Here is a 40,994-nt window from a genome sequence, read left to right on the forward strand (position 1 = left end):
CGTGATTGCTGCAATGCTTTAAGGGCATAAAGCGCATCTAAGGCCTGACGCGGGGTCATTTCATCTGGATTGAGTGCATCAATTGCATGATCTAATTCACTGGGCTCGGGGAGCAAAGGCAATTGTGTCGGTGTTATTTTACCGACCGACTGTTCGGTATTTGCCGTGTGCTGGCCGCTTTGCTCGAGTTGGGCCAACTTATGTTTGGCGCGGCGAATGACGGGTTTGGGAACCCCGGCCAGGCTTGCGACTGCTAAACCATAAGATTTACTGGCTGCTCCCTCTTGTACCGCGTGCATAAAGGCGATTTCATCGCCATGCTCCATCGCATCTAGATGAACGTTGACCAAGCCTTCCATTTGTCCTGGCAGTTCGGTGAGCTCAAAGTAATGTGTGGCAAATAGGGTCATGGCATGGATTTTTTCTGCCAGCCACTCGGCACTGGCCCATGCTAAGGACAAGCCATCATAAGTACTGGTGCCGCGTCCAATTTCATCCATTAACACCAAGCTGTTGGCCGTGGCATTGTGAAGAATGTTCGCGGTTTCTGTCATCTCTACCATAAATGTCGAACGCCCTGAGGCAAGGTCATCGGACGCGCCAATACGGGTAAAGATACGATCAACAGGTCCAATGGAGGCGTGCTCCGCGGGCACATAGGCACCGATATGACTTAGCAAGGTGATCAAGGCTGTTTGACGCATATAGGTGGATTTACCCCCCATATTCGGACCGGTAATGATCAGCATGCGGCGTTCAGGATTTAATGTGATCGGGTTGGGGATAAATGGATCCGTCATGACCTGCTCAACCACCGGGTGTCGACCCGCTTCGATATCGATCCCCGGTTGTTCGGTCAATGTTGGGCGATGATAGTTGAGGCTATCAGCACGCTCCGCGAGGTTACACAATACATCTAACGCGGATAACGCCTCTGACGCTTGCTGTAATCGCGCCAAATGTGGCAGTAACTGATCAAACAATTCGTCCCATAAGCGTTTTTCGAGCGCCAACGCATTAGACCGAGAGCTTAATACTTTGTCTTCATGCTCTTTTAATTCTGGGATGATGTAGCGCTCGGCATTTTTAAGCGTTTGACGGCGAATATAGTGCGCAGGTACCCGATCACTTTGCGCGCGGCTGATTTGAATATAAAAACCATGTACTTGGTTATAACCCACTTTCAGCGTGTCGATGCCATGTTGCTCGCGCTCGCGGGTTTCTAGTTCTTCTAAGTAACGTGATGCGCCTTCGGACAAGTCGCGCCACTCATCCAGTTCCGCGCTGTACCCTGGCGCAATCACGCCGCCATCACGGATCACTACCGGTGGATTGTCGACGACGGCCCGCGTGAGTAGATCGTGTAACTCCGGCATCGGAGTGGTGGCTTTTTGGTGATCGGAGAAGGCACTGTGGTCAAGCTCGGTGAGCAATGTTTGCACCTCAGGTAGCTGCGCCAATGCAGTACGTAGCCTTGCCATATCACGCGGGCGCGCTGAACGCATGGCCAAGCGAGCAAGGACACGTTCAATGTCTCCCACCGGCTTGAGGGCGTCGCTAAGATCCGTGTACAAGCTATTGTCTAGCAGGGTGCCAATGGCATCTAAGCGCTGATTGAGCACTTGGCGATCGCGCAAGGGTTGATGTAACCAGCGTTTGAGTAAACGGCTGCCCATCGGTGTCGTGGTTTGGTCTAGCACCTCGGCCAGCGTGTTATCGGTGCCACCGGCGAGATTTTGGGTGATTTCTAAGTTACGTCGTGTTGCAGCATCAAGCACGACAGAGCTATCTTGCTGATCTTTAACAATGGCACGAATGTGAGGCAGTGCCGTACGCTGCGTTTCTTTAGCATATTGTAAAACACAGCCTGCCGCGCTTAGCCCAAGAGAGCAGTCCTCGACGCCAAAGCCAACTAAATCGCGCGTACCAAACTGGCCGGTCAATTGGCTGCGTGCCGTGTCTAAATCAAACTCCCATATTGGACGGCGTCTTGCACCGCGGCTCACCGATAAGAGATCGGGGTAGGGGAAGTCCTCTGGATACAAGAGTTCGACAGGCTGAGTACGCTGCAATTCCGCCTGCATCTGCTCATAGGTTGTCGGCTCAGTCAGAACGAATCGCCCAGAGGTGATATCTAAGGTTGCAAAGCCAAACTGGTCGTTATCGCACGTCAATGCGGCCACTAGGTTGTCGACGCGTTCACTCAGCAATGCCTCATCAGAGACGGTACCCGGTGTCACGATGCGTACCACCTGGCGCTCAACCGGGCCTTTACTGGTGGCAGGATCACCAATTTGCTCGCAAATGGCAACGGGTTCACCCAATTGCACCAACTTGGCTAAATAGCCTTCCACGGCATGATAGGGCACGCCTGCCATGGGGATCGGTTCACCGCCTGAACTGCCGCGTTTGGTCAACGAAATATCTAATAATTGAGAGGCGCGTTTGGCATCGTCGTAAAAGAGTTCGTAAAAATCTCCCATACGATAAAAGAGCAGCTCTTCAGGATGCTGCGCTTTAAGTTTGAGATACTGTTGCATCATGGGAGTGTGCTTTTCGAGCGCTTGTACTGTCACGACTAGACCTGCAAAATGGAACGTTAAGGGCGTTAGAATACGTGATCGGACCGCAAGGGGTAAAGTTGTGGTGCAGGTTTCTCAACCCAATAAAAAGGAGTGCGCAGTGGATCCTTTATTCTCATTGGCAAAGCGTTTGGGTGATGCCCTATTGGATACAGAATTAACCGTGACTACCGCGGAGTCATGCACCGGCGGCGGTATTGCCTATTGCCTGACCGATGTGCCAGGCAGCTCGCAGTGGTTTCAGCAGGCATGGGTTACCTATAGCAACACCGCAAAGCAAGCATTAGTTCATGTCCCCACGGATTTACTGGCCCAGCATGGCGCAGTGAGCGAGCCTGTGGTCAGCGCGATGGCGGAAGGTGCATTGGCCGAGGCTAACGCAGGATTAGCGATTGCGGTCAGTGGTGTTGCAGGACCGAGTGGTGGTAGCGATGATAAACCGATCGGTACTGTTTGGTTTGCTTGGGCATGGCACAATGGTGAAACGGATAGTGAAGTATGTCATTTTGATGGTGATCGGCGCGCCGTGCGTGAACAAACCATTGAACATGCACTCTCATTTGCGCTACAGCGATTGTCGCCATAATCGGAGGCGTGTCGCATCCGATAGATTTTTTCTAAACAGGGCTAGACACTGTATAAATGGACAGTATACTTAGCCCCATTAATGATAGCTTTTATCTCATAGAGATAGCGTTTTATTTCCTGGAGACCGAAATGGACGATAACAAAGAAAAGGCGCTCGCAGCCGCACTCGGGCAAATCGAAAAGCAATTTGGCAAAGGCTCAATCATGCGTCTGGGTGATGACCGTACCATGGACATCGAAACCGTATCGACAGGCTCTTTGTCTCTGGATATTGCGCTAGGTGCAGGTGGCCTACCATTTGGTCGTATCATCGAGATCTATGGACCTGAATCATCAGGTAAAACGACATTGACCCTAGAAGCCATCGCTGAAGCACAAAAAAAGGGCAAGACTTGTGCGTTTATTGACGCGGAACACGCACTCGACCCAATCTATGCGCGCAAGCTGGGTGTCGATATTGATAACCTGTTGGTGTCTCAGCCCGATACTGGCGAACAAGCTTTGGAAATTGCTGATGCGCTGACGCGTTCCGGGGCCGTTGATATGATTGTTATCGATTCGGTCGCAGCCTTGACGCCAAAAGCTGAGATTGAAGGCGAAATGGGCGACTCCCACATGGGTCTGCAAGCGCGTATGCTGTCACAAGCAATGCGTAAGCTGACCGCCAACATCAAAAACAGCAATACCATGATGGTCTTTATCAACCAAATTCGGATGAAGATTGGTGTGATGTTTGGTAACCCAGAAACGACCACAGGCGGTAATGCATTGAAGTTCTATGCATCGGTCCGTTTAGATATTCGCCGCATTGGTGCGATTAAAGAAGGCGATGAAGTGGTGGGTAACGAAACCCGCGTCAAAGTGGTAAAAAACAAAGTCGCCGCACCGTTTAAACAAGCAGAGTTCCAAATCCTTTATGGTCAGGGTATTAACTTGCAGGGCGAGCTGGTGGATCTGGGTGTGAAACATAAACTGGTAGAAAAAGCCGGAGCTTGGTACAGCTACAAAGGCGATAAAATTGGCCAAGGTAAAGCCAATGCATGTAAATACCTGAAAGAAAACCCCCATATTGCTGAAGAAATTGACACTACCTTGCGTGAGATGTTGCTGCAGCCAGGCCTGAACAACGAAGCTGTAGACGCCAACGTTGAGGCAGATACTGAGGACGAGAAGCTGTAATGGCGGCATCGTGCCAAGAAATAGCGGTGGGCCTGTTGGCTCGCCGCGATCACTCTGTCCACGAGCTAACACAAAAATTGTCTCAACGCGGATTTGATGACGACGCAATTACCCTCAGTATTAATGACTGCTTAGAACGAGGCTGGTTAGATGACGCGCGCTTTGCTACCAGCTTGTTGCGTCAGGGGATTAACAAACACCATGGCTGGTTGCGTATCTGCCAAGATGCGAAACGTAAAGGCATTGATATTGAGCTATTAGCCCGCGCAGAGCAAGACGCTGAAGTGGATTGGTACCTACTCGCCAAAGAAACAGCGATACGTAAGTATGCTGACCTAGATGGCCGTCTTCCTCCTGTTGAGCACAAGGTGAAAGCGAAACGCATGCGTTTTTTACAATCGCGCGGTTTTAACTTTGATCAAATCCAATACGCGCTGAATGACGACGATATCGACCCGCATTTCTAAACCAATCCTACTCTGTCTCTTTTCCCCACGCGATCGGTTGTTTACAATGGCGTAAACAATACGATGCTCCCATCGCGTCATTACCATAACCGGTTGCTAACGCAATATTCGATTATCAGGATTAGCCAATGTATATGAGCACTGATGAGATCCGTACAGCGTTTCTCAAGTTCTTTGAAAGCAAAGGGCACCAGATTGTGCCTAGCTCATCGCTCGTCCCTGCCGACGACCCAACACTGTTGTTCACTAATGCAGGCATGAACCAATTTAAGGACACCTTCTTAGGGGCCGAGAAGCGAGACTACACACGTGCGACCTCAGCACAACGTTGTGTGCGCGCCGGCGGTAAACATAACGACCTTGAAAATGTAGGCTTTACCGCTCGTCATCACACCTTTTTTGAAATGCTCGGTAACTTTAGTTTTGGTGACTACTTCAAAAAAGACGCGATTGCTTATGCGTGGGCGTTTTTGACCGAGACGATCGGTTTGCCAAAAGAAAAACTGTTGGTGACCATTTACCACACTGATGACGAAGCGTTTGATCTTTGGCATAACACCATCGGTGTACCGGCGGATCGCATTGTGCGTATCGGCGATAAAGAAGGCGGAAAGCCGTATGAGTCAGACAACTTCTGGCAAATGGGGGATACCGGACCTTGTGGGCCTTGCAGTGAAATTTTCTACGACCACGGTGAGCATATCTGGGGAGGACCTCCAGGTACGCCTGAAGAAGACGGTGATCGCTTCATTGAGATCTGGAACATCGTTTTCATGCAGTTCAATCGACAAGCTGATGGCACCATGGAGAACCTCCCTAAACCGTCAGTTGATACGGGAATGGGGATTGAGCGTATCGCCGCGATTAAGCAAGGCGTGCACTCCAACTATGAAATTGATGTTTTCCAGCAATTAATTAAGCAAGTGGCTGACATCATCGGAGTTGAAGACCTGACCAATCAGTCTTTGCGTGTGGTCGCTGATCATATCCGATCTTGTGCGTATTTGATTGTCGATGGTGTGATGCCTTCTAACGAAGGGCGCGGCTACGTGTTACGTCGAATTATTCGTCGTGCGGTGCGTCATGGTAATAAGTTAGGCAGCAAAGACACCTTCTTCTACAAGTTGGTGGGGCCGTTGGCCACCATCATGGGCACGGCCGGCGAAGATCTGCGTGCGCAGCAAACCATGGTTGAAAAAGTCCTAAAAATTGAAGAAGACAACTTTAGTCGTACTCTTGAACGCGGCATGTTAATGCTAGAAGAAGCGTTAGATAAAGTGGATGGCGATGAGTTGGATGGCGAGACCGTCTTCAAGCTTTACGATACCTACGGCTTTCCAGCGGACTTAACCAACGATGTCGCGCGTGAGCGCGGCTACCGCATTGATGAAGCCGGTTTTGAAGCGGCGATGGACGCTCAGCGTCAACGCGCGCGCGAAGCCGGTCAATTTGGCACCGATTACAACCAAACGATTAAAGTCGACCACGGCTCTGATTTCTGCGGTTACACAGGCACAGAGGCGAAAGGTCAGATCACTGAGATTTTCGTGGAGGGTGAATCGGTCGACCATCTGGCATCGGGCGATCACGCGGTGGTTATCCTCGACCACACCCCTTTCTATGCCGAAGCCGGTGGTCAGTGTGGCGATACAGGCATCATTGATACCGAGCAAGGGCGTTTCACGGTAACGGATACCCAGAAGATCGGGCAGGCGATTGCTCATTATGGTGCTTTATCCGACGGACAGTTAAGTGTTGGCGCGCAGGCAACCGCGCAAGTCGATACCAAGCGTCGTCATGCGGTGGCCATGAACCACTCAGCCACGCACCTGTTACATGCAGCGCTCCGTGACGTGCTCGGCGATCACATTGCGCAAAAAGGGTCCTTGGTGCGCGCTGATGGTTTGCGCTTTGATTTTTCTCACTTAGAGCCTGTGACTGCCGATGAGCTAAAAGCGGTAGAGCGTATCGTTAATGAGCAAATTCGCGCGAACAATGCAGTACAAACGGAAGTCATGGATATCGACGCTGCGAAACAAAAAGGCGCGATGGCATTGTTTGGTGAGAAATACGACGACGAAGTGCGCGTATTGAGTATGGGCGACTTCTCCATCGAGCTTTGCGGTGGCACGCATGCCAATCGTACCGGCGACATTGGTATGTTCAAAATCGTTTCAGAGGCAGGTATTGCAGCTGGAGTTCGTCGTATCGAGGCCATTACAGGTCAAGCGGCGATAGATAATGTGTACCAAACCCAAGCCGACTACGAGGCCAAATTGGATGAAGTGCATGGCAAAGCTAAAGGGTTGGAGAAGCAAATCCAACAACTGAAGCAAAAGCTCGCAGCACAAGAAAGCGCTGGATTGATTAATCAAGTGCGCGAAATCAATGGCATTAAGATACTGATCAGCCAACTCGATGGGGCAGATAACAAGGCACTGCGTAGTATGGTTGATGATCTCAAAAACCAAATGGGGAGCGGGATTGTGCTTCTCGGCAATGTCGCCAACGATAAAGTAGGCTTGATTGCGGGTGTGACCAAAGATCTCACCGGTACAGTGAAAGCGGGTGAGCTGGTCAATGTTGTCGCGCAACAAGTCGGTGGTAAAGGCGGTGGTCGCCCTGATATGGCGCAAGCGGGTGGTAGCGATGTAAGCGCATTACCCAGCGCGTTAGCCGCTGTCGATGCTTGGCTTGCCGAACGGTTATAATTCGCTAAAAAGCATTTAAGAAAAGTCAAGAAGGTCGCCATGCGCGGCCTTTTTTTGTGATCTAGATTAATAATTGCACTTTTTTTTTGATTCTGTATAGTGCAACGCCTTAGGCGATGTGTCGGTGCTGAGCGGTGATATCGCTTACATTTTATCGCTTTGCTGACCAGTGCAACACTGATTTCTCTTACTCTGTTGTCTCAGATCACGCGCCTTTATGGCTAACGGTATGATGATAAAACAGTAAATTTCTCTGCCCTTTTCTGGATATGGTGTGATAATTCGGCCATAGTGTGAAGTGCGGGTAACAAAACCTCCCGCATTGGCATCACGAGCAGGGAAATAATCCAACGATTGCAGATAGCGAGCCGATACGCTGGCGGGTTATCTGGCTCAGAAACTAATTGAATAAATAAAAGATTGATACTCAAGGAGTAGAAGCATGCTGATTTTGACTCGCCGTGTTGGCGAAACCTTGATGATTGGTGATGAAGTCACCGTCACTGTGTTGGGTGTAAAAGGTAACCAAGTACGTATTGGTGTGAATGCACCGAAAGATGTCTCTGTACACCGCGAAGAGATCTACATGCGTATTCAAGCCGAAAAAGGCGCGCCAGCCGGTAGTCAAAACGACTACTAACAAAGCAAAAGAGGTCGACCAGGGTCGGCCTTTTTTATGGTTGGTTTTCCCATAAAATCAAAATGAAACGGCGATAAAACCAACAATAAAAACACCTGGTGGGTGATAATTGTCCATTTGTTAGTAACAAGGCGACTTTTCCCCGAAAAGTGTTTGACATATATCTGGCTCAAAGTAATATGTGCACCCGCAGCGACGGTGAGGTGGCCGAGTGGCTGAAGGCGCTCCCCTGCTAAGGGAGTATACGGTTTGTAGCCGTATCGAGGGTTCGAATCCCTCCCTCACCGCCATGTTGTTGCAAGCAAGATAGATGCGCGTCCGTAGCTCAGCTGGATAGAGTACCTGGCTACGAACCAGGCGGTCGGAGGTTCGAATCCTCCCGGACGCGCCACTACTTGCGGTGAGGTGGCCGAGTGGCTGAAGGCGCTCCCCTGCTAAGGGAGTATACGGTTTGTAGCCGTATCGAGGGTTCGAATCCCTCCCTCACCGCCATTATCGACAAGCCTGCCTTGTGATAATTGCAGTACTTGTGATAATTGCAGTAAAAGATGTGCGTCCGTAGCTCAGCTGGATAGAGTACCTGGCTACGAACCAGGCGGTCGGAGGTTCGAATCCTCCCGGACGCGCCATCACCTCCATGGAAGACCCGCAACACCGTTCAGGATGAACATAAGATTGACGACACGCGCTCGTAGCTCAGCTGGATAGAGTACCTGGCTACGAACCAGGCGGTCGGAGGTTCGAATCCTCCCGAGCGCGCCATCTTCAATCTATGCAAATCCGTCAGCGCGTCCGTAGCTCAGCTGGATAGAGTACCTGGCTACGAACCAGGCGGTCGGAGGTTCGAATCCTCCCGGACGCGCCATTTTGCATTACCTCTTCCTTCTCCTTATTTCCATTTCGCTATCTTTTCATTGTCACCCAAATCGACTTTTCTGTTTATTATTTTCGCTATCGCTGTTGGACAGCGTGTTGTCATTCTGGAAAAACGCTTTTTCCAAAAATGGCATAGTGCGCCTCTATTAATAGCCAAACCGTCAAAACCCTCTATGTACCAGGACGTTTTATCGCGCGATTAACGGACTTGGACGAGATAAATACGTCTTTTCGAGTGGCGGTTGTTCGCGTGCAATGAGCGCATCATGACCCGTGTTGTCAGGTAACAAAAACACAACACGAGATTGTCATTTATGCGAATTGTTAGTATTTTGAACGCCGATGATGAAATGGCCACCAAGATAAATGAATAATAACGGGCCATCCGCGCATCATTGTCAGTAAGAGTGAGTAACAAGGAAGATAACCATGGATTTAGGCCCGCTTTTAGAACAAGCACTGACGCTGATGTTGACCGGTATGGTTGTAGTGTTTGTGTTTCTTTCTACGTTGATTTTTTTAGTCCACCAACTAGAACGTTTTGGTGACCCGACCCCGCCAGCTGCTGCTAAGGCACCCGCTAAGCCTAACGCACAACCTGCATCGGAAAACGTATCGCCCGATGTCGTTGCCGCGATCACTGTCGCTGTCCAGCAGTACCGCCAACGCCATCGTTGAGTGGTAAGGCACATATAAAAAGGAGTTTGTTATGTCTACGCCGTTAGCTATTACCGATGTGGTATTGCGTGATGCCCATCAGTCGTTGTTTGCCACACGTCTGCGTTTGGACGATATGTTGCCGATTGCCGCCGAGCTCGATCAGATTGGGTTCTGGTCATTAGAAACATGGGGTGGCGCGACCTTTGATGCCTGTATTCGCTATTTGGGTGAAGATCCTTGGGTACGGTTGCGAGAGCTTAAAAAAGCCATGCCAAATACCCCGATGCAAATGCTTTTACGTGGGCAGAATCTTTTGGGTTACCGCCACTACGCCGATGATGTAGTATACAAGTTCGTTGAACGCGCTCATACCAACGGTATGGATGTATTCCGCATCTTTGATGCCATGAATGATGTGCGTAACTTTCAAGCCGCTGTGGGTGCGGCAGTGGACGTAGGTGCCCACGCTCAGGGAACGATTTCTTACACCACTAGCCCTGTGCATACCATGGATACCTGGACCGATTTAGCCAAGCAGTTGGAAGATCTTGGCTGTCACTCTCTGTGCATCAAAGATATGTCCGGTTTGCTTAAACCTTATGAAGCGTATGAGCTCGTGAGCCGCATAAAATCGACCTGTGATATCCCCCTGTCGCTGCATTGTCATGCGACCACAGGGCTATCAACAGCAACGGCGGTTAAAGCGGTAGAAGCGGGGTTAGATGTCCTGGATACGGCCATTTCATCAATGAGCCAAACTTATGGGCATACCCCGACTGAAACCGTTGTTGCGATGCTTGAAGGCACCGAGCGTGAAACTCATCTTGACCTGAATAAACTTGAATCGATTGCGGCTTACTTCCGTACCGTGCGGAAAAAATACGCCCAATTTGAAGGGCAGTTAAAAGGCGTCGACTCACGTATTTTGATCGCGCAAGTGCCCGGCGGTATGTTGACCAACATGGAAAGCCAGCTTAAAGAACAAGGCGCGGCTGACAAAATGGATGAGGTCTTAGACGAAATCCCGCGGGTGCGTGAAGACTTAGGATATATCCCCTTAGTTACGCCGACCTCACAAATTGTCGGATCGCAATCGGTCATTAATGTATTGACCGGCGAGCGTTATAAGAGCATTACTAAAGAGACTGCTGCGCTGTTAAAAGGCGAATACGGAAAAGCCCCCGCACCGGTCAATGCAAAATTACAAGCGCGCGTGCTTGACGGTGAACAAGCGATTACCTGCCGTCCGGCGGATAAATTAGCCCCCGAAATGGAAAACTTGACGCAGGCATTAACCGATAAAGCGTCGACAGAAGGTGTGAGTTTGGCGGAAGAGACGATTGACGATGTCCTCACTTACGCCTTGTTCCCACAAGTGGGTTGGAAATTCCTCCAAAATCGTGGCAATCCTGATGCGTTTGAACCGGTACCCACCGGAGACTCCACGCCGCCAGCAACGCCCGCGGCGAGCCCAGCGAGCCAAGTTGAGGTTGAAACTTACAGCGTGCGCGTTAATGGCCAGGTGTATCAAGTGGATGTCGGTCCCGATGGCGCACTAGGCGCGATCCAAACTGCTAACGATGTCGACAATGCGCCTACAGCACCGCGTGCCCCGGTGTCACAGCCGGCATCTACCCACGCAGAGCCAGTCACCGCACCGTTAGCGGGTAATATCTTTAAAGTCATGGTGACCGCCGGTGAGCATATACAAGAAGGTGACGTTCTGATCATCCTAGAAGCGATGAAAATGGAAACCGAAGTCAGGGCTGCGCATGCTGGCACTGTCCAAGATGTACAAGTAAAAGAAGGCGACGCCGTGACTGTCGGCATGCCGCTTTTACATTTAGGATAAGAGGGCAGCATGGAAGGATTAATGATCCTGTGGTCGGAAACTGGACTGGCGAATTTCCAGTGGCCACAGCTGGTGATGATGGCCGTCGGTTGTCTGCTGCTCTTTCTTGCGATCCGACGTGGGTTTGAGCCTTTGCTTCTGTTGCCCATCGGGTTTGGGGCAATCTTGGCGAATATTCCCAACGCGGGTTTTAACGAGCCGGGCGGTTTGTTGTATTACGTCTACCATGTCGGGATTGATACGGGGGTTTTCCCGTTATTGATCTTTATGGGAGTGGGGGCGATGACCGACTTTGGTGCCTTGATTGCTAACCCGCGTACCTTGCTTTTAGGGGCGGCGGCGCAATTTGGCATTTTTGCTACCTTGTTCGGTGCTATCTTGCTCAACTTGGTCCCAGGCATGGAATTTAGCCTTCAAGATGCAGCATCAATTGCGATTATTGGTGGTGCGGATGGGCCGACGGCCATCTTCTTGGCTAGCCGACTATCGCCGGATCTTCTTGGCGCGATTGCAGTCGCGGCCTATAGTTACATGGCGTTGGTGCCAATTATTCAACCGCCGATCATGAAGTTGTTCACCTCGCCACAAGAACGCCAAATTGAAATGAAACAGCTGCGTCATGTCTCGAAAACGGAGAAAGTGCTGTTTCCTTTAGCGGTCTTGATGATGACGATCTTATTCTTACCCTCCGCAACGCCCTTGGTTGGTATGTTTTGTCTGGGCAATCTGATGCGTGAGTGTGGCGTCGTCGATCGGTTATCGAGTACTGCGCAGAATGAGTTGATCAACATTGTGACCATTTTCTTGGGGCTTGCCGTTGGTTCCAAGCTAGAAGCGGATAAGTTTCTTCAGTTTGAAACCTTGGGGATCTTGGTGCTCGGAGCGGTCGCGTTCAGCATCGGCACCGGAACGGGCGTCTTAATGGCGAAGCTGCTTAACCGGTTTAGCCGCGATCCTATCAACCCACTGATTGGCGCGGCCGGCGTCTCTGCCGTGCCAATGGCTGCGCGCGTGGTGAATAAGGTTGGACTGGATGCCAATCCACATAACTTCCTGCTGATGCATGCGATGGGACCGAATGTGGCTGGCGTGCTTGGCTCGGCTGTCGCAGCGGGGATATTGCTGGCGTTAGTCGGATAGCCGTGCGATGTGAATGTAGAGACAAACCGTAGCAAAAACAAAACACGTGAACAGTGAAAAGAAAACAGCGGCAGGCATTGAGTCTGTCGCTGTTTTTGTTAAGACTAGGGGTTTACGCGTTGCGATGACCCTGTGCTTTTTTATTATCTGCGCTATCAAATTTATTACCTGCGCCATGAAAGCATAATGGCATGCGAAAGGAGTCAATATGTCGAATAACTTGTCTCTTGCGATTACCGAATTCGGTGCGCCAGAGGTTCTCTCCCCAGTAAACCGTGCTATCCCCTCACCGTCGGAAGAGCAGGTGTTAATTCAGGTAAAAGCCGCGGGCGTGAACCCAATCGATGCTAAAACCCGTGCCGGACTGGGTTGGGCGGCGGAACATAACCAAGATAAGCTGCCTTGGGTACCCGGTTACGATGTGGCCGGTGTGGTGGTGGCAAACGGCACCAACGAAAGTAAGTTTGATGTGGGTGATCGCGTGGCAGGAATGATTGGTTTCCCGACCGAGGGAGGGGGATATAGCCAGTATGTGGCTGCCGACGCCGGACTGCTTTCCACGGTACCACCCAGTGTCCCAATGGTGGATGCTGCCGCGGTACCACTTGCCGGGCTCACGGCGTGGCAAGCGCTCGAGCATGTCAAACTCACCCGTGACGAAAAAATACTGATTTTGGCGGGGGCCGGGGGAGTGGGCCACCTTGCGGTACAATTAGCAGTAAGAACGGGGGCTCAGGTGTATGCGACAGCATCGCCGGGCAACCATGAATTTTTGCGCCAGCTGGATGCGAAACCGATAGACTATCACCAGGCACATTGGGCGACAGCGCAGGGCGAGTTTGATGTACTGATTGATTTGGTCGGTGGCGATACGGGCATTGAAGCACTTGCGAGCCTAAAAACCGGTGGACGTGTGGTCACTGTGCCGACCAATACACGTGATATGATCACCGCTGCTGCGGCCGAGCGAGGATTAAAAGCCACGGGGATGCTGGTTGAGCCCAACACCTGGCAAACTCAGCGCTTGCTTGACATGCTTGATCAAGGCGAGCTTCATATTGATATTGCCGCTGTCTACCCTCTAGAACAAGGGGCGCAAGCCCATAAAGCGCTCGAGTCTGGTCATACACGCGGTAAGCGAGTATTAGAAATGCCGTCGTCGTAACAACCATGGACGACTGGTCGGCGCTGGCGACACTGTTTGTCACCAGCTTTTTGAGTGCCACTTTGTTGCCAGGTGGCTCAGAAGCGAATTTGGTTTACTTATTAACTCAGCAACAGTTTGCTGATGGCGTAATTGTAGCTATTGCGACCGTCGGAAACACCCTTGGAGGCATGACCAACTACGCCATCGGCCGTTGGATTCCGGATTATCAGCCGCACCAACGCTGGCATCGTCGTGCGCACTTGGGACTACAACGTTATGGTTATGCGGCTTTATTATTGAGTTGGGTCCCCATCATTGGCGACCCTTTGTGCGTGGTCGCCGGTTGGCTACGTTTGCGTCAATCATGGTGTTGGGCGGTTATCTTTATTGCCAAAGCATCGCGTTACATGGTTATTGTTTGGTCATTTAATTGGGTCACTGGGTAGGAATCATCATATGCAACGCTTATTGTTCGTCGCTGTTCTCGTTTTATCCGTTCTGACAGGGTGTCAGCGACTGGAAACATCGCCTCCTGCAACGCCAAAGGGGGTGACCTGGATAAAAACAGTCTCGCCACCACCGGGCAGTGCCCAAGTGCCTTATCAACAGTTTACGCTCGATAACGGGCTGACTGTTTTGCTGCACCAAGACCACTCCGATCCCTTAGTCAGTGTCGACATGCGCTATCATGTTGGCTCTGCGCGTGAGGAGCCTGGCAAATCCGGCTTTGCGCACTTTTTCGAACATATGATGTTTGAAGGCTCAGAGCACGTTGACGATCATGGTAAGCGTATCAAAGAAGTCGGTGGCTATAACAATGGCTCGACCAACCGCGATACTACCCAGTATTATCAAACGGTGCCGGCTAATGAATTAGAACGTGTACTTTGGTTAGAATCCGATCGCATGGGTTTTCTGTTGGATGCCGTGTCGCAGCGTAAGTTTGAAGTGCAGCGTGATACGGTGAAAAACGAGCGAGCCTTTCGGATAGACAATGTTCCCTATGGCCGCGTTAACGAAACCATTAATCAAGCGCTATACCCCGAAGGTCATCCTTATTCATGGCCGGTGATTGGTTACGTGGAAGATTTAGACCGCGTTGATGTCGATGACCTCAAGCAATTCTTCTTACGTTGGTACGGTCCCAACAATGCCACCTTGACCATTGGTGGGGATATTGATGTACAACAAACCTTAGCGTGGGTGAAAAAGTACTTTGGTGACATCACGCAAGGGCCAACTATCCCCGCGGCAGACCCTCAGCCTGTCACACTGGAAGCCGATCGATTTGTCACTTTAGAAGATAAAGTGTCGCAGCCTGTTTTGATCATGAGCTTCCCCACCAGTACGCCTGAGACAGACACCAGTACGCGTCTGAGTGTCCTGGCCAATGTGTTGGGACAAGGGCGAGATAGTGTCCTTTACCAATCATTGGTGCAAACGGGAAAACTGCTTAGTGCAGGCGCATCGCATCAGTGCGGTGAGCTTGCATGCACCTTCGAGATCTATGGTGTCGGCAGTCAAGATCAGTCGTTAGCTGAGGTGCGCACGCTACTGCGCCAGAGCATGGCGACATTTGCGGCGCAAGGCGTTGACCAAGACGACATTAGCCAAATCAAAGCCATGGTAGAAGCGGATAACATTTTTGCCCTACAAAGCGTCGATGGCAAAGTAGAACAACTGGCCAGTGACTATACGTTACATGGCGACGCAAGCATACTGACACAACGCCTAGCCCGTTTGGATGCTGTAACGCCTCAAAAGGTGATGGACAGTTATCAACAGTGGGTAAGCAATCAACCTGCGGTTAACCTCAGTGTGGTGCCTGAAGGGCGTCAAGATTTGGTCGCTCATCCGGCAAACTTTGTCTATCAGCGCCCTGATTATCGCCACGTCGCTAGCCAAAATAATGCGGATACACTGGCGTTACGCAACACGCCTGAACGCTTTGACCGCAGCCTGATCCCGCCCCCGAATGGAAGCGTGACTGTCCATGTTCCTACTATTTATCGCGCGGAGCTCGACAATGGTATTCACCTGGCAGGCACCGTCAGTCGCGAGACCCCCACGGTGACCTTGCAACTTCGCTTGCCGGCAGGTGTGTTGATGGAGCCGAATGATAAGCGTGGTATCGCCGAGCTCACGGCTAGTATGATCACAGAAGGCGGCGCGGGAATGTCGGCCGCGGAATTAACCCAAGCGCTAGATAAGCTTGGCAGTCAGATGAGTGTTAATCCAGAGGCTTATCATACGACATTGACCGTGACATCCTTGAAAAAGCATCTGGGAGAGACGCTTCAATTAGTGAATAAGGTGATCAGTGCACCGACGTTTGCGGAGCAAGATTTTGAGCGGCTCAAAAAACAAGCATTAGAGGGAATGGCGTCACGCGCCGACGATGCGGGCTGGTTGGCAGATCAGGCTATCAGCCAATTGCTTTATCAAGATGCAACCTTCCGTGCCCCGCAAGGTGGTGTGGCAGAAGACGTTGCCGCACTCACCCTTGCCGACGTTAAACGCTTTTATCAACAGCATTATGTGTTGAAAGAAAGTCAGCTTGTCGTGGTGGGTGATTTGTCCCGTGAGCATGCGATCAATCTCGCTAACCGGATTCAACCTTGGCAACCGACTCCTGAGGGGCATGCTCAAGTAGCAAGGCCCGTGCCTCGAGACGAAAAAAGTCCACAAATTTGGTTAGTGGATAAACCACAAGCGCCACAAACCAGTATTCGTATGATACGTCATGGCATGCCTTACGACGCAACCGGCCCCATGTTTAAAACCCGCTTAGCTAACTTTAATCTCGGCGGAAACTTTAATGCCCGCATCAACCAAAACTTACGCCAAGATAAAGGTTACACCTACGGCGCCCACAGTGCTGTGTATGGTGGTCGTCAAACTGGGACCATTGAAGTCGGTGCCGATGTGCGTGCGGATGCCAGTGCCGAGGCCATTAAAGAGCTTTGGAAAGAAATGGCCCACGCGCACGAAAATGGATTTACTGAGCAAGAGCTTGCCTATTTACGTCAATCGAGCGGCCAGCAGGATGCACTCAATTATGAAACACCGTGGGAAAAAGCGGGCTTGATTGCGCACATTGAGGCGTTTAATTTGGATGACGACTATCGTAAAGCCCAAAAAGCCATGCTGTATTCACTGACACGCCAACAACTAAATGCCCAAGCATCGCGCTGGTTCGATCCTAACGACTACCAAATCATCGTGGTTGGCGATGCAGAGCGTTTGGAAGGGGATCTGCGTCAACTTGGCTTGCCAGTCAATAGGCTGGCGTTAGATTACCGTTAATACCGGTTGGATAAACTTACCCCGCTGCGTGATGGCTTTTGAGCAATAGCTTGTTTATATTGACCGCCACGCAGCATACAAATAAGAGATACATTTTGACTGATTTCACCCAGCGGTTAGCGCGTTTAGCGCAAAACCCAGACGCATTAAAGGGGATAGCCCGAGGGCTCGAGCGTGAAGCACTTCGTATTACACCGAATGGTCACTTAGCGCAAACTGCGCACCCAGACGCACTTGGCGCCGCATTGACGCATCGTTGGATTACCACCGATTTCGCCGAGTCGTTATTGGAATTTATTACCCCAGTCAACACCTCGGTGAAAGGGATGTTAGACGAGTTGCAGGATATTCATCGTTTTACCTATCAACAGATGGATGATGAACAGCTCTGGCCGATGTCAATGCCTTGTGTGGTCGCATCGGAAGACGATATTACTTTGGCGCAATATGGCAGCTCGAATATTGGTCGGATGAAAACGCTTTATCGGCAGGGACTCAAGCACCGTTATGGCAGTGTGATGCAAGTGATCTCGGGCGTGCATTTTAATATCTCACTCCCTGAGGCGTTTTGGCAGCACCTGTATCACTCAGAGACCGTTAGCCAAGCTGCGGTGACACAAGGCTATTTTGATTTGATCCGTAATTACTACCGCCATGGTTGGATGATCCCTTACCTGTTTGGTGCATCACCGGCTTTGTGTGGATCCTTTATCAAACATACTGACAGTCCGCTGGCGTTTGAGCATATGCCATCGGGAACCTGTTACTTGCCGTATGCAACGTCCCTGCGTTTGAGTGATTTAGGCTATACCAACAACGCCCAAGCCGACTTGAAAATAGGCTTTAATACATTAGAGCAATATTTAGAAGGATTACGTCGCGCTATTCGTACCCCTTCGCAGCAATTTGCACAGTTGGGGATTCGTGACGGTGAAACCTATCGACAACTCAATACCAATATGCTGCAAATTGAGAATGAGCTTTATGCTCCGATTCGACCAAAGCGTAATGCGGAAAGCGGCGAAAAGCCGACCGAAGCACTAAGCCGCGGCGGAGTAGAGTACATAGAAGTCCGCTCACTAGATGTGAATCCTTACAGCCCTATTGGCATTGAAGAAGATCAAGTGCATTTTCTCGATTTATTTGTGTCTTGGTGTGCGTTATCGCCCTCCGACCCCATGTCCGATCCGGAACTGAATTGCTGGCGGGATAACTGGAATAAAATTGTACTTGAAGGGCGAAAACCCGGCTTAACCTTAACCACAGGGTGCAATGGCGGTACCTTAACTCAGGCCGAGTGGGGACGTCAGGTGATGGCAGAGCTGAAACAATTAGCCAAAGTGATGGACCAGACCGTTGGTGATAGCCGCTATGAGCGCGTATGCGACAAAATGATTGCGTGTTTTGATAACCCCGAACTAACCTTATCAGGGCGTGTGCTGGCAGACGTGATTGCGCAAGGCGGAATTGGTGGTGTTGGCCTAAGCTTGGCGAGTGAGCACAAGAAGGCATTGGCTGATGTGCCGTATCAGGTTCACAGTGATGTCGACTTTCTCCGAGAAGCCGAAGACAGTATGGCACGTCAAAAAGCGGTAGAAGCCAGTGACACACAAAGCTTTGAGCAGTTTCTAAACGCTTATTTCAAAGATGTGCCGATGGCCGAAAGCTGGTAACTGGAATAATGGCGATGAGCAGGACGCGTATTCTCAACCGATTAGGGATAATCACCGCCATGATATTGTTACCCGGGTGTGCGACGCCGCCACCGGATAACCCCAGCAATGTCTGTGCGATTTTCGAGCAAAATCCTGACTGGTTTGAGGCGGCCGTCGAGATGGAAGACAGCTGGGGGACGCCTATTCAGGTCGCGATGGCATTTGTGAAGCAAGAAAGCGCGTTCGTTCACGATGCTTTGCCTCCACGTGACTATGTATTAGGCATTTTACCCTGGGGGCGAGTGAGCAGCGCATATGGTTATGCGCAAGCACAAGATCCCGCGTGGTCAGACTATCAAAAAGCCACAGACAATGGCGGCTCTCGCACCGACTTTGCCGATGCGTTACAGTTTATAGGCTGGTACACATCAGAAACGCATCGTCAGCTTGGGGTGTCGCAATGGGATGTTTACCGGCAATATTTAGCTTACCATGAAGGAAGAGGCGGATTTCAACGTGGCTCATTTGAGCGAAAACCTGGGCTCAAACGGGTGGCGCGTAAAGTCGAACAACAAGCAAAGGACTACGGTTGGCAGCTAAAAGGGTGCCGGCAACGACTAGAAGACAATCTGAGCTGGTGGCCATTTTAAGGCCGCAGTGATGAATGAAGGAGGAAAGATGCCACTACTAGATAGCTTCACGGTTGACCATACCCGCATGAATGCACCGGCGGTAAGGGTCGCAAAAACCATGCAAACGCCCAGCGGTGACACCATCACTGTGTTTGATTTGCGTTTTTGTCGTCCCAATGAACAGCACTTAACCGAAAAAGGGATCCATACCCTGGAGCACCTTTTCGCTGGCTTTATGCGCAATCATCTGAATAGTGACAAGGTGGAGATCATCGATATCTCGCCGATGGGCTGCCGCACCGGTTTTTATATGAGCTTGATTGGCGAGCCCCAAGAGTCGGAGGTTGCTAAAGCATGGGAGCTTGCGATGGAAGATGTCCTTATTGTTCCTTCGCAAGATAAAATTCCGGAGCTTAACGAATATCAATGTGGTACTTATGAGATGCATTCGTTGAATGAAGCCAAAGATATTGCTCGTGCAATCATAGATGCAGGTGTGACCGTCAACAAAAATGATGATCTATCGCTGCCCGAATCGATGTTGCAAACGTTGCGCGTCGATTAAAACGCGGCCAGTCATCCCTCTGCGGTAACACTGCCTTCTGTGTTACCGCCCCCTCCCGATTTGAGTGTTCTTTTCATTATTTTTGTCTCAATAGCTAGATAAACCCAAGAGAAGTGTAGGCGTCGTTGCAGCTTTTTTGCCTGTTCAAGCACGCTTCTGCATTTTGTCGCTGCGTATTCGCCTGGGTTTCGCTAAGCTGACAACTGAAATCGACCATCAAAAAAGGCTGTGAAACCCAAAGTGAGTTTACGCACAAGACATCATATTCGCCCCATCAGTATGTATCATTACCTGCTAGGTATCATGTTGTTGGTGACGGTGCCGAGTGCGCAAGCGTCGTTAAATGGCTATTGGTCATATGACGAGTTTCTTGCACGGTATCCTGAGCAAAAAGCGCTGACGGCAACACTCGATAAACAAGTGCAAGCCGATCCGGCGCCAATGCAACGTGCGTTGGCACCGATAAAAATTTCAGTGGTCGTGCCGGGTCAACAAATCTCTGATTATTGGCAGCGTAATGTGCGAGCGTTCGAACGTCGCTTACAAGCGCTTAATATTCCTTATCAGTTAAAAGAAGTCACAACACGACCGAACAACGACATACGAGAACAAAGTGCGTCTTTGTATGCGGCGCTGCGTGACGGTGCCGACTATCTTGTGTTTACCTTAAACAGTGTTCGTCACCGTAAGTTTATTAATCATGTGCTATCACAGAAAAAAACCAAGCTCATATTGCAAAATATCACCACACCGGTAAAAGCGTGGCAAGGTAATCAGCCTTTTCTCTACGTGGGCTTTGACCATCAGCGCGGCAGTCAGCTACTGGCTGATTATTATCAAACGCGTTATCCGAAAGGGGCAAATTACTCGGTGTTGTTTTTTTCTCAAGGTTATGTGAGTGATGCACGTGGGGACACTTTTATTGAAACCATGAGTCGCCATGGTGATAGTCAATTGGTCTCGGCTTATTACACCAAAGGTGACCAACATTCTGGTTATCAGGCAGCCAAAGCCATGTTAAACAATAATCCGCAACTCGACTTTATTTATGCTTGTGCGACGGATGTGGCGTTTGGAGCAATCAAAGCGCTTGAAGAGTTGGGAAGAGAGGAAGTTGGCGTGAACGGCTGGGGAGGTGGGTCCGCTGAACTGGATGCTGTCATGTCAGGACAATTAGACGCAACCGTGATGCGTATGAACGATGATACCGGGGTGGCGATGGCTGAAGCCATCAAACGCGACCTACAACAAAAAGCTGTGCCTGTTGTATATTCAGGTCGGTTTAACGTCGTCACTCAATATGATGATCCGGATCGAATAGAAAAACTTAAGCAACATGCATTTAGATACTCGGATTAGATCATGCCCACCCTTGGTTCACCTAAATTATCACTCTCGCAATTACTGACTCGCTTGATTGTGGTCTTCTTCTTATGTGTGACCGCGGGCGTTTACATACAAAGTTACCAGTTGACCTTAGCGGGGATTAATCAAGAGATTAGCCGTACTTTGGCACAAACTTCTCGTCTATTGCAAAACGTCTTTGATAGTCGCTTAACGGCACTGCAAATTCACCAAAATACCAATGCTGCAAGTATGACACTTCAGTCACTGGTCGCCAGTGAAGACAGTGACGCACTTGATGACTATTTTATCGAACAAGAGCAACAAGATGTTGCAAATACCCCTGACTTTCGTTTTATCGCTAAAGACGACCGTGTGTTATGGCATGATGGCAGTAGCTTGTTTCACGGTATTGATAATGAGGGGTTGGATCAGCTGCGTTTGCAATTACGAAGTATTAATCGTTGGGCCTTAACCACTGTCACCACGGATACAGAGCAAGGTTATTTACTGATGCGGAAAACGCCGATCGTTTTTCAATCAAACGGTAAACTCGGCGGATATTTGTATGTGGTCGTGATGCTGAATGGCAACTTTTCGTTTGTGAAAAGTTTGCAGCGTGCCAGTGACACTCAGGCGGTATGGCTATCGGCAGACAATGCAACCTTAGCATCTACTCTTAGTGGTAACGATGACATAGGCAAGGCGTTAACGTTGCCGAGCGAGGAGAGCAGTCAAGCGTTTCGGCACTATTTAGTGAGCCAATCCAAGCTTCGCATCGGCGGTGAGCCGACCAAAATTTCATTGTTATCGGCGCAACGTAATGACAATGTTGTCACATTACAGCGGCAAATGGGCATCAACTTATTACTCACTACCCTAATTATTATTATCGCTGCTTTTTGGGTCAATCGTTTTGTGAAAACCCGGGTTGCGGATTCGCTCGATAGGCTAATGCGATATAGTCAAGGGGCGCGATCACGTCAACGTACCTTGCCGTTTGCCGGATCCGATATTGAAGAGTTTAATCACATCGGCAAAACTCTAGAGTCGACTTTTCATGCGCTGCACGAGAAAGAGCGCTCCCTACAAGATTTATTTGATTACGCGCTATCACCGATTATTGTTTGGGACACGGACTTTGCTATCACCCGTATCAATCCAGCAGCCAAGTTAAAGCTGAACTATGACGAACAAATCCATGCCTCAAGCTGGTTGTATGATCAGTTTATGTATGCCATCTCTCCTCATCTAAAGCGCGCGGTTAATGGGACCATCCTCAAAGGGGTCAATATTGAGATTGACCGTCGCGTTTACCGATGGAATCTTGCACCTTTAATGGTTGATAACCAAGTCAAAGCGGTGATCGGCCAAGGTCAAGAAATTACATCTCTTATCGAAGCCGAGCAACAAAGCCAGCGAGCCAAAGAAGCAGCGGAAGCCTCCGCGCGCGCTAAATCAGAGTTCTTAGCCAAGATGAGCCATGAAATACGCACGCCGCTTAACGGCATTTTGGGGATCACGCAAATATTAAATGATAGAGCCGAGGATAAGGCACAAAAAGACCTACTTGGTAGTTTATACCAAAGTGGTGAGCACTTACTCACAGTACTCAATGATATCCTCGATTTGTCTAAGATTGAACAAGGTAAAATGACCATCGAGTATGGGGAGTTTTATCTCCAAGATATCATTCGCACGGTGGAGAATATTTACACACCGCTTTGTGAAAGCAAGTCTATCTTATTGAATATCGATGCACCGATTGCGGCTGATACCATGGTGCGCTCGGATCAGTCCCGCCTCACACAAATCTTATTCAACCTAATGAGTAATGCGATAAAATTTACTCATGCAGGGCAGGTTGGGCTGACGGTCACCCTAGCGCAACGTGAAGTAGAAAAAACAGACGAGAATGAAAATTCGTCAGATCAATCTACATTGCGTCAATCTACATTGCGTCTCGTAGTGAGTGATACCGGGATAGGAATGAACCAGCAGGCGCTTGAGTCTTTGTTCGATCCCTTTGTACAAGCGGATTCCAGTGTGACGCGGACTTATGGTGGTAGCGGCCTGGGCCTGTCGATTGTTAAAAGTCTATTAGACTTACTGGAAGGTGACATTGATGTGACCAGTGAGCCAGATAAAGGCAGCCGCTTTGTGGTCGAGGTGCCGCTCACCTTGGTGGACAATAAACCGGCCAAGGCGCCAGAAAACGTGCCTTTCGATCCTGTGTCGCTCGGCATCAAGCGCGTCTTATTGGTTGAGGATAATAAGATTAATGCTATGGTCGCCCAAGCATTTTGCCATAAATATCATATTGAGGTGGAGTGGGTGAAAGATGGAGAACAAGCATTAGCGCGCCTTCAGCAAGTGCAGTATGACTTGGTGTTGATGGATAACCATATGCCCAATCTTGGTGGCGTGGAAGCAACGCAGGCCATACGGCAAACGCTCGGGTTAAGTGTCCCCATCTACGCTTGCACGGCCGATGCGTATGGCAGCGTGCATGACGCTTTTTACCAAGCAGGCGCGGATTACATCATCGTCAAACCGATTAAAGAAGCCAGCTTTATCGAGGCGCTCCGCCACTTAAAACTCCGCCACTTAAAACATGGCGCACACGCTGACTCATGAGTGTGAGAGTTAACGTTGTGCGCTGCATGGTCTAAACACTAATATTGGCGTCGGGTTGGTCTGTAGGGAGGACTTTGACTTGCTTGATCATATTGTCGGCAACATCGACAATTTCAATATGGTGACCATCAATTTCAATGCTCAAGCGGCTTTTAGGGATATCCTCCAAGTGCTCGAGAATTAAACCATTGAGGGTACGGGGGCCGTCAGTGGGTAAGGTCCAGTTAAGACTCTTATTCAAATCGCGAATATTGGCGCTACCTTCAATCAAATAGCCACCATCGGTCAATGACGTAATCTCTTCGGCCAAGCTCGGTGATAAAGAGGTGGTAAACTCACCCACGATCTCTTCGAGAATGTCTTCTAACGTCACCAGGCCAATCATGTCGCCGTATTCGTCTACCACTAAGCCGATACGTTGCTTATTACGCTGAAATTTAAGCATTTGTACGTTCAGTGGCGTGCCTTCCGGAATAAAATAGACTTCATCGGCGGCGCGAAGCAGCGTCTCTTTATTAAATTCGTTTTTCTCAACCATCAGGCGATAGGCTTTGCGGACGCGCAGCATCCCAACCACCTCGTCGATGGTATCGCGATATAACACCATTCTTCCATGCGGGGCATGCGTGAATTGGCGCATGATGGACTTCCAGTCATCATTGATATTAATCCCAGTGATCTCATTGCGTGGCACCATGATGTCATCCACGGTCACCTCCTCAAGCTCTAGGATTGATAGCAACATATGCTGGTGACGACGAGGGATCAAGCTACCGGCTTCGTTGACAATGGTCCGCAGCTCTTCGGTGCTTAGATTATCCTTGCCGTCGGCTTTAGCGCCTATTCCTAACAAGCGCAAAAAACCATTGGTGATAAAGTTCACCAGGCTAACAAGCGGATAAAACACCTTCATTAGGATGGTGAGCAAATGGCTGCTAATAAACGATACGCGCTCTGGATAAAGAGCAGCCAGCGTTTTGGGCGTGACTTCGGCAAACACCAGGATCACCATCGTTAACACACCGGTTGCGATCGCAATCCCTGCGTCGCCATACAAACGTAACCCTAGGACGGTCGCGATTGAAGAGGCAAGAATATTTACCAGGTTATTACCGATCAGAATAAGCCCAATCAATCGGTCTGGCCGAGCAAGCAGTTTTTCGACCCGCTTAGCGCCACTGTGGCCTGATTTAGAGAGGTGGCGCAACCGGTACCGATTAAGTGCCATCATGCCTGTCTCAGACCCGGAAAAATAACCGGAAATGACGATAAGCAATACCAAAAGGGAAATTAATATTCCCGTCGATATGTCGTCCAACGAACTGTTCCTTACGTTTGTTTTAAAATCAGAGCGTGTGCTCGAGGGTTTACGCTAAATGCGCGTAATCAATAGCCTGCAATCAATATCTCACGAACAAACCGGCTACCAAAGTAGGCCAGAGTAAGGAGAAACGCGCCCACGATACTAAACCAGACCACCCGACGTCCACGCCAGCCGGACTGATAATGTCCCCAAAGGAGTACACCATAGACTCCCCAAGCGGCCATCGAGAGGAAGGCTTTGTGCGCTTTTCCTTGCGCGAACATGTCATCGACAAAGACAAAACCAGAGATTAGAGTGAGTGTTAATAATACTTGTCCGACTAAAATGATGTTGAAAAGCTGACGCTCCACCATCATTAAAGGAGGAACATTATGATTAATCACCTGGCGCTTTTTGTGTTTGAGCTGATAATCCAGCCAAGCCAATTGCAATGCGTACAGGGTAGCAATCATCAATGTTGAGTATGAAAACAGAGCCAGAGAAATGTGTAATAGCACCTCTGGGTGTGATTCAAGATGCGTAATAAAGGCACCGGGCAGCAGGGTCGCGCTCGCAAGGTTTAGTCCTGCAAAGGCATAAACCACCGGCAGCAAGAACCATAGCCGCAATCGGAAAATTAGCCCGGTCGTCATCATCGCAATGATAAAACTCACCAAAGAGGCGACGTTAAGCATGCTAAGATTCTGCCCGCTTCCTGATAAAATCAGATCTTTGAGCAGATAAGCATGTAACGCCAGCGCAGCCAGTGCGGTGAAAAAGACCGGCTTCGCACTAATTTGATTGTTGCTGGACAAGCCGGGGATGATCTGCAAAATGGCGGCCAGATAAAGCAGTGATGCCAACAAGGCTGTCAGAATTTCCATCGTCACCGATCAGTCAGTTAATCAATAAGAATGAAGGTGTGAGTATACCTTGCCTCAATCTCTGTCGCTATCGATACATGCAAGTGATGGGGGGATTGCGGTATAATCTCAGTAATTTCGCGACAGCGATTGCACCCAGATGAAAAATCATGGGCCAATAGGACGAGTGGGCGAGTAACGCATGTTTGAAAACTTATCAGAACGTTTATCCCGGACGCTCAAAAATGTGAGCGGCCGTGGGCGATTAACGGAAGACAATATCAAAGAAACCCTGCGCGAAGTGCGTATGGCGCTACTGGAAGCCGATGTCGCGCTCCCTGTGGTTCGTGATTTTGTTAAACGCGTCAAAGAACGCGCCGTTGGCATTGAAGTCTCTAAAAGCCTGACCCCAGGGCAAGAGTTTATCAAGATTGTTCAAGCTGAGCTTGAAGCGGTGATGGGCGACGCCAATGAAAAATTGGATCTTGCGGCGCAGCCGCCCGCAGTGATTTTGATGGCGGGCTTGCAAGGGGCGGGTAAAACCACCAGTGTGGGTAAGCTGGGTAAGATGCTTACCGAGCAAGAAAAGAAAAAAGTGTTAGTGGTGTCTGCCGATGTGTATCGCCCGGCGGCGATCAAACAGTTGGAGACCTTGGCTAGCGAAGTGGGGGTTGATTTTTTCCCGTCCAGCACTGACCAAAATCCAGTCGATATTGCTCAATCCGCGGTTGAGCACGGCAAGCTAAAATTTTATGACGTAGTGATCGTCGATACGGCGGGTCGTTTGCATGTCGATGACGCCATGATGGGCGAAATCAAAGACGTTCACCGCGCGATCAACCCCGTTGAAACCCTGTTCGTAGTAGACGCCATGACAGGCCAAGATGCGGCGAACACCGCCAAAGCCTTTAACGATGCATTGGCATTGACGGGTGTGGTTCTGACCAAGGTTGATGGTGACGCCCGAGGTGGTGCCGCACTGTCGGTGCGTCATATCACCGGTAAACCGATTAAGTTCTTGGGTGTGGGTGAAAAAACAGACGCACTTGAGCCTTTCCATCCTGACCGGGTGGCATCCCGTATCTTGGGGATGGGCGACATGCTGTCGCTTATCGAAGATCTCGAGCGTAATGTCGATCAAGACAAAGCCGAGAAAATGGCCAAGAAGTTCAAGCAGAAGAAAGGCTTCGACTTGGCCGATTTTCGTGATCAGCTTGAGCAGATGAAGGGCATGGGTGGCATGATGGGCATGATGGATAAGCTGCCTGGCATGTCCAATGTGCCTGATAACGTGAAAGATAACGTTGATGATAAAATGTTCTTGCAGATGGAAGCGATCATTAACTCGATGACACCGCGTGAGCGCCAGCGTCCAGAAATCATCAAAGGGTCACGCAAAAAGCGGATTGCCGCCGGTTCAGGCACCCAGGTGCAAGACGTCAACCGCTTGCTTAAGCAGTTCACCCAAATGCAGAAGATGATGAAGAAAATGCAAAAAGGTGGCATGCGCAATATGATGCGCCAAATGAAGGGCATGATGCCACCCGGTGGTGGCCCCGGCGGCCCTGGCGGATTCATGGGTTAATCCGATTCGATATTTTGCTTGTCAGCCCAGTGCTAGCAGGCTTGATAACTCGCTGTGAGGCTGGGGACAGCTGGTGGAAATTTGACTAAACCAGTTGCATTCACAGCAATAAAGAGTAAAATTCCCGAGCTTTATTTTGGCACGAGGCCCCGCATTGCTTACGCGAAACGGGGCCAATTTTATTAAGTAATGCAAATGAGGACGATATGGTAACCATTCGTTTGGCACGTCATGGCGCGAAAAAACGCCCATTTTATCAAATCGTTGTAGCTGACAGCCGCCAGGCGCGCGACGGTCGCTTCATCGAAAAAATTGGTTTCTTCAACCCTGTTGCTCAAGGCCAGGAAGAGAAACTACGCCTTGACCTGGATCGCGTAAACCACTGGGTTAGCGAAGGCGCAACGGTTTCTGACCGTGTTGCTAAGCTAGTCAAAGACGCAGCGCAAGCGGCGTAATTGATCAGTGTCAGGGTTAAAAGAAGAAATGAGTGAGCAAGAGACGATTGTCGTTGGCAAGCTAGGCTCGTCGTACGGCATACGAGGCTGGCTCAAGATTTTTTCTTACACTGAAGATGCTGAAAGCATTTTTGCCTACTCACCCTGGTTTATCCAGGTGCGCGGGCAGTGGCAACGTTTCGAGGTCGAAGACTGGAAACGCCACAATAAAGGGTATGTCGCCAAACTTACGGGGCTGGATCAGCGCGAAGACGCGCAGATGCTGACCAACGCTGAGATTGCAGTCAGTGCACAAGCGCTTCCTGCTTTATCAGATCAAGAGTTTTATTGGCGTGAGCTGTTTGGTATGGACGTGGTGAATGCAAAAGGCTATCACCTCGGCACTGTGACTGACATGCTTGAAACAGGCTCGAACGACGTGCTTGTCGTTAAAGCCAACCTGAAAGATGCTTTTGGTAAAAAGGAACGCTTAATTCCGTTCCTTGAAGAGCAGGTCATCAAGTCGATTGATCGCACTGCTCAACGGATCGAAGTTGACTGGGATCCTGGTTTTTAAACTCCAACAGTAAGCGAGCGGAAATATGTGGGTTGGCATTATCAGCCTGTTTCCAGAAATGTTCCGAGCGGTCACTGATTTTGGAGTCACGGGCCAAGCGGTAAAAAAAGGGTTGTTAAACGTCGAAACGTGGAATCCGCGTGATTTCACCCACGACAAACACCGTACGGTCGATGACCGACCTTACGGCGGTGGCCCGGGCATGTTAATGATGGTAGAGCCTTTGCGCGATGCGATTCATGCCGCTAAACAAGCCGCAGGCGATAAAGCGAAAGTGGTTTACCTCTCTCCGCAAGGGCGCAAGCTCGATCAAGCGGGGGTCGAGTCGCTGGCGAGCAATGATAAACTTATTTTGATTTGTGGCCGGTACGAAGGGGTAGACGAGCGCATTATTCAAACTCACGTTGACGAAGAATGGTCAGTGGGAGATTTTGTGCTTAGTGGGGGCGAGCTGCCCGCGATGACGTTAGTCGATGCTGTTGCTCGGTTTGTACCGGGTGTGCTAGGCGATATGGCGTCAGCAGAGGAAGATTCCTTTGCCAATGGGTTGTTAGACTGTCCACACTACACGCGTCCTGAAGTGTTAGATGGGTTGGTGGTACCAGAGGTGCTAAAATCCGGTAATCATAAGGACATTCGTCGCTGGCGATTAAAACAATCGCTAGGTCGCACTTGGTTACGACGACCAGAGCTCCTGGAAAACCTAGCTCTGACTGACGAACAGGAATCACTACTTGCCGAGTTCATCAAAGAACATCGTGCAAGTGCCGAATCAAATTGAGTTTCAGTTTATTCTAGGGTTATAAATAATGAGTAACATCATCAAGCAGCTCGAAGACGAGCAAATGAAAAAAGACCTGCCTGAGTTTCAAGCAGGTGACACTGTCCTGGTACAGCTTAAAGTAAAAGAAGGTAACCGTGAGCGTCTGCAGCCATATGAAGGTGTGGTTATCGCTAAGCGCAATCGTGGTCTACACTCTGCATTTACCGTACGTAAAATGTCTAGCGGTGAAGGTGTAGAGCGTACTTTCCAAGCCCATTCGCCAGTTATCGACAGCATTACTGTTAAACGTCGCGGTGCAGTACGTCGTGCCAAACTGTACTACCTGCGTGAGCGTTCTGGTAAGTCAGCTCGAATCAAAGAGCGTCTTAACAAGAAGTAATCGCCCCTATGGCGTTTATTGCTCAAAAGCCCGTCCTGTAGGACGGGCTTTTTTAATGGCCAATCGGCTCATTCACACCTCACCCTTCACCGCCCTCACCACTTAATCCTGTTTACAACCGTTTATCTGCACCGGCGACCACTCGCCGTTAAAGCGCGTGTATTCGACAACGCAATCGGCAAAATGGCATCTGTCCCCTACTAAAAGATTGGCAGCAGCGCTGCTAACGACACGGAGAGCAATTATGTCCTGGTTTTTACTTTGCGTAGTGACCTTGATTGTCGGCTACTTTACCTACGGCACTTTCATTACCAAAATTTTTGGGCCAAAACCGCAAAAAGCGACCCCGGCCATGAGCATGAACGATGGTGTGGACTTTGTGCCACTGTCAGATAAGAAAGTATATCTGATTCAACTGCTTAATATTGCAGGCCTCGGTCCGATTTTTGGCCCAATACTCGGTGCGTTATATGGCCCTGTTGCCATGCTATGGATTGTGTTTGGCTGCATTTTTGCCGGCGCCGTGCATGATTATTTCTCTGGTATGCTCAGTGTGCGTGCCAATGGCGCATCTGTCCCTTCTGTCGTGGGCGAGCATCTCAGTAACTTCGCTAAACATTTTATGAACTTCTTTGCGGTGTTACTCTTGATGCTGGTGGGCGTGGTGTTTGTGCTCGGTCCAGCCAAGTTGTTAGGTAGTCTGTCAGAAATGAGCGTGGCGCTGTGGGTGGGCATTATCTTTGCCTACTATGTATTGGCCACCGTGGTGCCGATAGACAAAATTATTGGCCGTTTTTATCCTATATTTGGCGCTTTGCTTGTCTTTATGTCGGTGGGCTTGATTATCGGCTTGGCCGTCAGCGATCACAGCTTCTACAGCCAAGGGCTCGATTTTGCCACCAACTTCCATCCGACCGATCTGCCACTATGGCCATTACTGTTTATCACCATCGCTTGTGGTGCGGTATCAGGCTTCCACGCCACCCAATCGCCATTAATGGCGCGTTGTATGCAGAATGAAAAGTCAGGCCGGTTTATCTTTTATGGCGCCATGATTGGTGAAGGTGTGATTGCGCTTATCTGGTGTAGTCTGGGCTTAAGCTTCTATGAATCGAGTGACGCGCTTAATCAAACGCTCGCTAACGGTGGCCCGGCAGCGGTGGTGCATGAGGTTTCCACCTCGCTACTTGGCACGGTCGGCGGCATTATGGCGGTATTAGGGGTGATTGTGTTGCCGATCACTTCTGGCGACACTGCTTTCCGTTCTGCGCGTCTGATTATCGCCGACTTTCTGAATATTCAGCAAAAGCCGATGGTGAAGCGCCTGATGATTGCGATCCCCATGTTTGTGGTCGGCTTTTTGATCACCAAAGCGGAGTTTGGCGTGATTTGGCGTTATTTCGGCTGGGCTAACCAAACTACCGCGATGATCATGTTGTGGGCTGCGGCGGCTTATCTGATTAAACGCGACAAATTTCACTGGGTATGCACCATTCCTGCGATGTTTATGACCGCGGTAACTGTCACTTATTTGGCCAATGCCGAAATCGGTTTTAGCTTACCGATGAATATCGCTACCATGATTGGTGTCGGGGCAACCGTTGCCGCTACGATTGGGTTCTTTATCGGTTATAAACCCAATTCGCAGTTAATCGCCAATGAAAAGCAGTTATAGGTAAGGCGTTATAGCTGATGGGTCTGCGCTCAGCTATATGACTGGTCTTCAAGCAATATTCAGTCAAATACGCTAAGATCTAAGCCTCAGTATTTACTGAGGCTTTTTTATGAGGGTAGGACAGGGTATGAAACAGACGTTTTTTTTATTATTCGCCGTTTTACTTTTGGCCGGGTGCGCTGCTTCTACCACCCAAGGCTTGGTTGACGATCAAAATTGGTATGGCTTGGGGGAGCAAGATGGTCAGCGTGGTTTGCCACAGCGATCCGTGAAAGATTTACAAACCCTGGCAAGTAAAGCGACTGGGCCGATGAATGCAAATTATCTCGACTACGAGCAAGGCTACATCCATGGTATTGATGATTACTGCGATCCTGCTCATGCCTATCAGCTTGGGCTAGACGGAAATCCGTATATGGGCGTGTGTGAAAGTCGGCCAGGATCTCAGCGTTTTAGAATGGAATGGCAGCGTGGTCATCACGATTCTCAAAGCCAATCCAATAGCCTATTTTATTGAGCACTGGCGTATAAGTCTGGGTTAGTTAAGCCCCAATTGATTTTTTAACGCTTTTAAGTAACGTCGGCTTACCGGCACAACATGCGCTGAGGAGGTAATCACCTCGGCAAGGCCATTGTCGAGTAAGCGGATTTCGCGGATAGCGGCGGGGTGAATCAAGTATTGGCGATGACAGCGTATTAAGGGGGTTTTGTCCTCCAAGACCTTGAGTGATAGGTGCGTGGTAGACTCGCCTTTTGCGGTGAGCAGTGCGACGCCACTTAAGGCGGTACGCGCAACTTCGACCTCTTGATGTGGGATCAATGTAATCCGACTGTGTCCCGCACAGGGAAGCAAATCCAAGGTTGGTGTCATTGCTCGGTAGTCGTTTTTCTGGCGTAGCTCACGAGTGAGTTTTTCCAATGATTTTTTTAATCGCACGGTTTCGACGGGCTTTAACAGGTAGTCGAACGCATTTTCTTCAAATGCTTGTACCGCATATTCATCATAGGCGGTGACAAATACCACCTTGGGCATGGTATCGGGATCGAGCATGGCTAACAGCTCTAATCCCGTCACTCGCGGCATTTGAATATCTAAAAACACCACGTCTGGACGGGTTTGATTGATGGCTTTCAGTGCGTCAATGGCATTGTTGCATTGCCCTATGATGTCAACACCGCCTACCACTAGCAACTCGTCTTCCAACGCCTCGCGGGCGTGCAGCTCATCATCAACAATCAATGCCTTAATCATGCCTCTCTCTCCTTATTGGGCGTTTGATACGTGAAGGGCAAAGTGACGGTTGCCCGTGTCCATATATCAGGCTGACAGGTCATTTTTAGCGCATATTGGCCGCCAAACAACCCTCGTACACGCTTATCAACAATACGCATGCCGAGTCCTGAGTGTTGTGCTGCGGGTTGGTAAAGCCCGGCATTGTCTTCCACTTGTAAATACAGGCATTCGCCTTCTTGCCAGCCACGAATAATAATTTTGCCGTCTGCCATCAATTGGCTGATCCCATGTTTCACCGCATTCTCGACCAAAGGCTGTAAGGTAAAGCTTGGGATCACCGCGTGCAAGATAGCGGGATCAATCTGCTTCTCCACACTCATGCGATCGGCAAAACGGGCATGTTCGAGCTCTAAATAGGCATCGAGGTGATTCAGCTCTTGCTCAAGCGAGACGGTCTCGCGGTTTTGCTTAAGGTTACTGCGAAAGAAAGTCGATAGATGTTGGATCAATTGGCGTGCCCGCTCTGGCTCGCGTTTGACCACCGCACTAATCGTATTTAAGGCATTGAACAAAAAGTGCGGATTGACTTGGGCGCGTAATAGGTTTAATTCGGCCTGGGTGAGCAAACTTTGTTGACGCTGATAACGGCCGGTTAAAATCTGGTTCGAGAGCAATCGGGCGATCCCTTCGCCCATGGTGACATTAATGGCCGAAAAGAGCTTACGTTTTGGCTCATAGAGCTTGACGGTGCCCAATACATAGCCATCGCCTCCGCGTAGCGGGATCACCAGTACCGATCCCAACTTGCAATAAGGAGAAAGTGAGCAGCAATAGGGGATATCCGCACCATCAATATAGATCAGCTGATCATCGGCAATCGCGCGACGGGTGTAATCAGAGGCAATTGGCGTACCGGGGAGATGGTGATCATCGCCAATACCGGTAAACGCAAGGATCTTTTCTCTATCGGTAATCGCCACCGCCCCAACGCCGGTTTCTTGCTGAATAATGGCAGCGACTTGTTCACTGCTTTGTTGATTAAACCCGCTGCTTAAAAGGCCGACCGATCGTTCAGCAATTTTGAGTGCTTTGCTGGAAAATGCCGCGGAATAGCGCTCGAACAGGGTTTTCCGGTCGACAATTATGCTCATAAACATCGCCGCGCCAATAGAGTTAGCAATCACCATGGGGGCGGCAATCGCGCTAACCAGTTCATACGCGCGGCTAAAGGGTTCAGCGACCGCGAGGATAATCGCCATCTGCACTAACTCGGCAACGAAGGTTACCCCTAACACGACTGTGGGAGAGAATAAACGGCTGGTTTGATTGCGCGACACCAAATAGCGATGCATTACACCACCAATCAAGCCCTCTGCCGTGGTCGAAATGGCGCAAGCCAAGTCAGTAAAGCCGCCTAAACTGTAGCGATGTAAACCGCCGGTTAGCCCGACCAAAAAGCCCACAAATGGGCCGCCTAGTAATCCGCCCATGACCGCGCCGATCGCACGGGTGTTGGCAATTGCATCTTGAATCCCCAAGCCAAAATAGGTACCGAGAATGCAAAAGCCAGAGAAAAGAAAATAACAAACAACTTTATGCGACAGTCGCCCCGAAATACTCAGCAGTGGCATAAATGCCGGTGTTTTACTGAGCAAATAGGCGATAACCAGATAGACGCTCATTTGCTGAAGAAGTGAGAGAATCAGTGCCATAACGACCCACACAAAAAAACCAATGCGCTATAGTAACGGTTGCCGTTGTAAGACTCTATTGTAATCTCTAGTGTAAATTATTAATTACATAGTAAATAAATAAGTACAGTTTGTATTGCTTTTAAAATATAGGCTGGTATTGTTTGTGTAAAACATGATGAACATTAAAGGCAAGGCTATGCAGCAAGATTCGGTGACCAATATTCATATCCGTGATGAGCAGGTGCTCTTGACGCCAGAGCAGCTTCGCGCGCAGTTCCCTATTGAAAAAAGTACCCGGGCTGCTATCAGTGAGGCACGCGAGACAGTGGCGGATATTATTCATAAACGCGATCATCGCTTGTTGGTGGTGTGTGGTCCTTGCTCTATTCATGATGTTGAAGCGGCGAAAGACTACGCGCGTCGTCTGAAAGCCTTGTCGGATGAACTCAGCGATCACCTGTTTATTGTCATGCGGGTGTACTTTGAAAAACCGCGGACCACTACTGGCTGGAAAGGGTTAATCAACGATCCGCATCTGGATGGCAGCTTTGATGTGGAATCTGGCTTAAAGCAAGCGCGTGGTCTGCTCACAGATTTAGCACAAATGGGGATCCCGTTGGCCACTGAAGCGTTGGACCCAATCAGCCCGCAATACATTGGTGATCTGTTTAGCTGGGCGGCGATTGGCGCACGTACCACCGAATCACAAACCCACCGTGAAATGGCCAGTGGTTTGTCGATGCCAATCGGCTTTAAAAACGGTACTGATGGCAATCTGGCCACCGCCACTAATGCGATGAAAGCCGCCGCGTCTGGGCACCGGTTTATGGGGATCAACCAAGCGGGGCAAGTGGCACTGCTTACAACGCAAGGTAACCCTAATGGGCATGTGATCTTACGTGGTGGTAAGCAAACCAACTACGATTCAGTCTCCGTCGCCGAATGCGAGCAGCAAATGGAAGCTGCGGGACTCAACCCGTCCCTGATGGTGGATTGTAGCCACGCGAATTCACGTAAAGATTACCGCCGCCAGCCATTGGTGGCAGAAGATGTGATCCATCAAATCAAACAAGGTAACCGCTCTGTCATTGGTCTGATGATCGAAAGCCATCTTAACGCGGGTAACCAATCGGCGGATTTGTCTAAAGATGAGATGGAGTACGGTGTGTCGATCACGGACGCTTGCATTGATTGGGCGTCTACCGAACAATTGTTACGTCATGCTCACCAAGAGCTGGCAACCTCTCTTCAACAACGTACTCAACAGGACTAAACCATGGTGGCGGAACTCAGCCGACTGCGCGATCAAATAGACGATGTCGATAAACAAATGGTGAGCTTGCTCGCGCGCCGTTTAGAGCTGGTAGCAGAAGTGGGGGAGGTGAAAAGCCAGCATGGCTTGCCCATTTATGCACCGGACCGTGAGGCGGCGATGCTCGCTTCGCGTCGTCAAGAAGCACAGTCGCAAGGGGTGCCACCGGATTTAATTGAAGATGTGCTGCGTCGCACCATGCGTGAGTCTTACAGCAGTGAAAATGACTCTGGCTTTAAGTGTCTAAATCCAGATTTACGCCAGGTGGTGGTGATTGGGGGTAAAGGCCAGCTGGGTGGCTTATTTGCTCGCTTGTTCCGTTTGTCGGGTTATCAGGTTGCGGTACTGGATAAAGAGGATTGGGAGAATGCCGATGCCCTGCTGGCCGATGCAGGGATGGTGGTGGTCTCAGTGCCGATTGACGTCACGGAAACGGTCATTAGTAAACTGACCCAGCTGCCAGACGATTGCTTATTGGTGGATCTCACCTCGGTGAAATCCGGCCCGCTACAATCGATGTTATCCGTGCACTCCGGCCCAGTGGTTGGCCTGCACCCCATGTTTGGCCCAGATGTGGCCAGCCTTGCTAAACAGGTAATGGTGTATTGCGATGGCCGACAGCCTGAGGCATACCAATGGTTGCTCGAGCAATTTCGTATCTGGGGCGCCGGGTTAAACCGGATCAGTGCCATTGAGCATGATGAGGGCATGACGCTGATCCAAGCGCTACGTCACTTTACGTCGTTTGTTTACGGCGTGCATCTGGCAGAAGAAAACCCCAATCTCGATCAGCTGACTGCGCTAAGCTCACCGATTTATCGCTTAGAGCTTGCCATGGTGGGGCGCTTGTTCGCCCAAGATGCGGGGCTGTATGCGGATATTATTATGTCCTCACCGCAAAACTTGGCGATGATCAAGCGCTTTTACCAGCGCTTTGGCGAAGCGATTGATTTGCTTGAACAGCACGACAAAGCTACTTTTGTCGATGCGTTCGCGCAAGTCGAAAACTGGTTTGGCGACTACGCGCCGCGCTTTTTACAAGAAAGCCAAGGTCTGCTGCGACAAGCCAACGACGCCACCCATCGCAGCGCGACCTAGCTTAATGTAAAATACGCCGCTCAGCGTTGAATTATCAGCAAAAAGCCCACATCGTGGGCTTTTGCCGTTAATGGCTACTCGAGATTAGTCGTGGCCGTCCGGCAGCGATACCTCGGTGGGAGATATGGTCTCTGACGGGTAGCAGCCGAGCACCTTTAGATAACGGGTAAGAGTAGTGAGTTCGTCCAGCGCACTTTGCATCAGGTTGCTAGCCATATTGGCCTCAACATCGACGTAAAACATCTCTTCCCACGGGTTACCGAGTACTGGCCGAGATTCAAGCTTGGTCATATTGATGCCACGCTCGCGCAATACCATTAAACACTCCACCAAGGAACCCGCTTGTTGTGACGTCGACATAATAAAGGTGGTCTTGGCAGGGGTCAGTGATGATACTTTAACCGGCTTACGGGCCACGACAATAAAGCGAGTGTGATTTTGCTGTTGGTTGGCAATCTCGCCCTTAATCGCGGTTAAACCGTAAAACTCACCACTGGCAGCATGGCCAATCGCGGCCACATTAGGCTGGTTTAAATCCGCTACTTGTTGCATGGCTTCAGCGGTGCTGGAGCAATAAATCTTCTTCACTTTACCCAAAGTATCAATGTATTCGCTGCATTGCTGGTGCGGCTGCGGGTGAGCATACAAGGTATCAATTTGGCTTGGGTCTTGGTCGCCGACAGTCAGCAGGCAGTGGTCGATAGGCAGCGTAAGCTCACCGACAATCGATAAACGCGTGTGCTGCAGCTGATCGTACACTTCATTGATTGAGCCAGAGCTGGTGTTTTCTACCGGTAAGATACCGTAATCGGCATGGCCAGTTTCTACCGTTTCTACCACCTTTTTAAAGCTGTCACAGGCCATCTCCACCAGTTCGGTTTGCTTGCGGCTAAAGTACTGGCGCGCAGCGAGGTAGGAGTATGAGCCTTGGTTGCCCAAGAAAGAAACCCGTGCCACTGGACGCTGATTGTCGGGGTTAGCGAGGTTTTGTAAATAGCGTTGCTGAATCAGCACCGAGTCTTCGATAATGGTGTGAAACAGGCTCAGCACATAGTGAGCATCTAACTGGTGATCTTGCGCTTTGGTCACCAGCTTTTCTAATAAGGCTTGCTCACGGGCTTGATCGCGAATCGGTTTTTGCACCGCGACTTTGTTTTTGGCGACATCTAGGCTTAAGCGACGGCGCTCGGCCAATAGTGTCAGCAGCTCTTGATCAAGCTGGCTTATTCGCGTGCGTATCTCATCCAGTGGGCGTGGTGTGTCTGACATAAATTATCCTTGTTCTAATACAAAAAAACCTCCCGGTTGGGAGGTTAGTGCGCCAGGCTGATTGGGCTTAGCACGCTTCCTCCCGCGTTAGCGAGATAAAAAAGAAGCGAAAAAAACGAGCGTGAATCAGCATTGGGCGTTGTGTTGTTATGTTTGCGTATGGATTAACCATATGGGGCGCAGGCAGGCGTGTCAAGGATCAAAAAGCCCCGCGAAAACGGGGCTAACATGTTTAGCGATTTAGGGGGGCGCTGAGGGTTAGATTTCCTCATCGGCTGGATTTTCTTCCATCGCAACCGTCGCGGCTGATTTATCGTTACGGCGCGCTTCGCCTTTGTGTTGGACCTTATTCAGTTGCTTCTCGAGTTTTTGGCCCACATCATTAATCGCTTTGTACATGTCGTCGCTTTCGGCAGAGGCAACCAGTGTTGAGCCTGGTAGCCCAGCTTTGGCTTCGACTTTAAACTGGTGGTTTGGCTCCTTACTGATCACAGCATGAGGATTGATGAGTGCCACCTGCCATTTGGCCAACTTGTCAAAGCGGCTTTCGATGCGCTCACGGATAGCGGGAGTGATTTCGATGTTTTTGCCTGCAATTTCCACTCTCATACTCTTTCCTCTTTGTTCCCCTGTATTAGGTTCATCTTCAGATTACCGCTTTACGCCATTGATAACGTGACTTGGCTCATGTTTAAAGGTGGGAGAAAAAACGAAAAGTTGAACTGTGAGCCTTCACGGATCCTGACATTTGTTAAGCATGAAATCCCTTGAACTTAAAGACAAAAATGCTACCTTGGGAGAGGTCACGAATGCTGATTTACCCGCCAGTCAGGGGCGCGTCGCGCCTATGTATTTCCCTACCTTTTACCTGTGGTTAAAAATGTGCCACAAATCTGCTTGGGTTTTTTGGTGCACTGCGGGGAAACGAGAGTGGCTCAAGCAAACTGGGCATATAAAAGGCGACCAAGTGGGCCGCCTTTGACAAGAACTCAAAGAGCGCTTGATTAGTTATTGGCGTGTAGCTCGTGGTTGAGCTCAACCGCACTCTTGTTGGTCAAACACTCAACCGCACCTGTTTTTGAATTACGACGGAACAGTAGATCCGCTTTGCCCGCCAAATCACGCGCTTTGATGCTTTCTACGGCGTTGCCGTCGGCGTCGAGCATGGTCACTTTGGTGCCAGCGGTGACATACAGACCCGATTCGATGGTACAACGATCGCCCAATGGGAAACCAAGACCCGCGTTGGCACCTAATAGTGAATTCTCGCCAATCGATACGACAATTTGGCCGCCGCCACTGAGGGTACCCATAATCGACGCGCCACCACCAATATCGCTGCCCTGACCGACCATCACACCTGCAGAGATTCGACCTTCAATCATGCTCTTGCCTTCGGTGCCGGCATTAAAGTTGATAAAGCCTTCGTGCATCACTGTGGTGCCTTCACCCACATGGGCGCCCAAGCGAACGCGGGCGGTATCGGCAATACGCACACCGGCAGGTACCACGTAATCAGTCATTTTCGGGAATTTATCCACGCACTCAACGGTCAGCGTTTCGCCTTTCAAGCGCGCTTCCATCTGACGCTCAGGCAACTCTGGCAAGTCGATCGGGCCTTGGTTGGTCCAAGCAATGTTGTGTAGTAGGCCAAAGAGCCCTTCTAGCACCACACCATGTGGTTTCACGAAGCGGTGCGAGATCAGTTGTAGCTTCAAAAAGCCTTCTGCAACCGATGCAGGCTTGCTGTCATTTTCGAGGATCACCAGCACCAGCGGTTGGGTGGTTTGTTGAGCCTTGCTGGCAAAGTTAGCTGCCTCTTGCGCGCCAGCGGCGGCGAAGGCTTCACTGATTGCAGCGCTGGTTTCTGGTGCAATCGCTAGTACTTGATTACCGGCGCTATAATCGGTTAGCGCGCTTAGGGCACTCACCAGATCATCGCTCGGGTTGAGCAGGGGGGCCGGGAAATAGGCTTCAATGATTTTTCCGTCCTGGTTTTGAGTGGCGGTACCAAGTGCCAGAGCAAAGCTTGCCATTGGGGGAGATCTCCTTGTGTCGTTGGGCTTAAAACATCAAACACTTCATCTTAAAGACAAGCGGCGGTGGTTGGAAGCGCTTAACGGCGGGTGAAAGAAAAAATGCTTACAGGTCAGCGCACCGATTCACATTGATGCATAGGCATCAGAAGACAGGCATAAAAAAAGCAAGCCAAGTGGGCTTGCTCTTTCGCGGATGCCAACAGGATTAGCAATGGGAGTGCTAGGCAGCGTCAGCATCTTTGTTGTTGTCGCTATTTTCATCCGTTTTATTGTCACTCGCTTTCGCCGGTTTTTTCTTGACGGCTTTACGTTTGGCGCCCAGCGCCTCGAGGACCGAGTCTTTGTGTTGAGCAAGGTATAGCGACAAGGCTTCACGCTTTTCTTCGTCGTCTACTAGTTCGCTTTCTCCAATCAAGTCGAACATCGCATCTGCCATATCCAACATTTTATCGTAGGCATCGGCTTCGGCTTTGGAGGTAAATGTCATCTTTTCTTCTCCCTCGCGTTCGACCACGTACTTGACGATAACGGCCATAATTATCCTCTCTTCGTTGATTTACTGTCTTTTTATGGCTCTTCACCGTTCATGGTGGAAAGTCATATCAAGCCCCCCAAAATAGAACAGTATCGCTGTCTTGAACCGTTGTTTGTTTCTAAAGCCTTTGGCTCTAAGCTTCATGTATTGGATTTTGGCATTTATAGCTTCCGCCAGGCCATTCGATGCCTTCAGCCGCATTGCATTAAGGATTGCTGGTAAGTGCTTTTTC

Annotated in this window: 35 protein-coding genes and 6 tRNA genes (1 of these 41 only partly in view); 31 read left to right on the plus strand and 10 right to left on the minus strand. The window is 50.0% G+C overall.

All coding sequences use genetic code 11. From position 1 onward, the window contains the following. On the minus strand, positions 1–2,543 hold the 5' portion of the coding sequence (mutS, locus tag BZG75_RS05820) for a DNA mismatch repair protein MutS (protein ID WP_199878851.1). It extends 4 nt beyond the left edge of the window; the window shows 2,543 of its 2,547 coding nt (coding positions 1–2,543); it begins with the start codon at positions 2,541–2,543; its stop codon lies beyond the left edge, outside the window. A 139-nt stretch (positions 2,544–2,682) separates the two neighbouring features. Here mutS and BZG75_RS05825 point away from each other — a divergent pair, with 139 nt between their 5' ends. The 22 genes from BZG75_RS05825 to BZG75_RS05930 all read left to right on the plus strand — a co-directional run bounded on the left by BZG75_RS05825 (position 2,683) and on the right by BZG75_RS05930 (position 23,981). Further along, positions 2,683–3,168, plus strand: a complete 486-nt coding sequence (locus BZG75_RS05825) for a CinA family protein (RefSeq protein ID WP_077576441.1) — start codon at positions 2,683–2,685, stop codon at positions 3,166–3,168. A gap of 131 nt (positions 3,169–3,299) precedes the next feature. After that, complete coding sequence (gene recA, locus BZG75_RS05830; RefSeq protein WP_021022081.1) at positions 3,300–4,349, plus strand: recombinase RecA; 1,050 nt, start codon at positions 3,300–3,302, stop codon at positions 4,347–4,349. Then, a complete protein-coding gene (locus BZG75_RS05835; RefSeq protein WP_242413580.1) occupies positions 4,349–4,816 on the plus strand; it encodes a regulatory protein RecX in 468 nt (155 codons plus the stop codon). Before recA ends, BZG75_RS05835 begins: the two co-directional genes overlap by 1 nt. Before the next feature lie 128 nt (positions 4,817–4,944). Beyond that, entirely contained in the window at positions 4,945–7,527 is a 2,583-nt protein-coding gene (gene alaS / locus BZG75_RS05840) for an alanine--tRNA ligase (protein ID WP_077576442.1), read from the plus strand. 442 nt (positions 7,528–7,969) lie between these two features. Then, the gene (gene csrA, locus BZG75_RS05845; RefSeq protein WP_021022078.1) at positions 7,970–8,167 is read left to right on the plus strand and encodes a carbon storage regulator CsrA; all 198 of its coding nucleotides are present in this window, start codon (positions 7,970–7,972) and stop codon (positions 8,165–8,167) included. Between the two features lie 197 nt (positions 8,168–8,364). Beyond that, positions 8,365–8,457 (plus strand) — tRNA-Ser (locus BZG75_RS05850). Positions 8,458–8,481: 24 nt separating this feature from the next. Continuing rightward, positions 8,482–8,558, plus strand: a tRNA-Arg gene (locus BZG75_RS05855). An 8-nt stretch (positions 8,559–8,566) separates the two neighbouring features. After that, positions 8,567–8,659, plus strand: a tRNA-Ser gene (locus BZG75_RS05860). A 60-nt stretch (positions 8,660–8,719) separates the two neighbouring features. Then, positions 8,720–8,796, plus strand: a tRNA-Arg gene (locus BZG75_RS05865). 56 nt (positions 8,797–8,852) lie between these two features. Further along, a tRNA-Arg gene (locus BZG75_RS05870) sits at positions 8,853–8,929 on the plus strand. 26 nt (positions 8,930–8,955) lie between these two features. Beyond that, positions 8,956–9,032: transfer RNA gene (locus BZG75_RS05875), tRNA-Arg, on the plus strand. 440 nt (positions 9,033–9,472) lie between these two features. Next, positions 9,473–9,721, plus strand: coding sequence for an oxaloacetate decarboxylase subunit gamma (locus BZG75_RS05880; protein WP_021022076.1), 249 nt, complete (start codon positions 9,473–9,475; stop codon positions 9,719–9,721). A gap of 31 nt (positions 9,722–9,752) precedes the next feature. Next, positions 9,753–11,555, plus strand: a complete 1,803-nt coding sequence (oadA, locus tag BZG75_RS05885; RefSeq protein WP_077576443.1) for a sodium-extruding oxaloacetate decarboxylase subunit alpha — start codon at positions 9,753–9,755, stop codon at positions 11,553–11,555. A 9-nt stretch (positions 11,556–11,564) separates the two neighbouring features. After that, complete coding sequence (locus BZG75_RS05890) at positions 11,565–12,695, plus strand: sodium ion-translocating decarboxylase subunit beta (protein WP_021022074.1); 1,131 nt, start codon at positions 11,565–11,567, stop codon at positions 12,693–12,695. A 208-nt stretch (positions 12,696–12,903) separates the two neighbouring features. After that, the gene (locus BZG75_RS05895) at positions 12,904–13,860 is read left to right on the plus strand and encodes an NADP-dependent oxidoreductase (protein WP_077576444.1); all 957 of its coding nucleotides are present in this window, start codon (positions 12,904–12,906) and stop codon (positions 13,858–13,860) included. 5 nt (positions 13,861–13,865) lie between these two features. Continuing rightward, positions 13,866–14,288, plus strand: a complete 423-nt coding sequence (locus BZG75_RS05900) for a YqaA family protein (protein WP_021022072.1) — start codon at positions 13,866–13,868, stop codon at positions 14,286–14,288. 10 nt (positions 14,289–14,298) lie between these two features. Then, on the plus strand, positions 14,299–17,148 hold the full coding sequence (locus tag BZG75_RS05905; protein WP_077576445.1) for a M16 family metallopeptidase: 2,850 nt from the start codon (positions 14,299–14,301) through the stop codon (positions 17,146–17,148). A 95-nt stretch (positions 17,149–17,243) separates the two neighbouring features. Then, positions 17,244–18,821, plus strand: a complete 1,578-nt coding sequence (gene gshA, locus BZG75_RS05910) for a glutamate--cysteine ligase (RefSeq protein WP_021022070.1) — start codon at positions 17,244–17,246, stop codon at positions 18,819–18,821. A 14-nt stretch (positions 18,822–18,835) separates the two neighbouring features. Beyond that, positions 18,836–19,453, plus strand: coding sequence for a transglycosylase SLT domain-containing protein (locus BZG75_RS05915; protein ID WP_077576460.1), 618 nt, complete (start codon positions 18,836–18,838; stop codon positions 19,451–19,453). 28 nt (positions 19,454–19,481) lie between these two features. Next, positions 19,482–20,000 carry an S-ribosylhomocysteine lyase gene (luxS, locus tag BZG75_RS05920; RefSeq protein WP_021022068.1) on the plus strand — a complete coding sequence of 173 codons (519 nt, stop codon included), beginning with the start codon at positions 19,482–19,484 and terminating at the stop codon, positions 19,998–20,000. Positions 20,001–20,279: 279 nt separating this feature from the next. Next, positions 20,280–21,359, plus strand: a complete 1,080-nt coding sequence (locus BZG75_RS05925; protein WP_077459769.1) for a substrate-binding domain-containing protein — start codon at positions 20,280–20,282, stop codon at positions 21,357–21,359. A 3-nt stretch (positions 21,360–21,362) separates the two neighbouring features. Continuing rightward, positions 21,363–23,981 carry a LuxQ periplasmic sensor domain-containing protein gene (locus BZG75_RS05930; protein ID WP_077576446.1) on the plus strand — a complete coding sequence of 873 codons (2,619 nt, stop codon included), beginning with the start codon at positions 21,363–21,365 and terminating at the stop codon, positions 23,979–23,981. Between the two features lie 31 nt (positions 23,982–24,012). Here BZG75_RS05930 and BZG75_RS05935 read toward each other — a convergent pair whose 3' ends face one another. Next, on the minus strand, positions 24,013–25,299 hold the full coding sequence (locus tag BZG75_RS05935; RefSeq protein WP_077459767.1) for an HlyC/CorC family transporter: 1,287 nt from the start codon (positions 25,297–25,299) through the stop codon (positions 24,013–24,015). Between the two features lie 68 nt (positions 25,300–25,367). Beyond that, the gene (locus BZG75_RS05940; protein ID WP_021022064.1) at positions 25,368–26,168 is read right to left on the minus strand and encodes a cytochrome C assembly family protein; all 801 of its coding nucleotides are present in this window, start codon (positions 26,166–26,168) and stop codon (positions 25,368–25,370) included. Positions 26,169–26,349: 181 nt separating this feature from the next. Here BZG75_RS05940 and ffh point away from each other — a divergent pair, with 181 nt between their 5' ends. From ffh to BZG75_RS05975, 7 genes are all read left to right on the plus strand, one after another. Next, positions 26,350–27,732 carry a signal recognition particle protein gene (gene ffh, locus BZG75_RS05945; RefSeq protein ID WP_077459766.1) on the plus strand — a complete coding sequence of 461 codons (1,383 nt, stop codon included), beginning with the start codon at positions 26,350–26,352 and terminating at the stop codon, positions 27,730–27,732. Between the two features lie 206 nt (positions 27,733–27,938). After that, positions 27,939–28,187 carry a 30S ribosomal protein S16 gene (gene rpsP, locus BZG75_RS05950; RefSeq protein WP_021022062.1) on the plus strand — a complete coding sequence of 83 codons (249 nt, stop codon included), beginning with the start codon at positions 27,939–27,941 and terminating at the stop codon, positions 28,185–28,187. A 28-nt stretch (positions 28,188–28,215) separates the two neighbouring features. Next, a complete protein-coding gene (gene rimM / locus BZG75_RS05955; protein ID WP_021022061.1) occupies positions 28,216–28,743 on the plus strand; it encodes a ribosome maturation factor RimM in 528 nt (175 codons plus the stop codon). Between the two features lie 25 nt (positions 28,744–28,768). Next, a complete protein-coding gene (gene trmD / locus BZG75_RS05960; RefSeq protein WP_077576447.1) occupies positions 28,769–29,524 on the plus strand; it encodes a tRNA (guanosine(37)-N1)-methyltransferase TrmD in 756 nt (251 codons plus the stop codon). A 28-nt stretch (positions 29,525–29,552) separates the two neighbouring features. Continuing rightward, positions 29,553–29,906: a 50S ribosomal protein L19 gene (gene rplS, locus BZG75_RS05965; RefSeq protein ID WP_021022059.1), complete on the plus strand. Its 354-nt coding sequence runs from the start codon at positions 29,553–29,555 to the stop codon at positions 29,904–29,906. 244 nt (positions 29,907–30,150) lie between these two features. Continuing rightward, complete coding sequence (locus tag BZG75_RS05970; RefSeq protein ID WP_077576448.1) at positions 30,151–31,581, plus strand: carbon starvation CstA family protein; 1,431 nt, start codon at positions 30,151–30,153, stop codon at positions 31,579–31,581. 127 nt (positions 31,582–31,708) lie between these two features. After that, on the plus strand, positions 31,709–32,098 hold the full coding sequence (locus tag BZG75_RS05975; protein ID WP_077576449.1) for a DUF2799 domain-containing protein: 390 nt from the start codon (positions 31,709–31,711) through the stop codon (positions 32,096–32,098). A gap of 21 nt (positions 32,099–32,119) precedes the next feature. On the opposite strand, the gene btsR is transcribed toward BZG75_RS05975, so the two are convergent. Both btsR and BZG75_RS05985 read right to left on the minus strand, forming a co-directional pair. Beyond that, complete coding sequence (gene btsR, locus BZG75_RS05980; protein WP_077576450.1) at positions 32,120–32,833, minus strand: two-component system response regulator BtsR; 714 nt, start codon at positions 32,831–32,833, stop codon at positions 32,120–32,122. Next, on the minus strand, positions 32,830–34,527 hold the full coding sequence (locus BZG75_RS05985; protein ID WP_077459762.1) for a sensor histidine kinase: 1,698 nt from the start codon (positions 34,525–34,527) through the stop codon (positions 32,830–32,832). The genes btsR and BZG75_RS05985 overlap by 4 nt, the downstream gene beginning before the upstream one ends. Before the next feature lie 178 nt (positions 34,528–34,705). On the opposite strand from BZG75_RS05985, the gene BZG75_RS05990 reads away from it, so the two are divergent. Then, positions 34,706–35,782 (plus strand): 3-deoxy-7-phosphoheptulonate synthase, encoded by a 1,077-nt coding sequence (locus BZG75_RS05990; RefSeq protein WP_021022054.1) that lies wholly within the window; start codon positions 34,706–34,708, stop codon positions 35,780–35,782. 3 nt (positions 35,783–35,785) lie between these two features. Beyond that, positions 35,786–36,919, plus strand: coding sequence for a bifunctional chorismate mutase/prephenate dehydrogenase (gene tyrA, locus BZG75_RS05995; RefSeq protein WP_077576451.1), 1,134 nt, complete (start codon positions 35,786–35,788; stop codon positions 36,917–36,919). An 84-nt stretch (positions 36,920–37,003) separates the two neighbouring features. Here tyrA and pheA read toward each other — a convergent pair whose 3' ends face one another. From pheA to BZG75_RS06025, 5 genes are all read right to left on the minus strand, one after another. After that, the gene (gene pheA / locus BZG75_RS06000; RefSeq protein ID WP_077576452.1) at positions 37,004–38,188 is read right to left on the minus strand and encodes a prephenate dehydratase; all 1,185 of its coding nucleotides are present in this window, start codon (positions 38,186–38,188) and stop codon (positions 37,004–37,006) included. Positions 38,189–38,446: 258 nt separating this feature from the next. Next, positions 38,447–38,797 carry a ribosome hibernation-promoting factor, HPF/YfiA family gene (gene hpf, locus BZG75_RS06005; protein ID WP_077576453.1) on the minus strand — a complete coding sequence of 117 codons (351 nt, stop codon included), beginning with the start codon at positions 38,795–38,797 and terminating at the stop codon, positions 38,447–38,449. Between the two features lie 395 nt (positions 38,798–39,192). Beyond that, entirely contained in the window at positions 39,193–40,224 is a 1,032-nt protein-coding gene (gene dapD / locus BZG75_RS06015; RefSeq protein ID WP_077576455.1) for a 2,3,4,5-tetrahydropyridine-2,6-dicarboxylate N-succinyltransferase, read from the minus strand. Positions 40,225–40,447: 223 nt separating this feature from the next. Beyond that, entirely contained in the window at positions 40,448–40,762 is a 315-nt protein-coding gene (locus BZG75_RS06020; protein ID WP_077576456.1) for a YebG family protein, read from the minus strand. Positions 40,763–40,804: 42 nt separating this feature from the next. After that, positions 40,805–40,994: transposase (locus tag BZG75_RS06025; RefSeq protein ID WP_162274017.1), on the minus strand; the 190-nt coding region annotated here is incomplete at its 5' end.

It is taken from the genome of Salinivibrio sp. AR640 (genome assembly GCF_001995405.1).
GTDB lineage: Bacteria > Pseudomonadota > Gammaproteobacteria > Enterobacterales > Vibrionaceae > Salinivibrio > Salinivibrio costicola.

Excerpts from the sequence above, each read along its gene's own strand:
- tyrA (WP_077576451.1), top strand. The coding sequence starts at position 35,786 with ATGGTGGCGGAACTCAGCCGACTGCGCGATCAAATAGACGATGTCGAT.
- alaS (WP_077576442.1), top strand. The coding sequence starts at position 4,945 with ATGTATATGAGCACTGATGAGATCCGTACAGCGTTTCTCAAGTTCTTT.
- BZG75_RS05915 (WP_077576460.1), top strand. The coding sequence starts at position 18,836 with ATGAGCAGGACGCGTATTCTCAACCGATTAGGGATAATCACCGCCATG.
- BZG75_RS05985 (WP_077459762.1), bottom strand. The coding sequence starts at position 34,527 with ATGGCACTGATTCTCTCACTTCTTCAGCAAATGAGCGTCTATCTGGTT.
- BZG75_RS06020 (WP_077576456.1), bottom strand. The coding sequence starts at position 40,762 with ATGGCCGTTATCGTCAAGTACGTGGTCGAACGCGAGGGAGAAGAAAAG.
- oadA (WP_077576443.1), top strand. The coding sequence starts at position 9,753 with ATGTCTACGCCGTTAGCTATTACCGATGTGGTATTGCGTGATGCCCAT.
- BZG75_RS05905 (WP_077576445.1), top strand. The coding sequence starts at position 14,299 with ATGCAACGCTTATTGTTCGTCGCTGTTCTCGTTTTATCCGTTCTGACA.
- BZG75_RS05835 (WP_242413580.1), top strand. The coding sequence starts at position 4,349 with ATGGCGGCATCGTGCCAAGAAATAGCGGTGGGCCTGTTGGCTCGCCGC.
- BZG75_RS05990 (WP_021022054.1), top strand. The coding sequence starts at position 34,706 with ATGCAGCAAGATTCGGTGACCAATATTCATATCCGTGATGAGCAGGTG.
- pheA (WP_077576452.1), bottom strand. The coding sequence starts at position 38,188 with ATGTCAGACACACCACGCCCACTGGATGAGATACGCACGCGAATAAGC.
- BZG75_RS05895 (WP_077576444.1), top strand. The coding sequence starts at position 12,904 with ATGTCGAATAACTTGTCTCTTGCGATTACCGAATTCGGTGCGCCAGAG.
- csrA (WP_021022078.1), top strand. The coding sequence starts at position 7,970 with ATGCTGATTTTGACTCGCCGTGTTGGCGAAACCTTGATGATTGGTGAT.
- btsR (WP_077576450.1), bottom strand. The coding sequence starts at position 32,833 with ATGATTAAGGCATTGATTGTTGATGATGAGCTGCACGCCCGCGAGGCG.
- ffh (WP_077459766.1), top strand. The coding sequence starts at position 26,350 with ATGTTTGAAAACTTATCAGAACGTTTATCCCGGACGCTCAAAAATGTG.
- BZG75_RS05880 (WP_021022076.1), top strand. The coding sequence starts at position 9,473 with ATGGATTTAGGCCCGCTTTTAGAACAAGCACTGACGCTGATGTTGACC.
- rimM (WP_021022061.1), top strand. The coding sequence starts at position 28,216 with ATGAGTGAGCAAGAGACGATTGTCGTTGGCAAGCTAGGCTCGTCGTAC.
- BZG75_RS05970 (WP_077576448.1), top strand. The coding sequence starts at position 30,151 with ATGTCCTGGTTTTTACTTTGCGTAGTGACCTTGATTGTCGGCTACTTT.
- rplS (WP_021022059.1), top strand. The coding sequence starts at position 29,553 with ATGAGTAACATCATCAAGCAGCTCGAAGACGAGCAAATGAAAAAAGAC.
- BZG75_RS05925 (WP_077459769.1), top strand. The coding sequence starts at position 20,280 with ATGTATCATTACCTGCTAGGTATCATGTTGTTGGTGACGGTGCCGAGT.
- trmD (WP_077576447.1), top strand. The coding sequence starts at position 28,769 with ATGTGGGTTGGCATTATCAGCCTGTTTCCAGAAATGTTCCGAGCGGTC.
- BZG75_RS05930 (WP_077576446.1), top strand. The coding sequence starts at position 21,363 with ATGCCCACCCTTGGTTCACCTAAATTATCACTCTCGCAATTACTGACT.
- recA (WP_021022081.1), top strand. The coding sequence starts at position 3,300 with ATGGACGATAACAAAGAAAAGGCGCTCGCAGCCGCACTCGGGCAAATC.
- hpf (WP_077576453.1), bottom strand. The coding sequence starts at position 38,797 with ATGAGAGTGGAAATTGCAGGCAAAAACATCGAAATCACTCCCGCTATC.
- BZG75_RS05975 (WP_077576449.1), top strand. The coding sequence starts at position 31,709 with ATGAAACAGACGTTTTTTTTATTATTCGCCGTTTTACTTTTGGCCGGG.
- BZG75_RS05890 (WP_021022074.1), top strand. The coding sequence starts at position 11,565 with ATGGAAGGATTAATGATCCTGTGGTCGGAAACTGGACTGGCGAATTTC.
- rpsP (WP_021022062.1), top strand. The coding sequence starts at position 27,939 with ATGGTAACCATTCGTTTGGCACGTCATGGCGCGAAAAAACGCCCATTT.
- BZG75_RS05940 (WP_021022064.1), bottom strand. The coding sequence starts at position 26,168 with ATGGAAATTCTGACAGCCTTGTTGGCATCACTGCTTTATCTGGCCGCC.
- BZG75_RS05900 (WP_021022072.1), top strand. The coding sequence starts at position 13,866 with ATGGACGACTGGTCGGCGCTGGCGACACTGTTTGTCACCAGCTTTTTG.
- dapD (WP_077576455.1), bottom strand. The coding sequence starts at position 40,224 with ATGGCAAGCTTTGCTCTGGCACTTGGTACCGCCACTCAAAACCAGGAC.
- luxS (WP_021022068.1), top strand. The coding sequence starts at position 19,482 with ATGCCACTACTAGATAGCTTCACGGTTGACCATACCCGCATGAATGCA.